Origin of the sequence: Caulobacter segnis ATCC 21756 (genome assembly GCF_000092285.1) — a bacterium.
Classification (GTDB): Bacteria; Pseudomonadota; Alphaproteobacteria; order Caulobacterales; family Caulobacteraceae; genus Caulobacter; species Caulobacter segnis.
The window spans coordinates 612,148-664,517 of record NC_014100.1; the positions used below are offsets into that span (position 1 = coordinate 612,148).

Annotated in this window: 59 protein-coding genes and 1 pseudogene (2 of these 60 only partly in view); 35 read left to right on the top strand and 25 right to left on the bottom strand. The window is 68.2% G+C overall.

Going from position 1 to position 52,370, the window contains the following annotated elements; all coding sequences use genetic code 11:
- From ahpC to CSEG_RS02865, 3 genes are all read right to left on the bottom strand, one after another.
- Positions 1–407 carry the 5' portion of an alkyl hydroperoxide reductase subunit C gene (gene ahpC / locus CSEG_RS02855; RefSeq protein ID WP_013077757.1) on the bottom strand. It extends 157 nt beyond the left edge of the window, so the window shows 407 of its 564 coding nt (coding positions 1–407); the start codon lies at positions 405–407; its stop codon lies beyond the left edge, outside the window.
- A gap of 411 nt (positions 408–818) precedes the next feature.
- Complete coding sequence (locus tag CSEG_RS02860) at positions 819–1,217, bottom strand: DUF4870 family protein (protein WP_013077758.1); 399 nt, start codon at positions 1,215–1,217, stop codon at positions 819–821.
- A 2-nt stretch (positions 1,218–1,219) separates the two neighbouring features.
- Positions 1,220–1,537, bottom strand: a complete 318-nt coding sequence (locus tag CSEG_RS02865) for a DUF4870 family protein (RefSeq protein WP_227878879.1) — start codon at positions 1,535–1,537, stop codon at positions 1,220–1,222.
- A gap of 283 nt (positions 1,538–1,820) precedes the next feature.
- On the opposite strand from CSEG_RS02865, the gene CSEG_RS02870 reads away from it, so the two are divergent.
- Positions 1,821–2,357: a fasciclin domain-containing protein gene (locus CSEG_RS02870; protein WP_013077760.1), complete on the top strand. Its 537-nt coding sequence runs from the start codon at positions 1,821–1,823 to the stop codon at positions 2,355–2,357.
- Positions 2,358–2,427: 70 nt separating this feature from the next.
- Here the strand turns inward: CSEG_RS02870 and CSEG_RS02875 are convergent, their stop codons facing one another.
- The 3 genes from CSEG_RS02875 to CSEG_RS02885 all read right to left on the bottom strand — a co-directional run bounded on the left by CSEG_RS02875 (position 2,428) and on the right by CSEG_RS02885 (position 4,230).
- Entirely contained in the window at positions 2,428–2,976 is a 549-nt protein-coding gene (locus tag CSEG_RS02875; protein ID WP_013077761.1) for a hypothetical protein, read from the bottom strand.
- A gap of 65 nt (positions 2,977–3,041) precedes the next feature.
- Complete coding sequence (folB, locus tag CSEG_RS02880; protein ID WP_013077762.1) at positions 3,042–3,458, bottom strand: dihydroneopterin aldolase; 417 nt, start codon at positions 3,456–3,458, stop codon at positions 3,042–3,044.
- A 16-nt stretch (positions 3,459–3,474) separates the two neighbouring features.
- Entirely contained in the window at positions 3,475–4,230 is a 756-nt protein-coding gene (locus CSEG_RS02885; protein ID WP_013077763.1) for an SDR family oxidoreductase, read from the bottom strand.
- A 179-nt stretch (positions 4,231–4,409) separates the two neighbouring features.
- Between CSEG_RS02885 and CSEG_RS02890 the strand changes: the two genes are divergently transcribed.
- Together CSEG_RS02890 and CSEG_RS02895 are read left to right on the top strand one after the other, a co-directional pair.
- A complete protein-coding gene (locus tag CSEG_RS02890) occupies positions 4,410–4,880 on the top strand; it encodes an NUDIX domain-containing protein (protein WP_013077764.1) in 471 nt (156 codons plus the stop codon).
- 246 nt (positions 4,881–5,126) lie between these two features.
- Positions 5,127–6,566, top strand: a complete 1,440-nt coding sequence (locus CSEG_RS02895; protein ID WP_013077765.1) for an aldehyde dehydrogenase family protein — start codon at positions 5,127–5,129, stop codon at positions 6,564–6,566.
- A 60-nt stretch (positions 6,567–6,626) separates the two neighbouring features.
- On the opposite strand, the gene CSEG_RS21830 is transcribed toward CSEG_RS02895, so the two are convergent.
- Both CSEG_RS21830 and CSEG_RS02900 read right to left on the bottom strand, forming a co-directional pair.
- The gene (locus CSEG_RS21830; RefSeq protein WP_013077766.1) at positions 6,627–7,340 is read right to left on the bottom strand and encodes a DUF4145 domain-containing protein; all 714 of its coding nucleotides are present in this window, start codon (positions 7,338–7,340) and stop codon (positions 6,627–6,629) included.
- A gap of 375 nt (positions 7,341–7,715) precedes the next feature.
- Positions 7,716–8,228: a hypothetical protein gene (locus tag CSEG_RS02900; protein WP_013077767.1), complete on the bottom strand. Its 513-nt coding sequence runs from the start codon at positions 8,226–8,228 to the stop codon at positions 7,716–7,718.
- A gap of 131 nt (positions 8,229–8,359) precedes the next feature.
- On the opposite strand from CSEG_RS02900, the gene CSEG_RS02905 reads away from it, so the two are divergent.
- The 7 genes and pseudogenes from CSEG_RS02905 (at position 8,360) to CSEG_RS02925 (ending at position 13,526) form a co-directional block, all read left to right on the top strand.
- Positions 8,360–8,539: a hypothetical protein gene (locus CSEG_RS02905; protein WP_013077768.1), complete on the top strand. Its 180-nt coding sequence runs from the start codon at positions 8,360–8,362 to the stop codon at positions 8,537–8,539.
- Positions 8,539–8,721, top strand: coding sequence for a DUF3606 domain-containing protein (locus CSEG_RS02910; RefSeq protein ID WP_013077769.1), 183 nt, complete (start codon positions 8,539–8,541; stop codon positions 8,719–8,721). The genes CSEG_RS02905 and CSEG_RS02910 overlap by 1 nt, the downstream gene beginning before the upstream one ends.
- A gap of 57 nt (positions 8,722–8,778) precedes the next feature.
- A complete protein-coding gene (locus CSEG_RS21835; protein ID WP_013077770.1) occupies positions 8,779–8,952 on the top strand; it encodes a DUF3606 domain-containing protein in 174 nt (57 codons plus the stop codon).
- A 39-nt stretch (positions 8,953–8,991) separates the two neighbouring features.
- A pseudogene (locus tag CSEG_RS23675) lies at positions 8,992–9,065 on the top strand (hypothetical protein); the annotation flags it as partial.
- Between the two features lie 643 nt (positions 9,066–9,708).
- Positions 9,709–11,244 (top strand): class I SAM-dependent methyltransferase, encoded by a 1,536-nt coding sequence (locus CSEG_RS02915; RefSeq protein ID WP_013077771.1) that lies wholly within the window; start codon positions 9,709–9,711, stop codon positions 11,242–11,244.
- A gap of 98 nt (positions 11,245–11,342) precedes the next feature.
- Positions 11,343–11,558 (top strand): hypothetical protein, encoded by a 216-nt coding sequence (locus CSEG_RS02920; RefSeq protein ID WP_013077772.1) that lies wholly within the window; start codon positions 11,343–11,345, stop codon positions 11,556–11,558.
- Positions 11,559–11,657: 99 nt separating this feature from the next.
- Positions 11,658–13,526, top strand: coding sequence for an AMP-binding protein (locus CSEG_RS02925; protein WP_013077773.1), 1,869 nt, complete (start codon positions 11,658–11,660; stop codon positions 13,524–13,526).
- 7 nt (positions 13,527–13,533) lie between these two features.
- On the opposite strand, the gene CSEG_RS02930 is transcribed toward CSEG_RS02925, so the two are convergent.
- Together CSEG_RS02930 and CSEG_RS02935 are read right to left on the bottom strand one after the other, a co-directional pair.
- Entirely contained in the window at positions 13,534–15,951 is a 2,418-nt protein-coding gene (locus tag CSEG_RS02930) for a M20/M25/M40 family metallo-hydrolase (RefSeq protein ID WP_013077774.1), read from the bottom strand.
- 195 nt (positions 15,952–16,146) lie between these two features.
- A complete protein-coding gene (locus CSEG_RS02935; protein ID WP_013077775.1) occupies positions 16,147–18,663 on the bottom strand; it encodes a TonB-dependent receptor in 2,517 nt (838 codons plus the stop codon).
- A 247-nt stretch (positions 18,664–18,910) separates the two neighbouring features.
- Here CSEG_RS02935 and CSEG_RS02940 point away from each other — a divergent pair, with 247 nt between their 5' ends.
- Positions 18,911–20,359 carry a protein adenylyltransferase SelO gene (locus tag CSEG_RS02940; protein WP_013077776.1) on the top strand — a complete coding sequence of 483 codons (1,449 nt, stop codon included), beginning with the start codon at positions 18,911–18,913 and terminating at the stop codon, positions 20,357–20,359.
- Between the two features lie 90 nt (positions 20,360–20,449).
- Positions 20,450–20,575, top strand: a complete 126-nt coding sequence (locus CSEG_RS02945) for a hypothetical protein (RefSeq protein WP_013077777.1) — start codon at positions 20,450–20,452, stop codon at positions 20,573–20,575.
- 9 nt (positions 20,576–20,584) lie between these two features.
- Here CSEG_RS02945 and CSEG_RS02950 read toward each other — a convergent pair whose 3' ends face one another.
- The 5 genes from CSEG_RS02950 to CSEG_RS02970 form a co-directional block, all read right to left on the bottom strand.
- Complete coding sequence (locus tag CSEG_RS02950) at positions 20,585–21,361, bottom strand: polysaccharide deacetylase family protein (RefSeq protein ID WP_013077778.1); 777 nt, start codon at positions 21,359–21,361, stop codon at positions 20,585–20,587.
- Between the two features lie 7 nt (positions 21,362–21,368).
- Positions 21,369–22,199, bottom strand: coding sequence for a glycosyltransferase family 2 protein (locus tag CSEG_RS02955; protein ID WP_013077779.1), 831 nt, complete (start codon positions 22,197–22,199; stop codon positions 21,369–21,371).
- Between the two features lie 124 nt (positions 22,200–22,323).
- Positions 22,324–24,636, bottom strand: a complete 2,313-nt coding sequence (locus CSEG_RS02960; protein ID WP_013077780.1) for a TonB-dependent receptor — start codon at positions 24,634–24,636, stop codon at positions 22,324–22,326.
- A gap of 108 nt (positions 24,637–24,744) precedes the next feature.
- Positions 24,745–25,719, bottom strand: coding sequence for a FecR family protein (locus CSEG_RS02965; RefSeq protein WP_013077781.1), 975 nt, complete (start codon positions 25,717–25,719; stop codon positions 24,745–24,747).
- Positions 25,720–25,804: 85 nt separating this feature from the next.
- Complete coding sequence (locus CSEG_RS02970; RefSeq protein WP_013077782.1) at positions 25,805–26,305, bottom strand: RNA polymerase sigma factor; 501 nt, start codon at positions 26,303–26,305, stop codon at positions 25,805–25,807.
- Positions 26,306–26,700: 395 nt separating this feature from the next.
- Between CSEG_RS02970 and CSEG_RS02975 the strand changes: the two genes are divergently transcribed.
- On the top strand, positions 26,701–27,546 hold the full coding sequence (locus tag CSEG_RS02975; RefSeq protein WP_013077783.1) for an aldose 1-epimerase: 846 nt from the start codon (positions 26,701–26,703) through the stop codon (positions 27,544–27,546).
- On the opposite strand, the gene CSEG_RS02980 is transcribed toward CSEG_RS02975, so the two are convergent.
- Complete coding sequence (locus CSEG_RS02980; protein ID WP_013077784.1) at positions 27,536–28,843, bottom strand: lytic murein transglycosylase; 1,308 nt, start codon at positions 28,841–28,843, stop codon at positions 27,536–27,538. The two genes, CSEG_RS02975 and CSEG_RS02980, sit on opposite strands and share 11 nt — an antisense overlap.
- Positions 28,844–29,045: 202 nt before the next feature.
- Here CSEG_RS02980 and ykgO point away from each other — a divergent pair, with 202 nt between their 5' ends.
- From ykgO to CSEG_RS03010, 6 genes are all read left to right on the top strand, one after another.
- Positions 29,046–29,171, top strand: coding sequence for a type B 50S ribosomal protein L36 (gene ykgO, locus CSEG_RS02985; RefSeq protein WP_004616427.1), 126 nt, complete (start codon positions 29,046–29,048; stop codon positions 29,169–29,171).
- Positions 29,171–29,791 (top strand): HAD family hydrolase, encoded by a 621-nt coding sequence (locus CSEG_RS02990; protein WP_013077785.1) that lies wholly within the window; start codon positions 29,171–29,173, stop codon positions 29,789–29,791. Before ykgO ends, CSEG_RS02990 begins: the two co-directional genes overlap by 1 nt.
- Before the next feature lie 80 nt (positions 29,792–29,871).
- On the top strand, positions 29,872–30,747 hold the full coding sequence (locus CSEG_RS02995; RefSeq protein ID WP_013077786.1) for an NAD(P)-dependent oxidoreductase: 876 nt from the start codon (positions 29,872–29,874) through the stop codon (positions 30,745–30,747).
- A 74-nt stretch (positions 30,748–30,821) separates the two neighbouring features.
- Positions 30,822–31,091, top strand: coding sequence for a nucleoid-associated protein GapR (gene gapR / locus CSEG_RS03000; RefSeq protein WP_013077787.1), 270 nt, complete (start codon positions 30,822–30,824; stop codon positions 31,089–31,091).
- Between the two features lie 52 nt (positions 31,092–31,143).
- Positions 31,144–31,512, top strand: coding sequence for a hypothetical protein (locus CSEG_RS21430; RefSeq protein ID WP_013077788.1), 369 nt, complete (start codon positions 31,144–31,146; stop codon positions 31,510–31,512).
- Between the two features lie 285 nt (positions 31,513–31,797).
- Positions 31,798–32,277, top strand: a complete 480-nt coding sequence (locus CSEG_RS03010) for a hypothetical protein (RefSeq protein WP_013077789.1) — start codon at positions 31,798–31,800, stop codon at positions 32,275–32,277.
- Positions 32,278–32,454: 177 nt separating this feature from the next.
- Here CSEG_RS03010 and CSEG_RS23090 read toward each other — a convergent pair whose 3' ends face one another.
- Both CSEG_RS23090 and CSEG_RS03020 read right to left on the bottom strand, forming a co-directional pair.
- Positions 32,455–32,541 (bottom strand): hypothetical protein, encoded by an 87-nt coding sequence (locus tag CSEG_RS23090; protein WP_041538452.1) that lies wholly within the window; start codon positions 32,539–32,541, stop codon positions 32,455–32,457.
- Positions 32,542–32,598: 57 nt separating this feature from the next.
- Positions 32,599–34,059 carry a sigma-54-dependent transcriptional regulator gene (locus CSEG_RS03020; protein ID WP_013077791.1) on the bottom strand — a complete coding sequence of 487 codons (1,461 nt, stop codon included), beginning with the start codon at positions 34,057–34,059 and terminating at the stop codon, positions 32,599–32,601.
- A gap of 153 nt (positions 34,060–34,212) precedes the next feature.
- On the opposite strand from CSEG_RS03020, the gene CSEG_RS03025 reads away from it, so the two are divergent.
- From CSEG_RS03025 to CSEG_RS03035, 3 genes are read left to right on the top strand one after another with little or no spacing between them, the layout of a single operon-like run.
- Positions 34,213–34,584 (top strand): MmcQ/YjbR family DNA-binding protein, encoded by a 372-nt coding sequence (locus CSEG_RS03025; protein WP_013077792.1) that lies wholly within the window; start codon positions 34,213–34,215, stop codon positions 34,582–34,584.
- Positions 34,585–34,625: 41 nt separating this feature from the next.
- A complete protein-coding gene (locus CSEG_RS03030) occupies positions 34,626–36,419 on the top strand; it encodes a M3 family oligoendopeptidase (RefSeq protein ID WP_013077793.1) in 1,794 nt (597 codons plus the stop codon).
- Positions 36,419–37,774 (top strand): ABC1 kinase family protein, encoded by a 1,356-nt coding sequence (locus CSEG_RS03035; protein WP_013077794.1) that lies wholly within the window; start codon positions 36,419–36,421, stop codon positions 37,772–37,774. The genes CSEG_RS03030 and CSEG_RS03035 overlap by 1 nt, the downstream gene beginning before the upstream one ends.
- Here the strand turns inward: CSEG_RS03035 and CSEG_RS03040 are convergent.
- Both CSEG_RS03040 and CSEG_RS03045 read right to left on the bottom strand, forming a co-directional pair.
- Complete coding sequence (locus CSEG_RS03040) at positions 37,771–38,370, bottom strand: hypothetical protein (protein ID WP_013077795.1); 600 nt, start codon at positions 38,368–38,370, stop codon at positions 37,771–37,773. The genes CSEG_RS03035 and CSEG_RS03040 overlap by 4 nt on opposite strands.
- Entirely contained in the window at positions 38,360–38,863 is a 504-nt protein-coding gene (locus tag CSEG_RS03045; protein WP_013077796.1) for an RNA polymerase sigma factor, read from the bottom strand. Before CSEG_RS03045 ends, CSEG_RS03040 begins: the two co-directional genes overlap by 11 nt.
- Positions 38,864–38,955: 92 nt before the next feature.
- Here CSEG_RS03045 and CSEG_RS03050 point away from each other — a divergent pair, with 92 nt between their 5' ends.
- The 7 genes from CSEG_RS03050 (at position 38,956) to CSEG_RS03080 (ending at position 44,694) form a co-directional block, all read left to right on the top strand.
- Positions 38,956–39,429 (top strand): PaaI family thioesterase, encoded by a 474-nt coding sequence (locus CSEG_RS03050; RefSeq protein WP_013077797.1) that lies wholly within the window; start codon positions 38,956–38,958, stop codon positions 39,427–39,429.
- Positions 39,430–39,432: 3 nt separating this feature from the next.
- On the top strand, positions 39,433–40,356 hold the full coding sequence (locus CSEG_RS03055) for an alpha/beta fold hydrolase (protein ID WP_013077798.1): 924 nt from the start codon (positions 39,433–39,435) through the stop codon (positions 40,354–40,356).
- A 5-nt stretch (positions 40,357–40,361) separates the two neighbouring features.
- Positions 40,362–41,348 (top strand): glycosyltransferase family 9 protein, encoded by a 987-nt coding sequence (locus CSEG_RS03060; RefSeq protein ID WP_013077799.1) that lies wholly within the window; start codon positions 40,362–40,364, stop codon positions 41,346–41,348.
- A gap of 60 nt (positions 41,349–41,408) precedes the next feature.
- Entirely contained in the window at positions 41,409–41,639 is a 231-nt protein-coding gene (locus CSEG_RS03065; RefSeq protein ID WP_013077800.1) for an aa3-type cytochrome c oxidase subunit IV, read from the top strand.
- Between the two features lie 118 nt (positions 41,640–41,757).
- Positions 41,758–42,900, top strand: coding sequence for a Re/Si-specific NAD(P)(+) transhydrogenase subunit alpha (locus tag CSEG_RS03070; protein WP_167535113.1), 1,143 nt, complete (start codon positions 41,758–41,760; stop codon positions 42,898–42,900).
- 26 nt (positions 42,901–42,926) lie between these two features.
- Positions 42,927–43,250: a proton-translocating transhydrogenase family protein gene (locus CSEG_RS03075; protein ID WP_013077802.1), complete on the top strand. Its 324-nt coding sequence runs from the start codon at positions 42,927–42,929 to the stop codon at positions 43,248–43,250.
- 25 nt (positions 43,251–43,275) lie between these two features.
- On the top strand, positions 43,276–44,694 hold the full coding sequence (locus tag CSEG_RS03080; protein ID WP_013077803.1) for an NAD(P)(+) transhydrogenase (Re/Si-specific) subunit beta: 1,419 nt from the start codon (positions 43,276–43,278) through the stop codon (positions 44,692–44,694).
- Between the two features lie 120 nt (positions 44,695–44,814).
- On the opposite strand, the gene CSEG_RS21845 is transcribed toward CSEG_RS03080, so the two are convergent.
- Positions 44,815–45,162: a UrcA family protein gene (locus tag CSEG_RS21845; RefSeq protein ID WP_013077804.1), complete on the bottom strand. Its 348-nt coding sequence runs from the start codon at positions 45,160–45,162 to the stop codon at positions 44,815–44,817.
- Between the two features lie 456 nt (positions 45,163–45,618).
- Here CSEG_RS21845 and CSEG_RS03090 point away from each other — a divergent pair, with 456 nt between their 5' ends.
- Together CSEG_RS03090 and CSEG_RS03095 are read left to right on the top strand one after the other, a co-directional pair.
- Positions 45,619–46,341 (top strand): M23 family metallopeptidase, encoded by a 723-nt coding sequence (locus tag CSEG_RS03090; RefSeq protein ID WP_013077805.1) that lies wholly within the window; start codon positions 45,619–45,621, stop codon positions 46,339–46,341.
- A gap of 60 nt (positions 46,342–46,401) precedes the next feature.
- The gene (locus CSEG_RS03095) at positions 46,402–47,358 is read left to right on the top strand and encodes an alpha/beta fold hydrolase (RefSeq protein ID WP_013077806.1); all 957 of its coding nucleotides are present in this window, start codon (positions 46,402–46,404) and stop codon (positions 47,356–47,358) included.
- Between the two features lie 162 nt (positions 47,359–47,520).
- On the opposite strand, the gene rpsU is transcribed toward CSEG_RS03095, so the two are convergent.
- Positions 47,521–47,757, bottom strand: coding sequence for a 30S ribosomal protein S21 (gene rpsU / locus CSEG_RS03100; protein ID WP_082769410.1), 237 nt, complete (start codon positions 47,755–47,757; stop codon positions 47,521–47,523).
- A 182-nt stretch (positions 47,758–47,939) separates the two neighbouring features.
- Here rpsU and CSEG_RS03105 point away from each other — a divergent pair, with 182 nt between their 5' ends.
- The gene (locus tag CSEG_RS03105) at positions 47,940–48,620 is read left to right on the top strand and encodes a COQ9 family protein (RefSeq protein ID WP_013077808.1); all 681 of its coding nucleotides are present in this window, start codon (positions 47,940–47,942) and stop codon (positions 48,618–48,620) included.
- Between the two features lie 8 nt (positions 48,621–48,628).
- On the opposite strand, the gene rcdA is transcribed toward CSEG_RS03105, so the two are convergent.
- The gene (rcdA, locus tag CSEG_RS03110; RefSeq protein ID WP_013077809.1) at positions 48,629–49,138 is read right to left on the bottom strand and encodes a protease adaptor protein RcdA; all 510 of its coding nucleotides are present in this window, start codon (positions 49,136–49,138) and stop codon (positions 48,629–48,631) included.
- 192 nt (positions 49,139–49,330) lie between these two features.
- The gene (locus tag CSEG_RS03115; protein ID WP_013077810.1) at positions 49,331–49,537 is read right to left on the bottom strand and encodes a DUF1192 domain-containing protein; all 207 of its coding nucleotides are present in this window, start codon (positions 49,535–49,537) and stop codon (positions 49,331–49,333) included.
- A 74-nt stretch (positions 49,538–49,611) separates the two neighbouring features.
- Between CSEG_RS03115 and CSEG_RS03120 the strand changes: the two genes are divergently transcribed.
- Entirely contained in the window at positions 49,612–50,589 is a 978-nt protein-coding gene (locus CSEG_RS03120; RefSeq protein WP_013077811.1) for an NAD(P)H-quinone oxidoreductase, read from the top strand.
- Between the two features lie 125 nt (positions 50,590–50,714).
- On the top strand, positions 50,715–51,428 hold the full coding sequence (locus CSEG_RS03125) for a DUF1013 domain-containing protein (protein WP_013077812.1): 714 nt from the start codon (positions 50,715–50,717) through the stop codon (positions 51,426–51,428).
- Between the two features lie 113 nt (positions 51,429–51,541).
- Here the strand turns inward: CSEG_RS03125 and CSEG_RS03130 are convergent, their stop codons facing one another.
- A complete protein-coding gene (locus CSEG_RS03130; RefSeq protein WP_013077813.1) occupies positions 51,542–51,715 on the bottom strand; it encodes a YdcH family protein in 174 nt (57 codons plus the stop codon).
- Between the two features lie 129 nt (positions 51,716–51,844).
- Between CSEG_RS03130 and CSEG_RS03135 the strand changes: the two genes are divergently transcribed.
- Positions 51,845–52,370: the 5' portion of a UbiX family flavin prenyltransferase gene (locus CSEG_RS03135; protein ID WP_013077814.1), read on the top strand. It continues 92 nt past the right edge of the window; the window shows 526 of its 618 coding nt (coding positions 1–526); its start codon is at positions 51,845–51,847; its stop codon lies off the right edge, out of view.

The following is a 52,370-nucleotide window of genomic DNA, read 5'->3' on the forward strand; positions in this document are numbered from 1 at the left end:
ACTTCCAGGAACTGGATGACGCCTTGCGGGTCGACCAGGAAGGTGCCGCGATCGGCGAGGCCGATGCCCGGACGCATGATGTCGAAGTTGTTGGTCACCAGGCCCGACGGGTCGCCGATCATGGTGTACTTGATCTTGCCGATGGCCGGCGAGCTGTCGTGCCAGGCCTTGTGCGAGAAGTGCGTGTCGGTCGAGACCGAGTAGATCTCAACGCCCAGCTTCTGGAACGTGTCGTAGTTGTCGGCCAGGTCTTCCAGCTCGGTCGGGCAAACGAAGGTGAAGTCGGCCGGGTAGAAGAAGAAGATCGACCACTTGCCCTTCACGTCGGTATCGCTGACCGTGACGAACTTGCCGTCCTTGAAGGCCTGGGCGGTGAAGGGTTTGATCTCGGTGTTGATCAGCGACATGGGGCGCTCCGTTGAATGGATGCGCAGTCTTTAAGGCTCGGCTGATGATCGAGCAAATTGATAAATCTTCTGGACGGGATAGAGCGCCTCTATGGGGCGTTCCCGGCGGTCTGGGCGGCGGCGAGGACCTCGCCGCCGCCGCGCCGGCGGGCATGCCGTATGCGGACGGTCCGTGACGGGAAGGGCGGTCCGTCCCCTCGGCGAGCTAGCTCGCCGCCGCCTTCCCAATGTCGCGCGGATCACCCCCAGATGATCCGACCGTCGCGCCGACTCCGCGCCTCCCCAGACGCGGGCGCCGCCAGGGGCGCAAGTGATTGAAGCAGCGCGCCGAGGTCGAGAGGCGAGGCCCCCTCCGGTCGTCTCGCCAGGGCGGACGACCTTCGGGTGGGCGCCTTGGGCGAGCGGGCGCCTCTAAATCAGCCAGCTTTGCGGGCGCGGATAGGCCTCGCCACGCGACAGGTAGTAGATGCCGGCGATGCAGCGGGCGATGAACCACAGGCTGATACCGCCCATGATGACGCCGCCGAGCATCAGCATCGGGATGCCGATCAGCACCAGGCTCAGCGGAATGCCGATCAGGAACATGGCCAGGCCCAGCAGGAAGCCGGCGATCGACAGCCAGAAGCTGCGGATGGCGAAGGTGAAGTGGCTCTCGTTGATAGGGCCGGCGGCGTCGCGGCTGACATAGGCCACGATCAGGCCGACGATGAAGGTCAGGCCGTTGGTGAAGCCCAGCAGGTACAGGCCGTAGACGACGGCCGGCAGCAGCTTGTCCTCTTCGGCGCGCGGGGTGACGATGGTGTCGGTCATGGTTACAGCATCCAGCTCTTGGGCGTGGGATAGGGTTGGTTCTTAAACAGGTTGGACAGGCCGATGATCCCTCGGACGATGATCCACAGGCCGACCGCGACCATCAGGACCACGCCGACGCCGATCACGGTCAGCAGGCCGGAGACCACGGCGAACAGCAGGCCCAGCCAGAAGGTCCGGATCTGGAATTCGTAGTGGCTGGCCAGCCATTCGGGCGCGTCCTTGCGGCTGATATAGGCCAGGATCACGGCGATGACGCAGGTGAGGCCGCCGCTCGGCGGGCCCGCGATCAGCAAGGCGTAGCCGATGCCGGGAAGCATCTTGTCGTCCTGCAGCCGAGGCGGGACGGCGGGGTCTAAGGTGGGGTCTGACACGGTTTTGAGCCTAGAGATATCGTCGTTGGCCCAACGATCGCGCCGACGGGGGCGGGATGCAAATGAAGGTGGCGTCATGACGCCGTTTTCACCTTCCCGGTGAACATTACGAAAAAGTCATGTTCTTCGAACTCATCCGGTCGGGCCGCTTCGGCGTACCGCATGGTGACCGCGCGCCGTCGACTTTCTCCCCACCCATCTCCCCCCAATTCGATGGAAGGTTCCAAAGATGATGCGTTCGATCCTGCGCCGCACCGCGGTGCTGGCGCTCGCCGCCACGGCTGTGTCCACCCCCGCCTTCGCCGACCACCACGGCGCCAAGCCCAACATCGTCGGCGTCGCCGCCGGCAATGCGGACTTCTCGACCCTGGTCACGGCGGTCAAGGCCGCCGGGCTCGTCGACACCCTGTCGGGCGCCGGCCCGTTCACGGTGTTCGCCCCGACCAACGCCGCCTTCGGCAAGCTGCCGGCCGGCACGGTCGAGACCCTGGTCAAGCCTGAGAACAAGGCGACCCTGACCAAGATCCTCACCTGCCACGTCGTGGCCGGCAAGGTGGTCGCCAAGGACCTGCTGGCGGCCATCACGGCCAATGGCGGGGCCTACACGATCAAGACCGTCGGCGGCTGCCAGTTCAAGGCGGCGGTCGAGGGCGGCAAGGTCGTGATCACCGACGAGAAGGGCGGCAAGAGCACCGTCGCCGCCACCGACGTCGGGGCCAGCAACGGCGTGATCCACGTGATCGACAGCGTGCTGATGCCGCGCTGATCGAGACGTCTCTTTCCCTCCGCTTACCTGCGCACGCCCCGGCCGATGGTCGGGGCGTTTTCTTTTGGCGTCAGGGCAGCAGGTCGGCGGGCGGATCGTGCGGGTCGAAGGCGCGACCGGCGCCGATCCAGGGCAGGGCCGCCGTCAGCAGCAGGAGCACGAAGACCATGCGCGCGGTCATGTCGACGCCCACGGCGGCCATGCCCGCGCTCAGCGAGAAGACCAGGGTCGCCGCCGCGCCAAAGGCGGTCAGGGCGATCATGCCGGTCAGCGCCGCCCGCGCCTCGAGCCGTGCGACGCCGAAGCGGGCCCGGGGCGAGAGATCCGCACCCACGGCCGCCACGGCCCGCGCCAGGGTCGAGAAGCTGGGCAGCCGGTCCTCGAACCGGCCGGGCGCCTGATAGCTCTGCGAGACGATGACGATCCGCCGCCGGCCGAAGGTCAGCAGCAGGCTGCGTCGGCGACCGTCTGGGCCCACGGCCAGGCGGTAGCGGGTCAGGCCGGTGAGCGGAAACTGACGCTGGGCCTTGCCGCGCGTCTCCACCAGGGTCCCGGCCTCCAGCGTCCAGACCGTCTCGGGCTGGAGGGGAGAGAGCCGGGCGCCGTGGCGGATGCTCATCGGGCTTTCCTTAAGTTGGAACGCGTTCGAGCGGTTTAACCGCGCACACTTAAACCTAACGCGTTCTAGGCCCGGACGGCGGTGATCTCGACCCCGGCGGCGGCGGCGTGCGGGGCGAGCGCCAGGGGCTTTTCGACCCGCACGCGGGCGCGGGTGACGCGCGGGTCGGTGAAGCAGGCCTGGGCCAGGCGCTCGGCGAAGGTCTCGACCAGGTCGATATGACCCTCGGCGACGATGGCGCGGGCGGCCTCGCCGACCATTTCGTAGTTCACGGTGTCGGGTAGGCGCTCGCAGTGGCTGGCGGCCACGTCCAGCTCGACATCGACGACCAGCGGCTGCATGCGGCCATGCTCGTGGTCATAGACGCCGATCTGGGCCTCGACCTTCAGGCCGCGCACGAAGACCTTGGTCACGATCACGCGCGCGAGGTCCTTGGCCAGATCCTGGGCGGGAGCGGTGTCGGGGAGCGGAGCTGCGGCCAAGGGGCGGCCTCTCTGGTTACGGAGCGACGATGTCGGGCGTCTTCCAGCCCAGGTGCTGGCCGCCGTCCACGGCGATCATCTGGCCCGTGACCGACGTGGCGTCAATGAGATAGCGCAGCGCGGCGGCGACCTCTTCGGGCGTGGCGCGGCGTTGCAACAGCACGCCGGCGGCCTCGGCCTCGAACTCGCCGGGTGCCTGGTGGACCGACGGCAGCACCGGTCCGGGGCCGATGGCGTTGACCCGGATCCGCGGCGCCAGGGCCTGGGCCAGGGTCTGGGTCGCCCACCACAGGCCCGCCTTCGACAGGCTGTAGCTGAAGAACTGCGGGTTGGGCCGCCAGACGCGCTGGTCGACGATGTTGACCACCAGGCCCGTCCGATCCGCCGGCAGGGCGGCGGCGAAGGCTTCGGCCAGCACCAGCGGCGCGCGCAGGTTGGTTTCGAGGTGGAGGTCCCAGGTTGGGCGGGACAGGTCGCCCACGCGGTCGTCCTCGAAGGCCGAGGCGCTGTTGACCAGCAGGGTGACGGGGCCGAGCGCGTCGGTCGCCTGGGCGATCAGGCTGGCGGTCTCGGCTTCTTGGGAAAGGTCTGCGCGGACCAGGGCGGCGCGCGCGCCCAGCGCCCGCACGTCGGCGGCCGTCTCTTCGGCCTCGTCGGTCGAGGCGCGGCAGTGGATGGCGACGTCGTAGCCGGCGCGGGCGGCCTCAAGGGCCAGGGCCCGGCCGATCCGACGCCCCGCGCCGGTGACCAGGGCCGCGCCGCGCGCGCTCATCGTCGGGCTCAGTCGATGCGGCCGAACTCGGACAGGTTCAGCGTGCAGACGATGGCCAGGAAGATGGCGATGACGAGGATCGCGAGCATGGCGCGGCTCCGAGAGAGAAAGACGTTGGGGTTCGGCTTTAGCGGTCGCGGGGACTGACCGCAAGCGCGGCGCGCGCTACTACCTAAGCCATGCTCTGGCGCCGCCGCATCGAACCGTTCACGAGACCCCTGGTCTACGCCTTCTTCCGCTTCAAGCGGGGACTGACCCTGGGCGTGCGGGCGGTGGTGACGGACGAAGCCGGCAAGGTCCTGCTGCTGCAGCACACCTATGTCCACGGCTGGTACCTGCCCGGCGGCGGGGTCGAGCGCGGCGAGACGGCCGAGCTGGCCGTGGTCCGCGAACTGCAGGAGGAGGCCGGCGTTCGCGCCCTGTCGCGTCCCCGCCTGGTCAGCGCCCACAGCAACGAGGTCCTGCACCCCGGCGACCACGTCCTGGTCTACCGGATCGAGGCCTGGGAGACCTGCGCCTCCAACGCCGCCGGCGAGATCCACGCGGTCGGCTGGTTCGACCCCCACGACCTGCCGGAGGAAACCACGCGCGCCACCCGCCGCCGCATCGCCGAGGCGCTGCATGGGGAAGAGCCGGACGCGATGTGGTGACGCGCCCCTAGCGCCCCCTCCGTCTCGTCGCCTCGCGGCGCCGATCCGCCTCCCCCGTTGCACGGGGGAGGATGCCGTCATCCTCACCCGCGAAGCGGGGGAGGTGGCGCGATGCGTAGCATCGTGACGGAGGGGGCGCTCGTTACCCCCTTCACACCTGATCGCCGATCACATTAAATGCTTGTTTGAAACCGTCCGCCGTTTCTTCCAACGAGAGCGGGCGATCCCAACGGGCAGGAGAACGTCATGCGTGACTACACCAAGTTCTACATCGACGGCGCCTGGGTCGATCCCGCCCAGCAGAAGACCCTGGACGTCATCAACCCGGCCACCGAGGCCGTGGCCGGCGTGATCTCGATGGGGTCGGCCGCCGACGTCGACAAGGCCGTGCGCGCCGCCCGCAAGGCGTTCGCGACCTTCTCCCAGACCAGCCGCGAGGAGCGGATCGACCTGCTCGAGCGGATCATCGCCGAGTACCAGAAGCGCTTCGAGGACATGGCCAAGGCCATCACCGAGGAGATGGGCGCCCCCGCCTGGCTGGCCCAGCGCGCCCAGGCGGCCATGGGCATCGGCCACGTCCAGACGGCGATGGCCGTGCTCAAGGACTACAAGTTCGAGGAAGACCGCGGCACGACCCGCATCGTCAAGGAGCCGATCGGCGTCTGCGCCTTCATCACGCCGTGGAACTGGCCGGTGAACCAGATCGCCTGCAAGGTCGGTCCGGCCCTGGCCACCGGCTGCACCATGGTGCTGAAGCCCTCGGAAATCGCGCCGTTCAGCGGCTACATCTGGACCGAGATCCTGCACGCCGCCGGCGTTCCGGCCGGGGTCTTCAACCTGGTCAACGGCGACGGTCCCACGGTCGGCGCGGCGCTCTCCAGCCATCCTGAAGTCGACATGGTCTCGTTCACCGGCTCGACCCGCGCCGGGATCGAGGTGGCCAAGAACGCCGCCCCGACCGTCAAGCGCGTCCACCAGGAGCTGGGCGGCAAGAGCCCCAACATCATCCTCGACGACGCCGACTTCCAGAAGGCCGTCGGCGGCGGCGTGGCCTCGGTGATGCTGAACTCGGGCCAGTCGTGCAACGCCCCGACCCGCATGCTGGTCCCCGGCAAGCGCATGGACGAGGTGATCGCCATCGCCAAGGCCGCCGCCGAGGCCCACACGGTCGGCGACCCGAACGGCAACCACAAGATGGGCCCGGTCGTCTCCGAGACCCAGTGGAACAAGATCCAGGGCCTGATCCAGAAAGGGATCGACGAGGGCGCCACCCTGGTCACCGGCGGCCCCGGCCGTCCCGAGGGCCTGGACAAGGGCTACTATGTGAAGCCCACCGTCTTCGCCAACGTCACCAACGACATGACCATCGCCAAGGAGGAGATCTTCGGCCCGGTGGTCTCGATCCTGGGCTACGACACGGTCGAGGAAGCCGTCACCGTCGGCAACGACACCGAGTACGGCCTGGCGGCCTATGTCTCGGGCGGCGACCAGGGCGAGGTCCGGAAAGTGGCTTCGAAGCTGCGCGCCGGCCAGGTGAACCTGAACGGCGCCAGCCCCGACCTGATGGCCCCGTTCGGCGGCTACAAAATGAGCGGCAACGGCCGCGAGTGGGGCGACCACGCGTTCGGCGAGTTCCTGGAGACCAAGGCGATCCTCGGCTACTCGGCGAAGGTGGCGGCGGAGTAGGGGGCTGGCTCTGCGCTAGCGGGAATTGGAGAGGGCGGGGCCGGGAGGCTCCGCCTTTTTCTATTGAGGTTCTCTTTCCGCCCCGTCGTCTTCAGTCTCTTCGGAAGTTTCAATTCTACGCCGGGCAGCGATCATGCCGGGAAGCGAGAAAAGGTAGCGTAGAACGGCGTCGACAAAGTCATGCGCAGCCTGAGCATCATCAGTATTGCATCCATCGAGATCATGAGCGCCGTCATTTCCAATAACGCGAACTTCGTGGGCCCACTCGGCTAAGCTAAGCGGTATTTCATGATCTGATGCTAACTTATCGACCTTCTTGTAGAGGTCACCTTTTAAGTCGGGAAATCGAATCTTTAGGCCGAGATCAAGTGCGCGCCGAAACATTGTGGCTGCGGGTTCTTCGCACCCTGGTAGGGCCAAATTTGTCTCACCTTGTACAAAGGCTTTTTCGACAGATTTTGGGAGAAATTCAGGTATCCTTGGCGGCTGAACTCTAGGCCAAAATTCAAGCAAATCCCATAATAGATTGGGGAGGGAATCGTGGGCCTTGGGAAGGCTTTCCACTATCGCTGAAACGCTGTGGCCGGATAGATTTTTTTTATACTGTATTGTAGCTGAGGCGGTTTTTTGGCAGTTTGGACACTCAAGTCCTATGCTAACGATAGGTTTCGCAACTTCTGTGTTTGGCAAGTATGGGCGTGGTTTCCCCCCAATAATCGCAAAGCCTACCTTTGCTGTTGTGCAATGAGGGCAGTCGTGGATGAGAACGGCCATATTTGCTCCAGAAATTCATTGGTTCAAACACGAACTTGCAGCGCCGGGCCCACTAGGGTCAGACCCAACCTTACATCTCTTGGAGGCAGCAGCGTGCCGGACTGACCAGGTCAGTCAAGGACCGCCCTCTGGGCGGCCGCTCCGCGGCGGCGAAGCCGTCCTTGAGTGACCTGGACAGCCCGGCGATCGTCTCGCCGTGAGATGTAAGGATGGCTCCCTTCCCGGGCGGGAAGGGGTCTCAACACACCCAAACACCCTCGTCATCCCGGCCGTAGCGCGCGGCGCGGAGAGCCGGGACCCAGGGGCCGCCGCCCCGCCGTTCGCCCCTGGGTCCCGGGTCGGCTTCGCCGCCCGGGATGACGACAGGTTTGAGGTCTAGTTCATGCTTTCGGGCGGCGGCGGAACCGGCGAGGGGAGGGGCACGTCCTGGTCGGCATAGGCCGTCATCATGGTCCCCTTCTTGATCGAGACGTCCTTGCCCTTGATGAACGGAGCGGCAGGCCAGAACAGGATCACGGTCGCCACCGTGGCCCCGACGCGGGTCTCGCCCTTGGCGCCCTTGTTGGCGCGCAGCCGGACGCGGTCGTCGCCGACCTTCAGGTACAGCAGCCGGATATTCAGCTTGCCGTTCTTGCCCAGCATGCCGTTGTCGCGCGCCTCGACCACCTCGCCGACGCCGCGATAGCCGGCGCGCAGCACCGTGCCGTCGGACAGCTTGACGTCGTCGTCCAGGCTGATCGTGAAGCGGTCGCCCTCCTGGGCGGTCGAGCTGGAGAGCGCGTCCTCCACTCGGATCTGGAACTCGGTTCCCTCGGAAACGACAGGCCCGGCGAAGGCAGGGCTAGCCAGCAGGGCCGTGACGAGGCCCAGAGCCGTGATGGTCTTCATGTCAGTGTATCCCCCCAAAGTTGCGGGGGAGGCTATGGCCTAGCTATCCGGGCGTCCAGGCCTGGCGTATGCGGTCTTGGGTATCGCGCGGGCCCCTCCCTCTCCTTACGGAAGAGGGATATGATCCCCCCATGACCTCAGACGCCCCGCCCCTCGAAGCCCCGCCCGAAGAGACCCCGATGCAGCGCGCGCTGCGGCTCAAGCAGGCGGCGCTGGATGGGCGGCCCAAGCCGCCGCGGGGCGGCAAGTTCCAGCGCCAGCAGGCGGCGCGGGTCGCGACGGGCGCGTCCAAGCCGTGGATGAGCCGCTGATGGCCGGCCTCAAGGACAAGCGCGGCTTCATCGACAAGGACCGCCTGGATCTCTCCGAGCGCCAGGCCGTCGAGTACTGGATGAAGCGCTGGGGCGTGACCCGCGAGCAGATCACCGCCGCCCACCGCAAGGTCGGCAAGATGACCAAGGACATCGCCGCCGAGCTCGGCAAGAAGCGCTGAGGCGCGAGGCGGAACTCCTGGGTCTCTCACGGCTTCGACTCCGTGAAGGAGACCGCCATGTCCGACGACCACCCCCATCCCGCCACCCCTCGGATCGACGTCCGGGAGCCGGAGGCGGTGCGCTACTGGACCGAGATGCTGGGCGTCACCGAGGAAGTCCTGAACGAAGCCGTCGACCATGCCGGGTCCGGCGAGGAAGAGGTGCGGAAGTATATCGGCAGCCATAGCTGAAGCGCCGCGGGCCCCCACCTGACCACGCTCCGCGTGGTCGTCCGCCCCCGGAGGGGGCGGAAGGAAGCGCCCTTCTTCCCCCTCCGGGGGAGGAGCGCGTCAGCGCGGAGGGGGCAAGTACGAGCATTCGCGGCGCTCCATCATCCGCGTATCCGGAATAGAACCGAACGATTTCAAGCACTTCCCACTTTTACACGCCGCTGGATCATCCGCGTTGAATCGCCGCCCATACTTGTCCTCACCCGATGGCTTGGAAGGGACGTCCGGCCGGCGATCGTGACGGCTGTCGGGGGTGGTCGAGCGGGATCTAGGTTCGGGCTGAAATCGCCCGGACGGTCCGGGGACCGGGTCGCCAGCCCGGCCCGCCCGCCGGGGGCCTCTTTCGGAAGCGGGTTAAAACCCCGCGCGTCGAGGGCTCACCGGATAACGATCGCGCGGAGCGTCGGGCTTCGTCGAAACGGTATTACTCAATCTTCTCCGGACGGACGTCCGGCGCTCCGCGTCCCCTTCCTAACCTTCAGCGGCAAGCCGCGTGAAGCCGATCCCTCATGTTCCCTCCCCCTTGATGGGGGAGGGTAGGGTGGGGGTGAAAACGGCGATCGAGGCCGCGCGCCACCGCCACCTCACCAGTCACCCCATCCCCAACCCTTCCCCATCAAGGGGAAGGGAGAGCGGAGGTGACATAACGCCGCTCTTTCACCCCCTTGCCGCCGCACCGTCCCCGGCCCACCGTGGGCTGACTCGGGGAGGGCACGGATGAACGAGGACTGGAGCGCCGGCTATGTGGTCGAGACGGGCTACACCTATGGCGCCTATCCGGAGCTGAACCCGGTCCGGGCGGCCTTTCCGCTGCTGCTGAAGGGCCTGCGGGCGCCGAAGATCGAGACGGCTTGCGAGCTGGGCTTCGGCCAGGGCTGCTCGGCGGCGCTGCACGCGGCGACCCAGGCCGACATCGACTGGTGGGGCTGCGACTTCGCGCCGGCCCAGGCGGTGTTCGCCCGCGACCTGGTCGCCGCCAGCGGGGCCAAGGCCCACTTCACCGACGACGCCTTCGACGAGTTCGCCGAGCGGCCGGGCCTGCCGGAGTTCGACTTCGTGGCCCTTCACGGGGTGTGGAGCTGGGTCAACGACGCGGCGCGGGAGAAGATCGTCGGGTTCCTGCGCCGCAAGCTGAAGCCCGGCGGCCTCGTCTACATCTCCTACAACACCCAGCCGGGCTGGGCGATGGCGGGGCCGCTGCGCCACCTGATGAAGCGCCACGCCGAGACGCTGGGCGCGCCGGGCTTGGGCCCCGCCGCCAATCTCGACGCCGCGCTGCTGACCATGCAGCGCTTCTTCGCCGAGGATCCGGTCTATTCGCGGATCAATCCCGGCGTCATCGACCGGCTGGAGGGCCTGCTCAAGCAGGACCGCGCCTACATGGTCCACGAGTACATGAACCGCGACTGGCATCCGATGTGGTTCGCCGACGTCGAGGCGCGGCTGTCGGGGGCCAAGCTGTCGTTCGCGACCTCGGCCTATATGCCCGACCAGGTCGAGGAGCTGAACGTCTCGCCCGGCATGGCCAGCTTCCTGCGCGAGCTGCCCGACCCGTCGCTGCGCGAAACGTTCCGCGACTTCGCCGTCCAGGCCCAGTTCCGGCGCGACTACTGGCTGCGCGGGCTCTCGCCGCTGGCGCCCGCCGACCAGCGCCGGGCCCTGCGCGACCAGCGCGTGGTGATGGCCAAGCCCGCCGGCCAGCCGCTGGAGAAGGCGCGCGGGACCTTCGCCGAGGTGGCCCTGGGCGGGCCGCTGTACGACGTGATCCTCGAGACCCTGGGCGATGGCCAGGCGCGCCCGATCGGCGAGCTGGAGGCGGTCGCGCCCGAGGGCACGGCCTTTGGCCAGCTCACCACGGCCATCGCGCTGCTGATGGCCCAGGGCGTGGTGGCCTCGGCGCAGGGGGCCGAGACGGCGGCGCGCGGGGCCGGGACGGCGCGGTCCCTGAACCTGGAGCTGGCGCGCCGGGCCGCCGAGGCGACGGACCTCGGCTTCCTGGCCTCGCCGGTGACGGGCGGGTCGGTTTCCGCCCAGCGGTTCCACCAGCTGTTCTGGCTGGCGCGGGAGCGGGACGGCGGCGGGCCGAATGACTGGGCGGCCTTCGCGGCGCGGACCCTGGCCGAGCAGGGCCAGGCGCTGGTCTCGGGCGGCGCGCCCCTGCCGGCCGAGGCCGCGAAGGCGGCGCTGGAGGCCCAGGCGGCCGTCTTCGCCGACACCGTGCTGCCATGCTGGCGGGGTCTGGGCGTCGCCTAGATCGGACAGAACGTCGCAGGGACGGGCGGCGCGGCGCCTGTCATCGTCGAGACGTCTTCCGAGGGATTCGGAAGGCGCGCGCGGCGGGAGCGACCGGCATGGCGGGTCTGGACGTTGGTGGCGTAGAGCTTGAATTCCCCTGCCCCCGTTGCGGCGTCGCCGGGCGGGCGACGATCGAGACCGTGCGGTTCCTGCCGGTGATCGATTGCGGTTGCGGCGAGCGCTTCGGGGTCTGCCTGGAGACCTTCGCCCAGCAGGTCTCCGCCGTCGAGGCCGCCGCCCGGGCGGCGCGCAGGGTCCGGCGGCGGGCCTGAACGGGCTCGGAACGCGGCGCTCCCCCTACGTCAGTCTTGCCGCGCGAGCGGTTTGGGCTCACCGTCAACAGAACAATGATAACTTGAGGGAGTGAGACCATGACGCCGCCCGACGGCGGCTCGCCGGTGCGCGAGCCTTCCGCCGCTCCGTTCAAGCCGCTGCCGATGAAGGGCCCCGACGTCAGCGTCGAGCGCCGGGCCGACGGCTCGATCGTCATCACCTCGAACCATCCTCCCGGGGAAGGCCCCCGCTCGATCGCCCATCTGTTCGCGCAGAAGGCGGCCGAGCATCCCGAGCGGCCGTATCTGAAGCAGCGCGAACCCGGCCACGGCCCTTGGAGACAAGTGAGCTATGGCGATGCGCTGCGGCAGATCGAGGGGATCGGCCAGTGGCTGCTGGACCAGGGCCTGACGGCGGGCGACAGCGTCATGATCCTGTCGGCCAATTCGATCGAGCACGCCCTGATGACGCTGGGGGCCTACGCCGCCGGCGTCCCGGCCGCGCCGGTCAGCCCGGCCTACAGCCTGATCTCGACCGACCACGCCAAGCTCAAGCACTGCTTCGAGCGCGTGGCGCCGCGCGTCGTCTTCGCCCAGAGCGGCGCGATGTTCGCCAAGGCGCTGGAGACCCTGAAGGCGCTGGATCCGAGCCTGCTGATCGTCACCGCCGACGGAACGGGCGAGGGGGCGGTTCCCTACCAGGCGGTGGCCGCCACGCCGCCCGCTCCGGCGCTCAAGGCGGCGCTGGAGGGCGTCGGCCCCGCGACCGTGGCCAAGTACCTGTTCACCTCCGGCTCGACGGGCCTGCCCAAGGCCGTGCCCCAGACCCACGGCATGATGGCCGGGGTCATCGCCGGCCAGGAGGGCCTGCGCGCCGACGAGCCCGAGACCGACGACATTCCCCAGAGCCTGGAGTGGATGCCTTGGAGCCACATCTCGGCCGGCAACATCACCTTCAACGCCGTGATCTGGGGCGGCGGGACGCTGCACATCGACGAGGGCAAGCCGCTGCCGGGCATGTTCGAGACGACGATCAAGAACCTCTACGAGGTCTCGCCCGTCGTGTTCGGCTCGGCCCCGATCGCCTTCTCCATGCTGGCCGAGGCGATGGAGAAGGACCCGGAGCTGCGGCGATCGTTCTTCAAGAACCTGCGCTACATGGGCTATGGCGGCGCGACCCTGTCCAACGACGTCTATGAGCGCATCCAGGCCTTGGCCGTGGCCGAGACCGGCCACCGCATCCCGCTGACCACGATGTACGGCGCGACCGAGACGCAAGGCGTCACCGTCACCCACTGGATCACCGAGCGGGTCGGCCTGGTCGGGCTACCGCTGCCGGGCATCCAGCTGAAGCTGGCCCCCAGCGGGTCCAAGTACGAGGTGCGGGTCAAGGGGGCGACCGTGGCGGCCGGCTACCACAAGGACCCGGAGAAGACCGCCGCCGCCTTCGACGAGGAGGGCTTCTACCGCCTCGGCGACGCGGCGCGCTTCGTCGACCCGGAGGATCCCTCGAAGGGTCTCGTCTTCGACGGCCGGGTGACCGAGGACTTCAAGCTGGACACCGGCACCTGGGTCAGCGTCGGCGTGCTGCGGCCCGACCTCGTCGCCGCCTGCAGCCCCTACATCCACGACGCGGTGATCACCGGCCAGGACAAGCCATTCATCGGCGCGATGCTATGGCCCTCGCCCACGGGGTTGGCGGCCCTGGTCGCCGACCCGGGACCGGGCACGCCGCTGGAGAAGCTGGTGGCGATCCTCCGCGAGCGGCTGGGCGCCTTCAACGCCGGGGCCGGCGGGTCCTCGCGCCGCGTGGCCCGCTTCACGATCCTGACCGAACCACCGTCGATCGACGCCGGCGAGATCACCGACAAGGGCTACGTCAACCAGCGCGCGACGCTGGAGCGCCGGGCCGACCGGGTGGCGGCGCTCTACGCCAAGGAGCCGGGCGAGGGCGTCTTCGCGGTCTAGAGCGGGCTCACCAGCTCATCTGGCCTCGCACCAGCACCGCCGTCTTGTCCGACATGCCGAAGGCCATCAGGCCGGCGGGCTTGGGCGGCGGGGCCTTGGCCAGACGCGGCCAACCGTTGTGATACTCCAGCGCCGCCACCTCGACCTGGCCTGGGCCCGTCGTCGTGAAGCTGAGCGTGACGCCGCTGGCGTCCGGCGCGTGATAGGTCAGGACCGACCATTGCCCCGCCTCGGTCGTCAGGCTGATCGGTCGGCCGTTGAGGCGCGGCTGGCTGAGCGGACCATTGGGCTTGAGGCGCAGGCTGACCCACTCGGCGCCGGGCGCGGGGAGCAGCCGGATCAGCAGGCGGTCCTCGGCGCGGTCGATGGAGAGCTGCGGGACATCGACGGGCGCGGCCCGCGTCTCCGACATCCAGACAGGCTTTCGCCAGAACGGCGGCAGCGTCTTCCGAGCGGGTTGCGAGCCGCCGTCGTCGGGCAGGGCGGCCTTGGTCCAGGCGTCGAGGCGCGGCTGCTCGGCGACCCGCCAGGCCTTGCCGGTCGACAGGTCCGCGACATGCAGGGCGCTGGTCAGGGCGGGGCGCTGGGCGGACCCCTCCGCCAGCGCCGCGGCGGTGAGCAGGCCTCCTCCGCCCAGGGCCAGGACGAGGGCGGCGCGCCAGGCCCAACGGGTCGTGGCGAAGTCGTGCGTCAACGGCGAAAGCGCCGGCGCGGCGAGCATGGCGAACAGAGCCAGCACCGCTGGCTCCTGCAGGCCAAGCCCCGCGAAGGTGAAGGCGGCCCAGGCGGTGAGCTGGGCGAGGACCACGATGGCGAGCGCGCCGATCAGGCCGGTCAGGGCCAGGGCCACGCGCTTGTCCCGCGTCCCGCCGATCCCGATCACGAGCGCCACGCCGAACGCCGCGATCAGCAGCGGCCAGGTCAGCATCACGGTCGCGCCCGGCGCCAGGATCTGCGCGGCGAGCGCCAGGACGAGCAACACGACCAGCGCGCCGATCCACCCGCCCAGGGCGTCGGTCCGATAGCCCAGGGCGAGCGCGGCCAGCAGGGCGGTGGCGACGCCGAGACCAAGGCCCATGGGATCGAAGCCGCCGACGAGGCTGCCGGCCCCGCCCAGGACCAGGGCGACGACGCACGGGATGATCCGGCTCGCGCCCCGCGCCATGGCGGTGGCGACGCCCAGGGCCGCGGCGATCGCCAGCAGGGCGGCGCCCCACAGCAGCTGGTCGAAGCCGATCAACAGGGCGTAGTAGCGTTGGATGTCGCGAACCATCAGCAGCCGGCCGGCCAGGTGAAGGATCAGGGCGGCGGTCGTCGCCACCAGCAGCAGGCCCGCCGCGCCGCGAGCGATCTCCCAGCCGCCGGCGGCGCCGAGGCTCAAGGCGCGCCAGGCCGCGAAGAGGGTCAGCAGGGCGGCGACGCCCAGCAGGACCCAGCCGACGATTGGCGGATAGCTGACCATGAAGAGGCCCAGCACGTCCGAATAGATCGCGTCGGGCGCTGGCGGCGGCAGCGCGGTCGCGTCGGCCAAGGCGCGGATGGTGGGCAACACCTGGTCGCCGACATGCTGCAGGCTGCCCTTCTCCAGATGATCCGCGCGGGCCAGAGGCGTGTGATAGGCGAGCTGGTCGTCGATGAAGGCCAGGTTGAGGCCAGGCAGGCCCTTACGCACCGCATGCGTGAAGTCGGTGTCGTTGGGCATCTTCGCATAGACCGTCGACGCCAGGGAGTTGGCCGAAGGACCTTTGGCGGCGCGCGCGTAGAGGCTGATCAGCGCTCCGTTGCCGGGCCCCGTCTGGAACATCGCCGCCCGCCCCGCGTCGCCTCGCGCCTCGAGATTGACGACGAGGCCAACGCGCTCGGCCAAGGGCGCGCGGGCGAAGAAGGCGTCCGCGCCCAGCAGGCCGGCCTCCTCGGCGTCGGTGAACAGGAAGATCACGTCGCGCTTGGCGGGGCCGCCGGCCTTCAGGGCGCGCGCGATCTCGAGAGCCGCGGCGACGCCGGCCGCGTCGTCGGCGGCGCCGGGCGAGTTGTGGACCGAGTCATAGTGGCTCATGACCAGCACGGCGGGCAGGTCGCGCTGGGTCCCGGGCAGCACGCCGGCCAGGTTCTGGACCGAGGCGACGGTCAGAGACCGGGGATTTTGGGCGCTGGCGTAGAAGCCCTGGTCGGGGCGAACGGAGACCTCCAGCCCCAGTTCGCTCATCCGTGTCAGCAGATGGTCTCGAACCTTGGCGATCTGGGCCGAGCCGGTGGGGTGGGGCGCTTGGGCCAGGGCGGTGACGTCCGCCATCGCGCGCTGGGCCGAAAAGGCGGTGGGCTGCGCGTCAACGGGCAGCGGGGCTGGCGTCCGCAGGCTCCACGCGCCGAGCGCCAGACCGATCACGAGGCAGATCCAGACTCCGAGGAAGCGGATCGTCTTCATGTTGGCGGTCTCCCGGCGTGAACCCATACCCCCGAGCCATGCTGGGGTGATGCGCCGTGCTCTGGAAGCCCCGAAAGTCGAAAAGGCGAGAAAGTCGGCGAGATGAAACGGAAAAGGGCGACCCGGTCTCCCGGATCGCCCTTCCTCTTCCGAAAGCCCTCGGGTCCTTGTCGGCCCGAGGGTTCCCCCTCCCGGTCAGAACTTCGAGCGCAGGGTCAGGCCATAGGTCCGCGGCGCGCCCAGGAACGCGTCGTAGGTGATGGTGTCCAGCGCCGCATTGTAGGTCTTCTGCGTCGCGCTGAGGCCCGAGGAGCCCTGCAGCGGGCCGTTGAAGGCGACCTGCATGTACTTTTCGTTCAGCAGGTTCTGAGCCCACAGCTCCATGGTCCAGCGCTCGTCGGCCGAGCCCAGGCCCACGCGTCCGTTCACGACGGTGTACGATTTCTGAACCTTCGGCGGGAACAGGTCCGAGCCGGTGTTATACGACGACGAGTACTTCGCGCCGATGTTGAAGCGGGCCTTCATGTTGTCGCCGACGGGGGTCTCGTAGGTCAGCGAGCCCGAGGTCGAATACTTGGGCGCCAGCGACAGACGGCTGCCCGGGAGCAGCGCCAGGGCGTTGCCCGGATCGTTGGGGATCGGCTGGTCGCCGTACTTGGTCTCGGCGTAGGTGAAGCCGCTCTGCACGGTCAGGCCACGGACCGGCGTGAACCACAGGAAGTCGGCGTCGACGCCCTTTGACGTCACCTCGGGGATCGAGCGCACCACGAACGAGGTGCCCAGGAACGTGTTCAGCTGGAAGTCGGTGAACTTCTGATAGAAGCCGCTGATGTTCAGCAGCACCGTCCGGTTGAACAGGGTGTTCTTCAGGCCCAGCTCGTAGCTGTCGACGAACTCGGCCGGGAACGAGGTGTCGTAGATCGGCGTCACGCCCGTGCCGCCCGACGGCAGGCCGTTGGACGACTGGGTGCGGTCGAGGTTGAAGCCGCCGCCCTTGTAGCCGCGCGCGAACGACGCGTAGCTGAACACTTCGGGCGAGAAGCGGTACGAGGCCTTGACCGTGCCGCTCCACTCCTTGTCCGTCCGCTCCTGCTTCGTGCCGCGACCGTTGAACAGCGCGTTGGCCCAGGGCAGGCACAGGTTGCCGATGATCGTGCCGGTATTCGCCGCGCCGACGATGCTGGCGATCCGGGCCTGGCCGGCGGGCGTCAAGGCCGTGCCGCAGCCGACGCCGCCGTCGGTGTTGGTTTGGTAGGTGTCGAGCTTCTTCTTCTCGGACGTATAGCGCAGGCCGGCGGTGATCTCGAACGCGTCGGTCACGTGCCAGGTGTCGTTGGTGAACAGGGCCACGGTGGTGGCCCGCTGGTCATAGCGGTCGCGCAGGCCCTGGCCCGGCGCGAAGGACGTGTTGGGCGCGCGGTTCAGCAGCAGGGCGATGAAGTTGGCGACGCCCGCTGGGTTGGTGGCGGAACGCGACAGCAGGCGGCCCAGATACTGCTCGTAGTGATTGCCGAAGTAGAAGTTGGCTCGGTTCTCCAGGCGCTCGTCCGCCAGGAAGGCGCCGACTAGCCAGTCGAACTTGTCGCTGCGACCGGCCAGGCGCAGTTCCTGGGTATAGGTCGTGAATTCGGAATAGTTGGAGCCGTCCTTGTTGCGATAGGTGATGTCGGCCGTGCTGAAATCGGAGTCCTGGCCGTTGTCGGTGCGCCAGTTGCGGATGGCCGAGATGCTGGTCAGCGACCCGAAGGGCAGGTCGATGTCGCCTTGCAGCGAAATCCCCTTGTCCTCGATCTTCGCCGGCGCGCCGCGGTTGGAATAGGCGACGCGATCGAAGGGATCGGCGGTGGCGGCCACCGGGGTCGCCTGGCCGGACACCGCCGCCAGGATGGCCGAGGTCGGGCCGGTGCGGATCTGCACCGCGCCGCAGCAGTTCTCGTCCCGGCGGCTGTAGTCGGCGATCACGCGGAAGGTCGATTTGTCGTCCGGAATGAACAGCAGCTGGCCACGGACGGTATAGAAGTTCTGGTCGGCGTCCTGGTCGCGCTTGGATGGTCCCGCGCCGGTGACGACGTCGTTGTAGCCGTCACGCTGGCGAGCCGCGACATAGAGGCGGCCGGCCAGCTTGTCTTCGAACAGCGGACCGGTGACCGAGGCCGAGGCGCCCTTGGCGTCATAGTTGCCGAAGGTCAGCTCGGCGTTGGCGCCGAAGCCGAACTCGGGCTCCTTGGTCATCACGTTGATGACGCCGGCGGAGGTGTTCTTGCCGAACAGGGTGCCTTGCGGGCCCTTCAGGACCTCGATCCGCTCCATTTCGCCAAGGTCGCCGAAGCCGACGCCGTTGCGCGGGCGGTAGACGCCGTCGATCACCACGCCGACCGAGCTTTCGAGGCCGGGATTGTCGCCGACCGTGCCGACGCCGCGCACGCGGGCGGTGGTCGAGGCCTCGGAAGAGGTCGAGGTCACGGTGAGGCCCGGTGTCAGGATCGTCAGGTCCTTGATGTCCTTGACGCCGGTGTCTTGCAGCAGCTTGGCGCCGACGGCGGTCACCACGACCGGCACATCCTGCAGGTTCTGCTCCCGCTTCTGGGCGGTGACGATAATACTGTCTACGGTTTGAACGTCGCTCTCTTGAGCCTGTGCGGCGCTGGAGGCGCCAAGACCAACGAGGACGACAGCGGACGCAGTGCCGCAAAGCACCTGGGTGAAGCGCATTTCCTACCTCGGTTCGTTGGCCCGGAGACGCTTGCCCATCCCCAGGCTTGTTTTTCGTTGCTCCGCTCGAACGACCGTTCGAATGGATAGCCAAGGGTTAGGCGCCGTCGTTGTGTTCGGCAAGCAAAATCCCTTGTGACAAAAAGGCCTAGCGCCTTCTGTTGCTGGGATGTGACAACGTTCGTCGAGCGTCATGTACTTTCGAAGAAGGGTTGCGCGCCGGCTGTGTCGGCCTCATTTGGCGAGCATGTCCCTGTCGTCAGCCTACCGTCCCGACCCCCGTTTCCAGTCCCTGGGCGCCGATTTCGCCGATCCTGTCGAGGCGGCGGACTTCCCGCAGACGGTCCTCCGCTATCGGAACGACCGCGCGGCGGCCAGCGTGGGGCTCGACGGACTGACCGACGCAGCCTGGGTCCGTAATTTCGGCCGCTTCGCGCCGCTGCCGGACAATCAGCCAACGCCTTTGGCCATGCGTTATCACGGCCATCAGTTCCGCGTTTACAACCCCGATCTCGGCGATGGTCGAGGGTTCCTGTTCGCGCAGCTGCGCGAGGCCGGGACGGATCGTCTGCTCGACCTGGCCACCAAAGGTTCGGGGCGGACGCCGTGGTCGCGATCGGGCGACGGCCGACTGACCCTGAAGGGCGGGGTGCGCGAGGTCCTGGCGGCCGGCCTGCTGGAGGCGCTGGGCGCGCCCACCTCCCGAGCGTTCTCGCTGGTCGAGACCGGCGAGGCCCTGACCCGTGGCGACGAGCCCAGCCCCACGCGCTCGGCCGTGCTGACCCGGCTGTCCCATAGTCACATCCGATTCGGCACGTTCCAGCGGCTGGCCTATTTCGATCGCCGCGACCTGATCTCGGTCCTGATCGACCATGTCGTCGAGACCTACCACCCGCATCTGGGCGACGCGCCCGATCGTCCGGCGGCGCTGCTGGAGGCCGTGGTCGCCGCCAGCGCGCGTCTGCTGGCGCGCTGGATGGCGGCGGGCTTCGTGCATGGCGTGCTGAACACCGACAACATGGTCGTCACCGGCGAGAGCTTCGATTACGGCCCTTGGCGCTTCCTGCCGCGTAACGACCCGAACTTCGTCGCCGCCTATTTCGACCAGTCGGGCCTCTACAGTTTCGGACGCCAGCCGGAGGCGGTGTTCTGGAACCTGCAACAGCTTGCCGCCTGCCTGACGCTGGTGGGTGAGCAGGCCGGACTGCTGGCGGCGCTGAACGGTTTCTCGGACGCCTATCGGACGGCGCTGCGCGAGGCGATCCTGGATCGGCTTGGACTGGAGGGCCGCGGTCCCGACCATGACGTCGAGCTCGTCAACGCGGCTTTCCGCGCCCTGGCCGAGGGCGGCGAGGCGCTGCGTTGGGAGCCGTTCTTCTTCGACTGGTTCGGCGGCGAGGCGTCCGAGGCGCGTGCGCTCTCCGGCCCGAGAGCCGGACTCTATGACGGCGAGGCGTTCCGAGCCTTCCGCGCGCGCCTGGCCGACTACGCGCCGGACAGGCCCGAGCGCCTGGCCGACGCCGTGTTCCAGAAGCCGGAGCCGGAAGAGCTGATCATCGACGAGGTCGAAGCCCTCTGGGCGCCAATCGATCAGGCCGACGACTGGGGGCCGCTGAACGCCAAGCTTGACCGCATCGAAGCGACGCGGCGGGCCTATGGGCTGGGCGTCGCGCGTGGCGAAAAGGACGCCCTCTGAATTTTTCCGTTCGGGCGCGGAACAATCGTCAAGGTTCCGTCTTACTGTTCCGGCACAGTGCCACCGACGAACGCCGTGTGGAGATTCCCGATGCGCATCTTCCAACCCATCATGCTGGTTTGCGCCGTAGCCATGTCGTTCGTGGGAGCGCTCGGCCTGCCCGGGTGCGCCCGCGCGATCGGCGAGTGTCTCCGCGACCGGCCGGAACTGGCCTAGGCCCCCGCCTCAGGCGCTGAGCGCTTCTCGTTCCGGCGGAGCGGCCAGCATCAGATCCGCTCGCGCGTGGATCGGGAAGGCCGCCAGGAACTCATCCAAGAACGCCCAGGTCGCCGCATCGTGATCCAGATGATGGGTCAGGACGCCCATGGGCTCGTCCCACCGACCCGAAAGCCGGCGCTTGGCCATCAGGCGGCGCATCCGTGACAGGAAGCGCCAGCGCCCCCTGAACCGGCCGCCTCCCTTCCAGCGCAGCACGTCGAGGTGAGCGTCCAGGCGCATCGCGCCCTGGCCCGACTGGCGGTTCTCGTCGAAGGCCGAAATAGCGGTGATGGCCGAGCCGCCGACCGCCTCCAGAAGTTGCGGCGCGAGATTGTTCCAGGGCGGCACGAACAACGTCGGTCGGGCGCCCGCCCGATGGAACGCCATCACCGTAGCGCGCAACTGAGCGCCGACCCACTCGAGGCTGTCTTCGGCGACGATCTCGCCGAAGCCTCGCCCCGGCGGCTGGCGGTTGATGTGGTTGAACCCGTGGATGGCGATCTCCACCGCCGGCGCGGCCTCGACCCGTCGGACCAGCGCGGGGAGGTGCGGCCCGGCGATCGCGGCCAAGGTCAGCGGGGCGTTGTGGCGTCGCGACAGCTCCAGCAGTCGATCGAGCGCTTCGGTCGGCGCGCGCGCGTCATCGTCGCGCCACCACAGCAGGGGCGCGCGGCCGGCCCTCGCCCAGAGGCGCAGCTCTCGGCCCAGGATCAGACGAAAGACGAGGGGCGCTGAACTCCGCATGGGCGGCTTACTGGCTCGCCGCCTCAACGCGACGCAGGGGCAGCGGAGCCGACGACGGCAGGTCGGCGACATCCCGGGCCCGGCTACGCAGGATCTCGCGGGCGCGCAGGTTCGACAGGATCGGATAGAGGCCCGCCATCAGCGAGATCAGGAAGCCGAGGTCGCCTTCCCGATAGCCCTTGCGTGAGATGTAGCACTTGAGGAACCGGCGGACGCCGCGGAACGCGTCGTCCGCGACGCTCTTGATCTTGCCGCTGTCGGCCAGGTCCTGAGCGCGCAAGGCCGTGTAGCGGGACAGGCGGGCGAACATGTCGCCAATGTCCTCGTCGACCATGTGACGCAGGGGCTGGGTCAGGCGGCCGCCATAGACGCCATCGAGCTTGGCGCCGGGGTGCACGCGCTCGGACTTCCACGACTTGACGCCCAAGCGGAACAGGCGCGCCGCCGAGGACGTGCCGAACGAACCGCCCCAACCGTGACGAACCAACTGGTCGCCGATGTAGTTGTCGATCGGCACTTGATACCAGTCGGCCGCGCCGGCGCGGCCGATGGTTTCGCGCACTTCCTCAGCGAAGGCGGAGGTCACCCCTTCGTCGGCGTCCAGCTCCAGCACCCAGTCGCCTGTGCAGCGCGCCAGGCCGGCGTGCTTGCGCGCGCCCTCGATCGGGAAGATGCCTGAAATGACGCGGGCGCCGTATTGGCGCGCGATGGCCTCGGTGCCGTCGTTGCAGCGATCGGCGACGACGACGATCTCGTCGCAGAACGCCAGGGCCGCCAGGCAGGCGGGCAGACGCTGCTCCTCGTTGTGCACGCAGAGCAACGCGGAAAGCTTGGCCATCACTCGAAATCCCTGATCGAGCGTTCCGAGCCCCCGCGGCCGCTCTCACAGAAGATGACGCCGCCGTCAGGCTCGCCCCTCCGATAAACTGGCAAGAAATATGTAGGCCTTGCGACGACCGCGTCTAGAAATTGGCCGAGAGGGCCAGACTCCAGGTCCGCGGGCGTTGAGGCGTCACCTGGCGCACCTGGCCGAAGCTGAACGGATTGCCGTAGGCGAAGGTGTCGCTGGAGCTGTTCCAGGGATTGCTGACGAACATCGCCGCCCGCCAGCGGTCGGTCATCACCTGGGCTGACAGCTTGCCAGTGTAGTAGCCGCCCATGGACGGCGAGTAGCGCGGGTCGAAGGTCAGGCGCGATCGGCCGATATAGCCGGTCTCGGCCGTCAGCATCATCGAGGCGTTGGCCGTCAGCGGACGATGATAGGTGATCAGGCTGCCGAACGAGACGTCGGGCACGCCGGGCAGGCTGGCCGTCGCCCCGATGCCGAAACCCGGCGCGATGCGCGTCAGCTTGGGCTCGTTGAACAGGGCGTTGCCGGACACGGTCAGGCGGCCGGTCGCTCGCCAGGCGGCCTCGATCTCGACGCCGCGGTTGCGACCGTCACCGATATTGGCGGTGTAGGACAGGCCCGAAGAGAAATACTGGTCGGTCTGGATGTCGCGCCAATCGACATAGAACAGGGCCGTGCGCAGGTTCAGGCGAGCGTTGAACGGCGTCAGGGTGGCGCCGAGCTCGTAGTTGCGCAGGTGATCGGGCCGGAACGTTCGGCGGGTTTCCGACGGGGTCACCAGGCCGCCCGAGTTGAAACCGCCGGCGCGATACCCTTCCGAGGTCAGCACGTAGATCATGCCGCCGCCGGACAGGTCTCTTTGCAATGAGATCTTCGGCGAGAAGCCGCTGAACGAGGCCTTGCGGTCGAGATCCCGCGAGACGCCCGGCGACGGCGCCAGCACGTAGGAGCGGGTATGGACGGAGGTCTTGAAGCTGCGGCCGCCCACGGCGGCCTTCCAGCCGCCGCCGAGATCGTAGCTGGCCTCGCCATAGACCGCGTATTCGTTCAGCAGGTCCTTGCGGTCCTCGTTGTAGATCGTGCGCGTGGCGTTTGAGGTCCGGACGCGGAGTTCGGCGTCGCCTTCCTCGATGCTGCTGGCGGCGAACGCGCCCACCATCCAGCGCAGCCGGCCCCGCTCGGGACCGGTGTAGAGCGCGTCCTCGATGGCCATCCGCACCCGCGAACTTTCGTCGTACAGGCCAAGCTCGAGGCCCTCTTCGGCGAATTGGGTGAGGGCCAGGGTGGCGTCGTAGCGGCTGGCGAACTTGTGGGTGACATAGCCGGTCACCGACTCGAAGCGACCCCAGTCGCCCGCGCCGCTGACCTTCAGAGAGGTCTGCCCCAGCCGGTTGCGATGATTCTCGCGCACCTGGTTGGCCCGGCGCGGACCGCCGGGAGCCAGGGTGACGTACTGGGTGTCCTTGGACGAGACGCTCTGACCGGCGGCGCCCAGCCGGACCTCCCACTCGCCGCGCTCGGCGCGCCAGGCCACGCGGCCGCCGCGGCGCGTGGTTCTGTCCACGTTCGACAGGCGCAGGTTCACATCGTCCAGATAGCCGCCGTCGACGTCATGATAGATCATGGCTCGCAAGGCCGATTGGGCGCTGGTCGGTACGTTGACCAGGCCCTCGAAGCGATAGCTGTTGGACCCGGACTCCGTGTCGGCGAAGGTGGTCCCGGCCGACGCCGCATAGACGCCGAGTTCAGGAGGGCGCGTGACGATGCGGTAGATGCCGCTCAGCGAGCCGCCGCCGTAGAGGGCGCCCTGCGGGCCGCGCAGCACCTCCACGCGATCGACGTCGATCAGCCGCAAGTCCGGATCGGGGGCGTTATAGTTGACCGGCAGATCGTCGAGATAGGTGCCCACTGTCGATTGGGTGCGCCCGGTGAAGGTGCCGTCGGAGAGGCCGCGCAGCAGGATCTTGTTGCGCGCCGCGCCCAGGTTGGTGGTGATGAAGCCGGCCGTCTGGCGCGACACCGAGGCGGTCTCGCCGACGCCGGTGTCCTGCAACTGAGGCGAGCCGATGACGCTGACGCCGCCGGGAAGGCTGCCCAGCCGCGCGGGGCGTTTGCCGGCGGTGACGATCAGCGGGGCGAGCGGCGCGACGGGTTCGACCACGGCCGGCGTGACCGGTCGGGCGACGATCTGCGGCCTGGGCGCGGGCCTGACCGGCGAGAAGCGGATCGTACGGGAATCGACGAAGGCGTAGGCGCAGCCTCGTCCCGCAATGGCGCGGTCGAGGGCCTCCCGCAGCGTGAAAGCGCCGACGAGGGGCGCTCCCGATCCGCTACAGGCGTCGACGCCGCCGACGCTCACGCCCATCCGCACGCCGAGCTCGATCAGGGTTTCCGAGGCGGTGGCCTTGCGGATATCCAGCCGCACGCGCGCATCGACGGCGGCGGCCTCACCGCGTCCGCCAAGGCCAAGTCCCAGAATACTGGCGGCGAAAAGGAGAGGGGCCCGCCTCAGGGTCGGGTCCGCCTATGCGCGTCAGTTCGAAGCGGACCTTCCGCGCAGGACAATGGCATCATCGGTCGGCGTCGCCGAAATAGGCATCAGGCTGGTCAGGCGGCGAACCATCGCATCCTGGCCATCCACGATCAATACGCCGGAAAACCGAAGTGTCGCCGTGTTTTCGCCTTCAAGGCGAATAGGGCGGTCGAAATAATGGTTCATGTCGCTGACGATCCGGCCCAAGGGCTGGTCGCGATAGATCAGTCGGCCCGAGCGCCAACCCACTTGGTCTTCGGCCGCCACGGACCGCACCGAGACCCCGGAGGCGCCTTCGACATGCTCCAGCATCTGGCCAGGGCGCAGTTGGATCGGCGTGTCATTACCGTCGGTGGAGACCTCGACCAGACCGCGCAGCACGGTGACGCTGAGCTGGCCGTCGCGGCGACGAACGTCGAACCGGGTGCCGACGACGCGCACCGTCTCGTCACCGGCGGTGATCAGGAACGGGCGGGCGCTGTCGTGCGCCACGTCGAACAGGGCTTGGCCTTCATGGACCGTGACGCGACGCGCGTCCTTCTCCAGGCGGACGGAGAGGTGGGAGTCGGTGTTCAGGTCGATGTGGGTGCCGTCGGCCAGCTGCAGGGCGCGGCTTTCGCCCTTGGCGGTGGCGTAGAGCGTATCCGGCTGTGGCAGCAGTTCGCCCCAGGGCGCGACGGTGATCGCGACGGCGGCCGCGGCGGCGGCCGCGCCCAGACCGCCCAGCCAACGCCAGTCGATCGAGAACGCCCGCTTCGCCGCGACGCGCCTGGGCTCGGCTAGTTCCCCTCGGATCGCCGAACCTCGCTGGAAGATCTCCTCGTCGACGGCCTGGATGGCGTCATACGCCTCCTGCGCGCCCGGCTCGGAGAGCCAGGCGTCGAACGCCAGCCAGTCGGTCTCGTCGACCTCCGGCCGCTGCAGGCGGGTCAGCCAATCGGCCGCCTCTTGCAGGTGCTGCGCTGACCGGCTCATCCGGCGTTGCTCCGACGAGGATCCATCATCCCCCACGGGAGAGACGTCGCCACCATGCCTCGCCCTCCATTGTCAGATGCATAGATCAACGCAGTCGCCTCGTCAGGGTCTTTAGGGCCGAGCTTATGTGCTTTTCCACCGTGCTGGTGCTGATGCCCATGCGACGCGCTGTCTCGGCGTGGCTGAGGCCCTCAAGCTTGTGCAGTTGAAAGGCATGGCGGGTCTTTTCGGGGAGGTCGTCGACGGCCTCGACCAGGGCCTTGAGCCGCTGGCGGGCGTCAACGACCTGGTCGGCCGACGGCTCGTCCGCCACCTCGTGGCCCGCCAGAACGGTGGTGTTGGCCTCGCGCCAGTCATGGTCGCGCACGCCGGAGCGCTTCTGACTACGCAGACGATCCAGCATGAGGTTCGAACCGATGCGATGAAGCAGGGCCGACGGGTTCTCCACCGTCGCGTCGGCCTCCATCGCCGTCAGCCGCAGATAAAGATCCTGAACCAGATCCTCGGCCTCAGCGCGCGAGTTCAGGCGCGCGGCGAAGAAGCGCACCAGATTGGCCCGCTTTTCCTCATACAGGCTCAACAGCACGGTCTTGTCCGAGCCTGTTGCGCTCAAAAGATCACCCGCATCGACACACCACCGTCCCCCCGATAGGCGCAGCAATATCCATCTTTTGGGCCGAAAGACGATCGTTTGTTGCGGCGTTCCGACACCGGTGTCGAAGTTCTCTCCACCTCCGAGAGACGCGCCATCTCCGAGCCTTATCGCGAAAAGCCTGCCTCACCCGCACCTTAGCGCGAATGGTTCGCAAGAAGGGCGCAAATCGTTGGGATATGGCGCTCCGATCATGTGGCGAAATGTCGCGCAGCTTGCCTAGCCATAGCGAACCAGGCGCCCGTCGCGGAGCCGCTAGCGCTCCCATCGGGCTTGGCCCACGAGACGAATGATCCTACCGATGCGCCGTCTTTTTCGGGAGCCTCCGCATGATCGCCATCGACAAGGGCCAAGCCCGCCTGACGTTCGCGCCTGAGGTCGGAGGCGCGGTGGCGCGCTTTACCGTCGACGGCCGGGACGTGCTGCGGCCCGCCGCGGCGGACACGGACGACGCCTTGATGACGGCGAGCTTCCCGCTGGTCCCCTTCTGCAATCGCATTCCCCACGGCCAGTTCGTCTTCGAAGGGCGCGAGGTCGTGCTGCCGCCGAACCTCCCCGGCCATCCGCACCCCTTGCATGGCCAGGGCTGGCGTTCAGCCTGGACGGTCGAGAAGGCCGCCGACGGCGAGGCGCTGTTGTCCTACCAGCACGCGCCGGACGCTTGGCCCTGGTCCTATCGCGCCGAGCAGCGCCTTCAGGTCCGCGAGGCCGGCTTTCGCCTCGAGCTGACGGTGACCAACACGAGCGACGCGCCGATGCCGGCGGGCCTGGGCTTCCATCCTTATTTCCCGCGCCGTCAGGGCGAGACGCTCACGGCGGCCAATGACGGCGTGTGGCTGATCGACACCGATGTCCTGCCGACCATCCATCATCCGGGGGCGTGGGAGGCCGACTGGGCCGCCGGCGCGCCCGTCGAGGGCCATGGGCTGATCGACCATTGCTACACCGGCTGGGACCAGCGAGCGGTGCTTCGCGCGCCGGGTCGGCCGGACACGGTGATCACCGCCTCGCCCGAGTGCCGCTGGTTGCACGTCTATGTGCCGCCGGGCGAGGACTTCCTGTGCGTCGAGCCGTGCGCCAGCCGGCCCAATCCCTTCGGCGAGGGCGACACGGGCATGGTGGTTCTGCAGCCCGGCGAAAGCCGTTCGATCTGGATGGAGATCGCTACGGCGTGATCCCGGCCTGGGCCTTCAGGCGGGCGACCATGTCGCTGGACAGATAGCCGTCGGCGGGCAGTTGCTGGCTCTGCTGCCAGGCGCGCAGGGCCTTGCGGGTGTTGGCGCCGATCACGCCGTCGGCGGGGCCGGGATTGAAGCCGACGCGGGCGAGGGCGATCTGGGCGGCCATCCGATCCGACAGCGACAGCGCCGTTTCCTGCGGCCAGGGCGTGACCAGCGGTCCGCCGCCGCCGAAGCGGTCCGCCAGCAGGCCGATGCCCAGCGCGTAGGATGTCGAGTTGTTGTAGGTCCGGATGGCGAAGTGGTTCGGCAGCGCCAGGAAAGCGGGGCCGGCCGCCCCCGCCGGCAGGATGAGGCCCGCCGGCTGAGCGGCGTCTGCGGCGGTCCAGGGCAGGCCGTCGGCGCGCCGCACGCCCTTCTCTTCCCACCAGGCCGGAATCTCGCGCGGGCCTTCCGCCAGCGAATAGTCGAAGCCGGCCGGCAGGATCACTTCCTTGGCCCAGCCGACGCCCGGCTTCCACCCGCCCTTGACCAGCAGGTTGGCGGCCGAGGCCAGAGAATCGGCGTCCGAGCCCCAGATGTCGCGCCGGCCGTCGCCGTCGAAATCGACCGCCGTGGCGCGGTAGCTGGAAGGGAGGAACTGGGTCTGGCCCATGGCCCCGGCCCACGAGCCCTTCAGCTGCTCGCGGGTGTCCTCGCCCGACTCGATGATCTTCAGGGCGGCGATCAGTTCGCCCTCGGCCCATGCGCGGCGGCGCCCGTCGGCGGCGAGGCTGGCCATCGAGCGGACGACGTCGAAATCGCCCTGCAGCTTGCCGAACGCCGACTCCATGGCCCAGACGGCCAGCAAGATGTCGCGCGGGACGCCATAGCGCGCCTCGATCTGCGGCAGAAAGGCCAGTTGCTCGCGCTTGGCGCGGCCGATCGCGATGCGGTCGTCGCTGATCACGCCGGCGATATAGGCGCCCACGGGCTTGGAGAACTCCGGCTGCCGGCTGTCCAGACTGATGACTCTGGGATTGGGTGTGACGCCGGAGAGCTCGCGATCGAAGACCTGCGGCGAGACACCGGCCGCGATGGCGCGGGGACGGAAGTCCGCCAGCCAGGCGTCGAAGGCCTGGGTCTCCGCGTCGACCTGCGTCTGCGGGATGGCGGGTGTCGTCGACGGCGTCTGGGGTGTTTGCGGTTGCGACGCGGGTTTGGGCGCCGGCGGGTGGGTCATCTGCGGGTGCGGAGCGGTCTCCGCGCAGCCGGCGAGCAACAGGACGAGAAAGACGCGACGATCAAGAGCCATGCGGGGAAGCTACCGGCGTTCGGACAGTGGGTTCAATCACAAGCGCGCGGGCTGGGGTAAGTTCCCTCAAACGCGCGTCAGAGCCTTGGAACGCATTGACTCAAGAGCCCGTCGCACTTATACGCACCGCCTCCGAAACACCCGGATGTTCCGGCCGCTCTCTTGGCGCGCCCGAACCTCTCCGCTGAGTACAGAGACGGTCATGAAGGTTCGCAGCTCGCTGAAGTCGCTGAAGGGTCGCCACCGCGACTGCAAGATGGTCCGCCGCAAGGGCGTCATCTACATCATCAACAAGACCGACCCGCGCTTCAAGGCCAAGCAGGGCTGATGACGGCTGCCGTGCGTCCCAGAGCCGTTCTCTGGGATGTGGGCAATGTCATCGTGCGCTGGGATCCCCGCGCACTCTACGCGAAGATCTTCAAGGAACCGGCCGATCTCGACCGGTTCCTTTCGCATGTCTGCACCCTCGATTGGCACGTCGCCCATGACCGCGGCGTCGACTTCGCCGAGAACGCCGCGCCGCTGATCGCGCGCTTTCCCGAGCACGCCGCCGAGATCCGCGCCTGGGACGAACGCTTCGACGAGATGCTGTCGGGACCGGTTCCTGAGACCGCCGTCGTGATCGAGGCCTTGGCCGCCCGCGATGTTCCCCAGTTCGCCCTGACCAACATGCCTCAGAGCAAGTGGCCCGCCGTGCAGGCTATTTCTCCGGATCACTTTGGCCTGTTCCGCGACGCGATCGTCTCGGGCGACGAGAAGGTCATCAAGCCCGATCGGCGGATCTACGAGATCGTACTGGCGCGGACGGGTCTGTCGGCCGGCGACCTGCTGTTCATCGACGACAGCGCCGCCAATATCGCCGCCGCCGACGCCTTGGGCTTCCACACCCACCACTTCACCGACCCGGCGCGGCTGCGCGGCGCGGTCGAGGCGCACGGCCTGATCTGAAGACGGTTTCCCGCCGCGCCGTGGCGTGTTGGGAAGAAGACGCCTATCTGGGGCGCGATGTAGCGATGCGGAGCCTCTCCATGAACGTCTCGATGATCGGCCTCGGCGCCATGGGCGCGGCCATGGTCCGCAATCTGCTGGGCAAGGGCGTGACCGTGACGGTCTGGAACCGCTCGCGCGCCATGGTCGACGAGCTGGCCGCCGAGGGCGCGATTCCCGCCGCCGACGTCGACGAGGCCCTCAAGGCCGACATCGTGCTGTCGATGCTGGCTCACGATCAGGCGATGCGCGAGGTTCTGGTCGACAGCGGCGCTCTGGCCCGCGCGCCCAAGGGCGTGGTCCACGTCAATCTCGCCACGATCTCGACCGCCCTGGCCGGCGAGCTGGCCGCGCTGCACGCCGAGTTGGGCCTGGGCTATGTCGCCTCTCCGGTGTTCGGTCGCCCGCCCGTCGCCCAGGCCGGCGGGCTCAACGTGCTGGCCGCCGGGGCGCCCGACGCCGTCGCGACCGCCATGCCGGTGCTCAAGATGCTGGCCGCCAAGGTCTGGCCGCTCGGCGAGGACCCGGTCCGCGCCAGCGCCCTGAAGCTGGCCGGCAACTTCATGATCGTCTCGGCCATCGAGTCGATGGGCGAAGCGGTGGCGTTGGGCGAGGCCTATGGCGTCCCAGCGCCCGAACTGCTGGATATGCTGAGCAGCACCCTGTTCGCCGCGCCGATCTACAAGATCTATGGCGGCATGATCGCCGAGCGCCGCTACACCCCGCCGGGCTTCGCCGCGGAACTGGGCCTCAAGGATGTGCGCCTCGTGCTGGACGCCGCCGAGGCCAAGGGGCTGTCGATGCCACTGGCCGACCTGGCCGAGGCGAGCCTGGAAGTGCTGCTCGACGGAGAGGACCAGGGCCTCGACCTGGCGGCCCTGGCCGAGATCGCGCGAGGACGTGTGGACGGCCGCTGAATCGCGCTTCCCAGCGGCGCGGCTTCGAACTAGGTTCCGCGCCTCCGATTTCCAGCCTTTCCGCGAGACGCCCCATGGCCGACGACGCCATTCCCCACGCCGACGTCCTGAACTCCACCGCCCAGACCCAGCTGAAGTCGATCATCGAGCGCGTCGAGCGCCTCGAGGTCGAAAAGACCGAGATCATGGAGCAGATGAAGGAAGTCTACGCCGAGGCCAAGGGCAACGGCTTCGACGTCAAGATCCTCAAGAAGGTCGTCCGCCTGCGCAAGCAGGACCGCGCCAAGCGCCAGGAAGAGGACGCGATCCTCGACCTCTATCTGTCGGCCATCGGCGAGATCTAAGTCGCTCGTTTTTCGGGTGTGTCGGCGCGCGGGGCGGGACTAGTCTCTCGACATGCGCGCCAAGCCGCCCAATCCGAAAGAGCAAGCCAAGCGGGCGGCGCTGAACGCCTTGAAGCGCGCCCGCCGCGCGGCCGAGAAGTCGGGCGTCGAGCTCTCCGAATGGGAGGGCGAGTTCCTGACCAGTGTCGCCGAGCGCGTCGAGACCTACGGTCGCGCGTTCGCCGATCCCGAAAAAGGCGCGCGGGGCCAGGCCCTGTCGGGCAACCAGGCCATCAAGCTCAGGGAAATCGTCGCCAAGGCCAAGGGCGACAGCTCCCAGGAGAAGGAGGGCGGCAAGGGCGGCCGCAAGCCGATGCGTCGGGGCGGTGGCTTCGGACGCGCCGCCCGACGCGAGACCGCGCCTTCGGACGCGGATGAGTGATCGACATCCCGCGGAGCTTGGCCATAACCCGCATAGCGGGTGATGATTTTTCCGAATCTACTCGGGATAATGTCCCGAAGGCTTACCAAAAACCCCTGTTCGCCCTTTATCGTTAAGGCCTTGGTAATCATACGGGCCGAAAATACAAACGATTGTAATGGGTTAAAGTCTTAATGGACGTGGGGTTCCGGGTCGTGCGCTCACGGCGGCCCGCCCTCGATGCGCACGGGTCCGCGGGCCCGGCACGGCGCCGAGCGAACCCTGCCATTCAGCGGATTAGGGACCATGGCGACCACCTATCAGATGCTGATGCGCCGCAAGTCGGAGCTCGAGAACCGTATGATCGAGGCGCAGCGACGCGCCCAGGCGCCGTTCGAGAGCGAACTGCGCGCCATCGTGCTGGCGCTCGACGCCCTGAAGCAGGCCGGCATGGCCGAGCGGTTGTCGTCGGGTGAGCCGGCGGCCTTCGCCGCGCCGCAGCCCAGCCGTCGGGGTCGCCGCGGCCGCACCACCCGCGACATGATCCTGATGGCCCTGGGCCAGTCGCCCGGCCTCACCGAATCCGAGATCGCTCGCCAGCTGGACCATCGTTGGAGCCGTCCGGTGACGCCGACGGCGGTTGGACGGGAGCTGGAAGCGATGGCGTCCGAGGGCCTGACGCGTCGCTCGGGTCCTGGCTGGATCCGCCTGGACCTGACCCACGCCGAAGCGTCTAGCGCCGAAGCCGAGGAAGAAGAACGCCTCAGCGTGGCGGCGGGGCACTAGGGCGACTCAGAGCGCCTCCTGGGAAGCGACACATAGGCTGACCTCCCCGGCGAACGCCGGGGCCCCGATGCGAGAACGCCCGTGTCCCGGCAGGATCACGGGCGCTTTTTTACGTCGCTTCGGCGCCATAAGATCTGGTCCGGCACTCGCCGGAAAGATCGGAACGAATGGCCCGCCTCAGCGGCGCGGGAGCTTGCCCGCCGGCCGCGCTGGCTTCAGCAGGCTTTTCAGCCGCTGTTCCCGGGAGACGGGGCGGAAGATCATCAGCGGCGCGGGCGCGCGGCCTTGCGGCGCTTGTTCGGTGTCGGTGGGGCGCATGGCTCAGCCGGCTTCCTTCAGGTCGACCTCGATGCCCTGCTCGCGAACCTTGCGATAGAGGGTCGAGCGGCCAATGCCGAGGCGGCGAGCCACCTCGCTCATGTGGCCGGCATAGACGTCGATGGCGTGCTGGATCAGGTCGCGTTCGATCTCTTCCAGGGTTCTCAGGTGGCCCCGTTCGTCCAGGATGCGGACCGGCGCGTCGGCCGCGGGCGCGGCCATGGCGGCGTGCGCGGCTTGCAGCATGGCGGCGGCGGTCGGGGTCGGCGCGGCGGGCTCCGCCGGCGCGGCCTGGCCCGAAATGGCCGGGAAGTCGTAGGGCTGCAGATAGGGCGCGTCGGAGAGGACGATGGCGCGATAGACCGCGTTCTCCAGCTGGCGGACGTTGCCCGGCCAGTCGAAGGCGGCCAGCAGTCGCATCGTCTCGGGGGCGGCGCCGATGACGCGCTTGCCTTCCTCGACGTTGAAGCGACGGATGAAGGCCTCGACCAGGGCGGGGATGTCCTCGCGCCGCTCGCGCAGGGACGGGGCCTCGATCGGGAAGACGTTCAGGCGGTAGTAGAGGTCTTCGCGGAAACGGCCGGCCGAAACGGCCTGGGCCAGGTCGCGGTTGGTCGCCGAGACGATCCGGACGTCGACCTTGAGCGAGCGCTTGGAGCCGATCGGGTCGATCTCGCCTTCCTGCAGGGCGCGCAGCAGCTTGACCTGCACGTCCAGCGGAAGTTCGCCGACTTCGTCGAGGAACAGGGTGCCGCCGTCGGCTTCCTTGAACTTGCCCAGGTGCTTGTCGGTGGCGCCGGTGAAGCTGCCCTTCTCGTGGCCGAACAGGATCGACTCCACGAGGTTCTCGGGGATGGCGCCGCAGTTGACGGCCACGAACGGCTTGCCGGCGCGGTCGGACGAGCCGTGCACCGCGCGAGCGATCAGCTCCTTGCCGACGCCGCTTTCGCCGGTGATCAGAACGGGGATGGCGCTCTTGGCCGCGCGTTCGCCCATGCGCTTGACCAGGCTCATGGCCGGCGAGGCGCCGATCAGGTCCGAGAAGGTGGTCTTGCCGACCGCGCGCTTGGTCAGCCGCTCGACCTCGCCCTTCAGGTCGCCCATCGACAGGACGTTGCGGATCGAGACGGTGATGCGCTCCGGGCTGGCCGGCTTGATGAAGAAGTCGCTGGCCCCGGCCTGCATGGCCTTGACCACGGTGTCGACGCCGCCGCTGGCGGTCAGAACGATGACGGGTTGGGAAAAGCCGCGGGCGCGCATTTCCTTCAGCGCGTCCTGGCCCGAAAGGCCGGGCATGACCAGGTCCAGCAGCACCACGTCGGCGGGCGCGCCCGAGGTCAGGTGCGCGATCGCCGCGTCGCCGCTGTCGGCGTGCGAGACCGCGAAACCGTCGCGCTCGAGCACCGCCTGAATCAATCGACGTTGGGTCGGGTCGTCATCGACGACCAGCACCGTCTTGGTCATTGGGCACATCCACCAGAACCGGCCACGCCCACGTGGAGCGAGGCTCTTGTTGGTTCAGAGTGATACACTCACGGGGTAAACACCGGCTTTCGGAGAGGTGTCGCGAACCTTAAGGTTTAGGCTTAACAGGGTCTTACGCGGGGAGCGTGCGTGATGGACATGGAAGCCGCGGCCAAGCTCGCGATGGCCCTGCCGGAGGTCGCCGGCGGAACCGGCGAGACGGGACAGGTCGGTTTCGAGGTCGGGGGCAAGGGCCTGGCCTGGGGCTATGTGGCGCGTCCCGCCCCCAAGGCCGCGCGCGTGCTCGTTCCCGGGGTTCTGGCCGTCCGCTGCGCCAAGGAGACCAAGGCCATGCTGCTGGAGGCCGCGCCCGACCGCTTCTTCACCGACGACCACTACCGGAACTATCCCGCCGTGCTGGTGCGCCTCGAGGCGATCGAGGCCGACGAGCTGGAGGGCCTGCTGCGCGGAGCTTGGAAGACCGTGGCGCCGACCGCCGTCAAGAAACGCCATCCGCACGTTTGACGCATTGCGCGGGCGGGGGGCGGAGGCCTATCTGCTGAGCCATGAACGCGCCCTTCAAGCCCGACGCTCCGCCCGAATGGAACCTGGCCGACCTTTATGTCGGCCGCGACGATCCGCGCATCGAGACCGACCTCTCCGCCGCCAGGGCCGCCAATGACGAGCTGGCGTCGCTGGAGGGCATGTTCCTGGAGGCCCGCAAGGAGCCCCAGCGCCTGGGCGTCCTGCTGGATCGCGGGATCACGCTCTATGAGCAGGCGACCAACGGCCTGTGGGGCGTCGGCGCCTACGCCGCCCTTGCGGCTTCCGTGGCGCGGGACGATCCGGCCTGGGCCAAGTTCGAGGCCGACCTGCGGGCTCGCTCCTCTCAGATCGCCGCCGAGAGCCTGTTCTTCACGCTGGAGCTGAACCAGCTAGAGGACGGCGAGATCGCCAAGGCGCTGGACGCCCATCCCGAGGCCGCCCGCTGGGCGCCGTGGCTGCGCCGCGTGCGCCTGTCGCGGCCGCACGAGCTGTCGCCGGAGCTGGAGCGCTTCATCGTCGACAAGGCCCCGGCCGTCGCCAACTGGGTGCGCCTGTGGGACGAGACCCTGGCCAAGCTCACCGCCAGCGTCGGCGACGAGAGCCTGACCTTGTCCGAGGCGCTGAACCGCCTGTCCGACCCCGATGTCGCGCGCCGTAAGGCCGCCGCCGACGGCCTGGCCAAGGCGCTGGAAGACCGCGCTTCCACCCAGGCCCTGGCGCTGAACACCCTGGCCTTCGAAAAGCAGGTCGAGGATCGCTGGCGGCGCTACGAGACGCCCGCCCAGTCGCGCCACCTGGCCAACGAGGTCGACGGCGAGGCGGTGGACGCTCTGGAGCAGGCGGTGGTCGAGGCCTATCCGCGCCTGTCGCACCGCTACTACGCCCTGAAGGCCAAGGTCATGGGCCTGAAGACGCTGGACTACTGGGACCGCAACGCGCCCCTGACCGCCGCCGCTCCGCGCGCCTACGCCTGGGACGAGGCCAAGGGCATGGTGCTGGAGAGCTTCCAGGATCTGGCGCCGAAGTTCGCTGACGCGGCCCGCGTGTTCTTCGACCGACCCTGGATTGATGCAAGGCCGCGTCCGGGCAAGCAGTCGGGCGCCTTCGCCCACCCGGTCACCGCCGATCGCCACCCGTTCGTGTTCATGAACTACATGGGCGAGCGGCGGGACGTGCTGACCCTGGCGCATGAGCTGGGCCACGCGGTCCACCAGACCCTGTGCCAGCCGCTCGGCACCCTGCTGGCCGATACGCCCCTGACCCTGGCCGAGACGGCGTCGATCTTCGGCGAGGGCCTGGTTTTCGACCGCCTGCTGGCCGAGACTTCGCCCGAGGACCGCAAGGGCCTGCTGGCCGGCAAGATCGAGGACGGGCTCAACACCGTCGTCCGCCAGATCGCCTTCCACCGCTTTGAGCGCCGCTTCCATGAGGCGCGGCTGGAGGGCGAGCTGTCGCCTGACCAGATCGGGGTCCTGTGGCTGGACGTGATGGGCGAAAGCCTTGGGCCCGCCGTGAAGCTGAACGACGGCTATGAGCACTACTGGGCCTATGTCAGCCACTTCTGCCACGCGCCCTTCTACGTCTACGCCTATGCGTTCGGGGATCTGCTGGTGCGCGGACTGATGGAGAAGCGTCGCGAAGATCCGGCGGCGTTCGCGCCGCTCTACGAGGAGCTGCTCGCCGCGGGGGGCACGCGTACCTATGTAGAGGCCTTGAAGCCGTTCGGTCTGAACCCTCGCGACAAGGCGTTCTGGGCCGCCGGCTGCGCCCAGCTGGAACGGCTGGTCGACGAATTCGAGGCTTTGGTGACCTGATGGCCGACGACATCCGCGACCCCGAACGCGACCGGCTTTCCGGCCGGCTCTCGCGCTTCGCCAAGGTGGGCGCGGGCTTGTCGGGCGCGGCGGTGTCGTATGGCGCCAACCGGATGTTCGGCGGCGACGAGGCCGACGCCCGCAACGCCAAGGCGCTGAAGGCGGCGCTGGGCGGCCTCAAGGGGCCGCTGATGAAGGCGGCGCAGATGTTCGCCACGGTGCCGGACCTCTTGCCGCCCGAGTTCGCCAAGGAGCTGGCCGAGCTGCAGACCAACGCGCCGGCCATGGGCTGGCCGTTCGTGCGGCGGCGGATGGCGGCCGAGCTGGGCGCGGACTGGCAGACCAAGTTCGCCAGCTTCGAGCACGAGGCCGCCGCGGCCGCCTCGCTGGGGCAGGTGCACCGCGCCACGACCCACGACGGCCGGGCCCTGGCCGTGAAGCTGCAATATCCGGACATGCAGAGCGCGGTCGAAAGCGACCTCGGCCAGCTGCGCGCGCTGATCAACCTCTTCAAGCGGATGGACGGCTCGATCGATCCGTCGGAGATGATCGTCGAGATCGGCGATCGTCTGCGCGAGGAGCTGGACTACGGCCGTGAGGCCAAGCTGATGGCTCTCTACGCAAACTTCTTCGCGGGCCGCGAGACGATCCGTACGCCCACCCCCGTGCCGGAGCTGTCCACCGGGCGCCTGCTGTCGATGACCTGGCTGGACGGTCAGGGGCTGCTGGCCTTCAAGACCGCGCCGCAGGAGGTCCGCGACCACATCGCCGCCCTGCTGTTCGAGGCCTGGTGGAGCCCGATGACCCACCTGGGCATCATCCACGGCGACCCGCATCTCGGAAACTACACCTTCGCCGGAGAGGGCGCGTCGCACCTGAACCTGCTGGACTTCGGCTGCATCCGCATCTTCCCGCCTAAGTTCGTGGCCGGGGTGGTGCGGCTCTATCGGGCCCTGTCGAACGACGACCGCGCCGAGCAGATCGAGGCCTATCGCACCTGGGGCTTTACGGGGCTGACGGACGAACTGGTCGACACGCTCAATGTCTGGGCTCGCTTCATCTATGGGCCGCTGCTGGACGATCGTGTCCGCACGGTCGCCGACGATGTCCCACCTGGCGAGTATGGCCGCCGCGAGGCCTTCAAGGTGCGCCAGGCCCTGAAGGCGGTCGGCGGCGTGACCATCCCGCGCGAGTTCGTGTTCATGGACCGCGCCGCCATCGGCCTGGGCGCGGCCTTCCTGCACCTGGGCGCGCGGCACAATTGGAAGGCGCTGTTCGAGGCGTCGCTCGAAGGCTTCTCGGAAGAGGCCGTGGCCGAGCGGCAGGCCAGGGCGCTGGCGGCGGTGGGCGTCTAGCCCTCATATTCCTCCAGCAACGCCTCCAGCCGCCGTTGCTCGGGCTTCATCACCCAGTGGTAGCGGGCGGCGTTCCAGCCGACGCTGGCGATCAGGGCCACGCCGAACACCAGCAGCATCTGCCAGCTGTTGCGCTCCGTCGCCTTGCCCACCTCTTGAAGCTGGCCGACCCCGATCACCATCGGAACCAGGAACACCGGCAGCATCATCCAGAAGATCTTCATGTTGGTCCGCGCGCGGCGGTTGGAGGCCAGCATGGCCTTGAGCGTGTCGAGGACCGCTGACTCTCCGGGCTCGCGGCGATGGCGCAGCAGCACGCCCGCGACGAACACGCCCAGCAACACCAGCCAGCACACCGCCATCATCGCCAGGGCGCCCCATTCGCGGGCCACGTCCATGCGGCCCGCCGCGATCGTTCGGACCATGATGACGGTGAAGATCGTCATGGCGGTGGCGGGGACGGCGAACAGCAGGGTCTCGCCCCGGCGGCGAGCTTTCAGAGTGCGCATCAGGATCTCCATCAGATAGGCCCGGGCCTTGTCGTCGGGCGTGTTGGCGGGCGACCGCCAGGCGGCTTCGAGACGTTCAAACTCCATGATCGGCCTCCTCCACGAGGCTGGCGACGCGTTGGCGGATGCGCGTCAGCCGCGCCCCGACATTGGTTTCCGACAGGCCGTGCAGGCGGGCGATCTCGGCGTAGGAGAGGCCGTCCAGCGACAGCAGGATCAGGGATCGGTCCACCGGCGGCAGCTGGCGGATGGCGGCGTAGAGCCGTTCCAGCAGTTCGCCCTGCGGATCGGTCCCGGCCTCGCGCTTGACGAGCTCGGCCTCGATCGCGACGCCGCGCAGCCGCCGGCGCGCCTCGCCCCGTCGCCAGGTGAGGGCGGCGTTGTGCGCCACGCGGTGGGCGAAGGTGCCTGTCGCGCTCTCGGCGCGGAACCTTGGCCGGGCCTTCCACAGCGCCAGGATCATCTCCTGCAGCAGGTCGCTGTGATCGGCGGGATCGGCGAAGGCGCGCGCCGTCCGGTACAGCATCGACAGATGCGGCGCCAGCCAGTCGGCGAAGTCCTTGTCGATGTCCCGGCTCATGGGCCCCCCGTTTCGAAGAGGTTAGACGCCGGCCGGTTTGCCGTCCTTACGGAAGGCTTCCCCTTTTTTCAAACGATCGTTAGCCTGACCATATGTCCGACGACCTGACAGACGCCCAGACCGCGGCGATCCCCGAAGGCTTTTCCCAGCTGAACTGGTCCCGCGGCTTCGGCCGGCAGATCGGGCCGTTGTTCGAGCAACGCGAAGGGCCGGGCGAGGCGCGGTTGGCCTTCCGGGTCGAGGAGCATCACACCAACGGCCTGGGCAACTGCCACGGCGGCATGCTGATGAGCTTCGCCGACATGGCCTGGGGGCGGATCATCTCGCTGCAAAAGTCCTACAGCTGGGTGACGGTCCGGCTGATGTGCGACTTCCTCTCCGGCGCCAAGCTGGGTGACTGGGTGGAGGGCGAGGGCGAGCTGATCGCCGAGGAGGACCTGGTCTTCACCGTGCGCGGCCGCATCTGGTGCGGCGAGCGCACCCTGATCACCGGCACCGGCATCTTCAAGGCGCTGAGCCCGCGCAAGCCGCGTCCGGGCGAGCTGGCCTACAAGGAAGAGGCGTAAGCGATGGCCGACGATCAGGCCGCGCCCGCCTCGCTGCTGGCGCCGTTTCACGGAAAGGCCCCGCCCGCGCCGGCCTGGTTCGACGCCGCTATCGCCCAGTCTCCGGAGCGATCGACGATTTCCGTGGAAGGCGCGACCATCGAGCTGCTGACCTGGGGCGAGGTCGGCAAGCCGGGCTTGCTGTTCCTGCACGGCAACGGCGCCCACGCCGACTGGTGGAGCTTCATCGCCCCGTTCTTCGCGAAAGACTGGCGGGTGGCGGCGATCTCGTGGTCGGGCATGGGCGGCAGCGACTGGCGCGAGGCCTACAGCGCCGAGCTGTTCGCGTCGGAAATCTTCGCCGCCGTCGAGGCGGCCGGTCTAGAGGCGGGCGGGGTCAAGCCGATCGTGGTCGGCCACTCGTTCGGCGGCTTTCCAACCCTCTACTGCGCCGCGCGCCATCCCGAGCGCCTGCGCGGGGCGATCATGGTCGACAGCAGCATCCAGCCGCCGCACAAACGCTGGAAGGGTCCGCCGCCCCGCTCCGGCCAGGGCATGCGCGCCTATCCAACCCTTGAGGAAGCCCTGACGCGGTTCCGACTGGCGCCGCCGCAGCCCTGCGAAAACCTCTACATCGCCGATTTCATCGCGCGCCGGTCTCTGAAGGCGGTCGAGGACGGCTGGACCTGGAAGTTCGATCCGGACCTCTGGCACAATTTCCGCATGCCCGATCTTGGGGCGCTGTTGCCCGAGATCGCCTGTCCGGCCGCCTTGATGTGGGGCGAGCGCTCGAACCTGATGCACGTCGAGACCTTGGACTATATGCTCGCGCAAATGCCCGAGGACGTGTTGCTCTTGCCCATTCCCGACGCCGACCACCACGTGATGATCGACCAGCCCCTGGCCTTCGTGGCCGGGCTTCGCGGACTGCTGGCGGCCTGGGCCTGACGGCCATGACCGGTCCTGTTCTTATCTATGCGCCCGATCGTGGGATCGGCGACCTGATGTGGCATCTGCCGACCATCCGCGCCATCGCGGCGACGACGCCGGAGGGCCAGGTCGTGCTGGTGGCGCGGCCGTCGAGCCGAGCGGCCGAGGTGCTGAAGGTCGAGCCGTCCGTCGCCCGGGTGCTGTACGCGCCGCACTACAAGGACAAGCTCAAGGGTGTCCGCGAGACGCTCGACTTCTTCCGTCTGTGCAAGGCCGAGACGCCGCGCGCGGTCTGGATCCTGGAGAAGATCGATCGACCGGCCATCGCCGCCTTCCTGGCTGGCGTGCCCGAGCGCCGAGGCTTTGGCCTGGGGCACGGACAGGAGCGGTTCCTGAGCAAGGGGCCCTACCTGCCCAAGTCCATGCGTCCGGCGCACCGGATCGACAAGCTCGCCGCCTTCGAGGCCGCGCATGGCCTGGCGGTCGCAAGCCGGGAGCCCGCGCTCAAGCTGGACCCGCAGGCCGTCGAGGCCGTGAAAGCGCGCTACGCCGGCCATCCGGGTCCTTGGCTGTGCCTGGGGATCGGGGCCAGCGAGCCGGCGCGCACCTGGCCGGCCGAGCGCTTCGCCGAGACCGCGCGCCAGGTCGCCGACCTGTTCGGGACCGTGTTCTGGGTCGGTGGGCCGCACGAGGCGGAGATCGCCCGGGCGGCGATCGGCGACCTGCCGAACAACATCGTCGCCTGCGACCTGCCGCTCGACCAGTCAGCCGCCCTGATCGCCCTGTCGGCGGGATTCCTCGGCAACGACTCGGGCGCGCTCAACGTCGCCGCCGCCGTGGGGACGCCGTGTGTCGGCCTGATGGGCACCGCGCCCGTGCCGGCCTATTCGCGCTGGCTTACGCGCCTCGACGGCGGGGAAGGGCGAATCGGCGACATCACCGTCGATCAGGCCGTCCAAGCCGTGCGCGCGCGCTTTGCCGCGGAGACCTGGGGCAATTCGGACGCTTGAGCCCCGGCGGCCCGCGTTGTATCGGGCGAAGGCGTAATTCTTTTCCACTGAGGACGACACATGGCCGGCGACTATCACCGCGGTGAAATGGACATCTCTGAGCAAGCAGCGACCTACGACGCTTTCGGCAAGATGACGAAGTGGGGTTCGCTGGCCGTCGCGGTCCTGCTGCTGTTCATCACCCTGCTGTTCTGCACGCCGGCCGGTTTCATTGGTAGCGCTATCGCCGCCGTCGTGCTGCTGGCCCTGGGTATTGTGCTGCTTCGCGAAAAGCCCGCTCCGGCCCACTGACACCGGTAGACATCGGCATATTTTTTCCCTGACCTGCACGTCACGCCTCGACAAGAGGCAAGACTATCCCCTACAGAGCGCCTCATCCTGGTGAGGAAACAGCGCTCTGGGGAGGGGTATGCCGATGGCCGTCATCGCCGTCACGAAAGAAACCCGCGCGAACGAGACGCGGGTCGCGGCCACGCCTGAAACCGTCAAGAAGCTCGGCGCGGCCGGCTTCTCGGTGGTCGTGCAGGCGGGCGCCGGGACGGCCGCGTCCTATCCGGACGCCGACTACGAGGCGGCGGGCGCCAAGATCGCCAAGACCGCCAAGGACGCGATCAAGGACGCCGACGTCCTGTTCAAGGTCCGCGCGCCGGAAGCCGCCGAGATCGCGGCCCTGAAGAGCGGCGCGATCGTCGCCGCCGCGCTCAATCCCTACCAGGACAAGGAGACGCTGGACGCCCTGGCCAAGGCCGGCGCGACCGCGATCGCCATGGAGTTCATCCCGCGCATCACCCGCGCCCAGGTGATGGACATGCTCTCCAGCCAGGCCAACCTCGCCGGCTATCGCGCCGTGATCGAGGGCGCCGAAGCCTACGGCAAGGCCCTGCCGATGATGATGACCGCCGCCGGCACCGTCGCCGCGGCCAAGGTGTTCATCATGGGCGTGGGCGTCGCCGGCCTGCAGGCCATCGCCACCGCCCGTCGCCTCGGCGCGGTCGTGACCGCCACCGACGTGCGCCCTGCCACCAAGGAACAGGTCGAGAGCCTGGGCGCCAAGTTCCTGGCCGTCGAGGACGAGGAGTTCAAGAACGCCCAGACCGCCGGCGGCTACGCCAAGGAGATGTCCAAGGAGTACCAGGCCAAGCAGGCCGAGCTGGTCTCCAGCCACATCGCCAAGCAGGACATCGTCATCACCACGGCCCTGATCCCGGGCCGCCCCGCGCCGAAGCTGGTCAGCGCGGCCCAGGTGGCCTCGATGCGCGCGGGCTCGATCCTGGTCGATCTGGCCATCGAGCAGGGCGGCAATGTCGAAGGGGCCAAGCTGAACGAGACGGTCCTGACGCCGAACGGCGTGAAGATCCTCGGCCATGCCAACCTGCCCGGCCGTATCGCCACCGACGCCAGCGCGCTCTACGCGCGCAACCTGGTGGCCCTGTCGGCCCTGTTCACGAACAAGGAAGGCGTCTTCGCCCCCGACTTCGAGGACGAGATCCTCAAGGCCGCCGTCGTCACCCTAGGTGGCGCGATCGTCCATCCGAACCTGAAGACCGCCTAACTCCAACATCGAAAGGGAGGCCCCTCATGGAAGCCGTCGACCCCACCGTGTTCCGTCTGGCGATCTTCGTGCTCGCCATCTTCGTCGGCTACTACGTGGTCTGGAGCGTGACGCCCGCGCTGCACACGCCGCTGATGGCCGTGACCAACGCCATCTCGTCGGTGATCATCGTCGGCGCCCTGCTGGCCGCCGCGGCGCATGGCGCGGCCGGTGAAGCCGTCACGGGCTCGACCTGGATCTCCAAGGGGGCCGGCGCGATCGCCGCGGCCTTCGCGGCGGTCAACATCTTCGGCGGCTTCTTGGTCACCCAGCGCATGCTGGCGATGTACAAGAAGAAAGAGAAGAAGTGAGCGGGACTAGGGGGAGAACAAGATCATGAACGCCAATCTCGCCGCCATTCTCTACATCGTCTCGGGGGTGCTGTTCATCCTCGCGCTCCGCGGCCTCTCCAGTCCGGTGACGAGCCAGACGGGCAACCGTAACGGCATGATCGGCATGGCCATCGCCGTCGGCACCACCCTGGCCACCCTGTGGAGCCAGGGCGCGCTCGACGTGGTGACCCTGGGCCTGATCCTGGGCGGCGTCGCCGTCGGGGGCGCGGTCGGGGCGATCATCGCCCGCAAGGTCGCCATGACCTCGATGCCGCAACTGGTCGCCGCCTTCCACTCGCTGGTCGGCATGGCCGCCTGCCTAGTGGCCGTGGCCGCCATCTACACGCCGGCCGCCTACGGTATCGTGGGCGAGGACGGCGCGATCCACCTCAACAGCCTGATCGAGCTGTCGCTGGGCCTGGCCATCGGCGCCATCACCTTCACGGGCTCGGTCATCGCCTTCGCCAAGCTGAACGGCAACATGGGTGGCGCGCCGATCCTGCTGCCGGCCCGCCACCTGCTGAACGTCGTGATCGCCGCGGCCATCGTCGCCCTGGTGGTGGTGCTGGTGGTGAGCGGCGGCTCGGCCATCTGGGCCTTCTGGGGCATCTTCGCTCTGAGCCTCCTGATCGGCGTCACCCTGATCATCCCGATCGGCGGCGCGGACATGCCGGTCGTGGTGTCGATGCTGAACAGCTATTCCGGCTGGGCGGCGGCGGCGCTGGGCTTCACGCTCGAGAACACCACCCTGATCATCACCGGCGCCCTCGTCGGCTCGTCGGGCGCGATCCTGTCCTACATCATGTGCAAGGGCATGAACCGCAGCTTCGTCTCGGTGATCCTCGGCGGCTTCGGCGCCGACGCCGCGGCCGCTGGTCCTGGCGGCAAGGTCGAGACCCGTCCGGTCAAGCAGGGCTCGGCCGACGACGCGGCCTTCATCATGAAGAACGCCAGCAAGGTGATCATCGTCCCGGGCTACGGCATGGCCGTGTCCCAGGCCCAGCACGCCCTGCGCGAGATGGCCGACAAGCTGAAGGAGGAGGGCGTCGAGGTGAAGTACGCCATCCACCCCGTCGCCGGCCGGATGCCGGGCCACATGAACGTGCTGCTGGCCGAGGCCAACGTCCCCTATGACGAGGTCTTCGAGCTGGAGGACATCAACAGCGAGTTCTCGACGGCCGACGTGGCCTTCGTGATCGGCGCCAACGACGTCACCAACCCGGCGGCCAAGACCGATCCGCAGAGCCCGATCTTCGGCATGCCGATCCTGGACGTCGAGAAGGCCCGCACCGTCCTCTTCGTGAAGCGCGGCATGTCCTCGGGCTATGCCGGCGTGGAGAACGAGCTGTTCTTCAAGGACAACACCATGATGCTGTTCGCCGACGCCAAGAAGATGGTCGAAGGCATCGTGAAGGGGCTCTAGGCGCTCGTCACGGCGCCCAGAACCGCGAAAGGCCCCAGCGGTGACGCCGGGGCCTTTTTCGTTGTCGGATCGAGCGAGCGCCGCTGGTTTAGGGGCGCTCGCCTTGGAAACGACCCACGATCACTGCGCAGCGACCTCGATCGCTTGAGCGCGGGCGGCGCTGGCCAGGGCCTGGCGCTGGGCCTTCGGCAGTTGGCGTTCGACCTCGCGGTGCACTTCGGCCACGCAGCCGCGGAACGGCATGTCCAGGTCGCCGCTGCGCAGCTTGGCGCGGCAGAGCGTTTCGCCGGCGGTCTCGATGCGAACCTTGAAGACAGCGGCCTGGGCGGGGTTCGAGAGGTTCAGGTCGCTGTAGCTGACGCGGACGACGGGTTCGGCGGCGTTGGCCGCTTGCGTCAGACCCAGGACCGGAACGGCGGCCAGGCTCAGGCTGGCGACGGTGGTGAAGCTCATGATGAACTTGCGCATTTGAAGTATCCCTCTGAATGGCGCTGTTTTTCGCGCCGATGAATACTGTGTATTTTTTCGAAGCCGGAAAGTCCCGTTACGACTGCGTCATGACGTGTAATTAAGAGAATGACGGAACATTCATGATTACTTGCTTGTAATGTTCCTGCCGCTGACATCCGTTTCTGGATGCGTCTCGCGTTGGGCGCGCGTTGCAAGCTTTCGCTCGCCACGATCAAGTGGAGCGGCGAGGGCTACAGTAAGTGGGGGCGCAAAACCCAGATTATTGCAAACGAATGGTTAAGCTGCGCCCTGTTTTGGCCAAATCGGCAAGTCATAGAGCCCGCCGTTCATGATCCCGAAAGGTCAAGTATGTGAGTTGAGCCGCCTTGGCGCGGTCCTCTCGATTGACCGGATGTTCCGAGAGGTAGTGGTTTGATTTCAAGAAGCTTGGCCATTCCTGCTCCGCAGCTGCGTATGGCTTTTCTTGTGGCGCTGGGCATGGCGGCCACGGTCGGCGCCTTGAACGGCGTTTCGGCCCTGGGCGCCTGGATCGCCAAGCCGCCCGCCGTCGCGACGGTCGTCGAGGAGGCCTCGCCGCCCCCGACCGAACTCGAGACCCCCGAACCGCCGCCGCCCGCCTTCGTCTTCGACGCGCCCTTGCCCGGCCGAACGATCGACTCGCCGTTCGGTCTGCGTCAGCTGCCTTGGGAAGAGAATGGCCGCCTGCACCAGGGTGTCGACATCGCCGCCCCCGCGGGCGCGCCGGTCAAGGCCTCGGCCGACGGCGTGGTCAAGCGGACCGGCGTGAGCCCCACCTACGGCCGCTTCGTCGAGGTCATGCACAAGGGCGGCATGACCACGCTCTACGCTCACCTCAAGGCGCCCGCCCGAGGCGTCAAGCAGGGCGCCTACGTTCGTCGCGGAGCGACCGTCGCCTTCGTCGGCAATTCGGGTCGCTCGACCGGCTCGCATCTGCACTTCGAAATCCGCAAGGGCGACAAGCCGCTGAATCCCGCCTTTTTCATGGGCCGCAGCTTCGCCGAAGCCGACGACCTGCCGATCCGCGCCGCGGGGCGCGTATCGAAGAAGGTGCGCCTGGCGGTGGTTTCCAAGTGGCCCGATGGCGTGAAGGGCGCGCCCGTCACCCGCACCAAGAGCGGCCGCGTGCGCACGCGGATCGCCGTTTCCGAGGGATAAAGCTCCGAACCCGGCCGATCGCGCCTCGACGCGTCACAAACCGCTACTACATTGAACGCCATGATCCAGTTTCTCGGCCGTGGCGTCGCGGGCTTCGCGCTCCTGCTTGTTTCCTACATCGCGGTCGGAGGGCTGATGAGCGCCGCCGGCGCGCCCAAGCCCAGGGGGCAGATGGTCGAGATCGAGCCGGGGCGGACGCTGCGGCTGGTCTGCGAGGGACCCAAGAGCGATCGCCCCGTCGTCTGGCTGGAGGCCGGGGCCTTCGGCCTGGCCGCCGACTGGGGCGCGGTGCAGGAGGCGCTGACCGCCGCTGGTTGGCGCTCGTGCGCCTATGACCGCGCCGGCATGGGCTATTCGCCGCGCGGGCCCTCGCCGCGCGACGGCTTGGCCATCGTCTCGGATTTCGAGAAGCTGATCGCCGCTTCTGGCGAGCCTGGGCCCTACATTCTTGTCGGCCATTCGATGGCGGGCCTGCGTCTTCGCCAGTTCGCCGGACGCAATCCCGACAAGGTGGCGGGTCTGGTCCTGGCCGACGCCGCCGGACCCGAGGCCGCCCAGAACCCCCAGATGCAGGGCTTCATCAAGACCTTCGCCAGCATCTCGAAATGGGCGGCCCGAGGGGCCTCCATCGGGCTCTACAAGCCGCTGGTCCATACGCGCCTGGGCGACAAGATCGACCTGCCGCCGGCCGCCAAGGCCGAGAAAGGGTGGGCCTTCGCCAATGGCCGGCACAACCGCACCTCGGCCGAGGAGGTCAGCCTGTGGGCGGAGGCCTCGGCCCAGGCCGGCCAGCAGCCGCCCTTCGACCCCAAATGGCCGGTGGCGGTGGTCACCGCCGGTCCGGTCGCCGGCCGCGAGGCGCGCAAGGCGATGCAGGAGGCCCCCGCCCGCCGTTCCGAGCACGGGCTGGTGGATCACGTCGAGGGCGCCAGCCACACCCTGCTGATCGGCCGGCGCTTCGCCGACCACATCGTCCGCGCGGTCGCCTTCGTGGCCGAGGCGCGGGCGAAGGGCTGACGCGTCAAGAGCGCCCCCTCCGTCTCGTCCCCGCGCGCCGAGCCACCTCCCCGCAAGCGGGGCGGGACGGGGCGCTAAGGCGGCGACACTCCAGAAACGACGAAGGCCGCGCGGATCGCCGCGCGGCCTTCGAAATCTTCGGCGATGCGAAGGGAAGGGGTCTTAGCGACCGCCCGCCTTCTTCGGCATCGGCAGCAGGCCTTCGCGCTGAGCGCGCTTGCGGGCCAGCTTGCGAGCGCGACGGACGGCTTCGGCCTTTTGGCGAGCGCGCTTTTCCGACGGCTTTTCGTAGTGCACGTGCCGCTTCATTTCGCGGAACGAGCCCTCGCGCTGCATCTTCTTCTTGAGGGCCTTCAGGGCCTGATCGACGTTGTTGTCGCGGACGAAAATCTGGACCAGGGGTATCTCTCCATTCGACAGCCCGACCAATATTCCCAAGTCCCTCTTGAGGGGCCGGGCGGGCGAACAAAACCGGGTAACCTGGAAGGGGTGCTCCCAGGCGATGAGGCGGGGCTGATAGCAGAGCGCGCGCGTCCTGTCCATGCGCGACGCGGCTTAAACACCGGTGTAGACTCGGATTCATGAGCGAAAATGTCGAGACATCCGGTCAAGCTTCGGGTCAGGCGGGCGCCAATTGGGCCGACTCCGCCGAGCAACGCGTTCTGGACGAGGCCTTGCGCCTGGCGCCGACCGCCGGCTGGAACGCCGGACTTGTCGGCCAGGCCCTGGCCGCGGCGGGCCTTTCGCAGGCCGAGGGGCAGCTTCTGTTGCCGGAAGGGCCGCGGGACCTCGCCGCGCTGCTGTCGCGACGCCATGACGCGGCGGCGCTCCAGCGCCTGCGCGGCTTCGATCTGGCCAGCCTGAAGATTCGTCAGCGGATTCGCGAGGGCGTGATCGCGCGCCTCGACGCGGCGCAAGAGAACGGCGACGTCCTGCGGCCCCTGGCCGTGTTCTTGGCCTTCCCGACCAACCTGCCGCTGGCCGCGCGGCTGACCTGGGAATCGGCCGACGGGATCTGGCGCTGGGCCGGGGACGCCGCGACCGACGAGAACCACTATTCGAAGCGGGCGATCCTGTCGGGGATTCTTGTGTCGACCCTGGCCGTCGACATGGCCTCGGGCCGCGATTCGGCGCTGTCGCACCTGGACGCCCGGATCGACAACGTCATGGCCTTCGAGAAGTGGAAGGCGGGTCTGAAGCCGATGGACCTGGCCAGCGAGATGGTCGAGGCGCTGGCGAAGATGCGGTACGGCGGGCGCTGAGGCGGGCCTTACCCGCCGAACGCCGCCGTCAGCCGGTCGAACTGGGCCTGCACCGGACGCGGGGCCTCCTCGCTGGGTGATTCCACGTACATGCGGCGGTCCAGGTGCCGGACGCGTTCGTATAGGCGCTCCGAGCGATGCAGGAGGTTCGTCAGGCCGAACGGCAGTTCCTCGATCGGCGCGGGATCGCCGATCGCTTCCTCGGCCATGCGATAGTTCTCGGCGCAGGCGGCTTCCGGCGGCATCTCGCCTTCGCGGACGGCGCGCTGGACCAGCAGCCACGAGGCCACCTGCATCAGGCGCGTCGTCAGGCGCATGCTTTCGCTGGCGTAGCTGAGGGCGGCGTTGCGCGAAAGGATCTTGCTGTCATGCCGGCCGGCGCCGTCGAGATAGGCGGCGGTCTCCTCGACCAGCTGCATGCCTTCCTCGAACGTGCGGTCGAACAGTTCCGATCGGGCGAAGTCCTGGATGACTCCGGCGCGCCAAGGCGTATCGGCCAACGCGTTGACTTCGGTCATAGCTACTCAATGCCCCTTCGAAAGGCCGCGAGGAGATCTCGCTCAGACCGAGGGAACTGCAACCCTCGTGCCAGACGCCGATGTCCCGTTTCGCGACCCGCCCTCTCGAACCGACCACATCTAAACTACGTCCGAGGGCGGAATGGAACGCCTTAAGACGCCAGTAACCTCACCGAAACCTTAAAGGAACCGTTAGTCGAGGCGACCAAACAGCGCATTGGCCGCGTCGCGGCCCGCTTTCTTCTTGGCCAGCTGGGTCTTGGTGCGCTCGATTTCGGCCTGGAGCGCGGCGATGCGCTCTTCCAGTTCCGCGACGCCGTAGATCTCAAGGTCCTCGTGCGTGGCCTCGATCAGAGCGCGTCCGCTGAAGGCGCGCGGTTCCGCAGCATCCTCGAACATCGGCATTCTCCCTTTTCCGGCCGTCATCTGACGCCTACCTAAGCCGCAAGGCAAGTCACACGAAGGGAGCCGCCATGGGCGAGACGATGACCGCGATCGCGATCGAGGGCGGCAAGGGAGCCGCCGAGGCTCTGAAGGCGGTGACCGCCAACCGTCCCGAACCGGGACCGGGCCAGATCCTCATCAAGGTCGCCGCCGCCGGGGTGAACCGTCCGGATCTGTTGCAGCGCATGGGCTTCTATCCACCGCCGCCCGGGGCGCCCGAGACCCTCGGCCTCGAGGTCGCGGGGGAAGTGGTTGTCGGCGCGGGGCGCTGGAAGGTCGGCGACAAGGTTTGCGCCCTGCTGGGCGGCGGCGGCTACGCCGAGTACGCTGTCGTTGACGCGCGCCACGCCCTGCCGATCCCGGGCGATCTTGATCTGATCCACGCCGCGGCCCTGCCCGAGACGGTGTTCACGGTTTTCGCCAACGTGTTCGAGCACGGCGCCCTGAAGGCCGGCGAGACCCTGCTGGTTCATGGTGGGACGTCCGGAATTGGGACGACCGCGATCGCCATGGCCAAGGCGGCTGGCGCCAAGGTCATCGCCACGGGGCGCGGCGCCGACAAGAAGGCCAAGGCTCTCGAGCTGGGCGCCGACATCGCCATCGACGCCAAGACCGAGGACTTCGCCGAGGTCGTGAAGGCCGCCGGCGGCGCGGACGTGATCCTCGACATGGTCGGGGCCAGCTATTTCGAGAAGAACCTCGACGCCCTGAACACCGGCGGTCGCATCGTCTACATCGCCAGCCTGGGCGGCTCGACGCTGGAGGTCCCGGTGATGAAGATCATGCAGAAGCGGGCGGTGATCACGGGCTCGACCCTGCGTCCTCGCCCAGCGGATGAGAAGGCGCGCCTGGCCGCCGAGGTCGAGCGCGTCGCCTGGCCCTGGGTGGCGGCGGGCAAGCTGAAACCGATCGTCGACGCGACCTTCCCCCTGGCCCTGGCCGCCAAGGCCCACGCGCACCTGGAGGCTGGCGAGCACGTGGGCAAGGTGGTGCTGACGGTCGACTAGCGGGCGTTGCTTCTGGGCGTCGGGGGCTTTGTGATCCCCGTTCCCTTTTTTCCAGAACCGCATTATAGCGTTTACAACATCCCGCCCGGCCGAAAGGCCGGGCGCCGTCATTTCTGGAGGACCGCATGTCCGACATCCTGATGCCCAAGGCGACCGCCGTCTGGTTGGTGGACAACACCTCGCTCAGCTTCGAGCAGATCGCCGATTTCTGCGGTTTGCACCCGCTGGAAGTGCGCGGCATCGCCGACGGTGAAGTGGCGCGCGACATCCGCGGCGCCGACCCGATCGGCAACGGCCAGCTGACCCGCGAGGAGCTGGACCGCGCCCAGGCCAATCCGGACTACCGGATGAAGGCCCAGGTCAGCCGCCACGCCGAACTGCTGAAGCCGCAGAAGAAGGCCCCGCGCTACACTCCGGTGTCGCGTCGTCAGGACCGCCCGGACGCCATCGCCTGGTTCCTGCGCCACCACCCGGAAGTGACCGACGCCCAGATCTCCAAGATCCTCGGCACCACCAAGGCCACCATCGAGCAGGTCCGCGCCCGCACGCACTGGAACGCCGCCAACATCAAGCCGGTCGACCCGGTGACCCTGGGCCTCGTCGGCCAGCTGGAGCTGGACGCGCTGGTCAAGAAGGCGGCCGAGAAGAAGGCCAAGGACGACCTGAAGAAGGGCATCCTGCCGGAAGACCCGACCCTGCGCCCCGCCTCGGAAGCCGGCCAGTTCGAGCCCGAGGTCGAGGAAGAGGAAGAAGACTTCCGAGCCAAGCGCGGCGAGATCAAGGCTGAGGACGTGTTCGGCCAGTCGACGGCCTACGTCGACGAGGAAGACGAAGACTAGGACCGGCCCGGTCCCTCTCCCGGCTCGAGCCCGGGGGGAGGTCGCGGCCGAAAAACAAAGGCCCCGCTCCTTGCCGGAGCGGGGCCTCTCGTTTTTCGGCTGCCAACTAGCAGCTAGTGCATTCGCGCCCTAAGGCCCTCGATCTCTTCCTTCAGCCGAAGCTTCTGCCGCTTCAGCTCTCGGAGCATCGTTCCATCGCAAGCGGGTCGACTGGTCTCCTCCTGGATCTTGCGCTCGAGGTTCTCGTGACGGGACCCAAGCTCGCGGATACGGGATTCGATGGCCATGGCTCTCGGCTCCTTGCTGTTGGAGAGGAAAGTGAACACCCGCTGCGCGACGCTGTCAGATCACATATGATTGCAATCGGCGGCGCTTGACGGGCCCGTTTTTGCTCCCATGACGGACGAACATTCACCATGACCGACGTTTCAAAGACCGTTGATCGGCAAAGGTTGGCGGTCGGGATCACGGGCGCCTCGGGTGTGGTCTACGGCCTGCGGACGCTGGATGCGCTGCGCGAGCTGGGCGTCGAGAGCCACCTGGTGTTGTCTAAATCCGCGGCGTTGACGCTCGCCCAGGAGGCAGGGCTGACCGTCTCCGAGGTCAACGCCAAGGCCGACGTCGTGCATCGCGCCGCCGATGTCGGGGCCTCGATCGCCTCTGGCTCGTTCCGCACGCTGGGGATGATCATCGCGCCGTGCTCGGTGCGCACGATGAGCGAGATCGCCACGGGCGTAACGTCTTCGCTGCTGACCCGCGCCGCCGACGTGACGCTGAAGGAGCGCCGGACGCTCGTCCTGATGATCCGCGAGACGCCGCTGCACCTGGGCCATTTGCGCACCATGACCAAGCTGGCCGAGATGGGCGCGGTGATCGCCCCGCCGCTGCCGGCCTTCTACGCCAAGCCCGCCTCGATCGCCGAGATGGTCGATCAGTCGGTCG

Excerpts from the sequence above, each read along its gene's own strand:
- CSEG_RS03130 (WP_013077813.1), bottom strand. The coding sequence starts at position 51,715 with ATGGCCATCGAATCCCGTATCCGCGAGCTTGGGTCCCGTCACGAGAAC.
- CSEG_RS03105 (WP_013077808.1), top strand. The coding sequence starts at position 47,940 with ATGAGCGAAAATGTCGAGACATCCGGTCAAGCTTCGGGTCAGGCGGGC.
- CSEG_RS02860 (WP_013077758.1), bottom strand. The coding sequence starts at position 1,217 with ATGACCGACACCATCGTCACCCCGCGCGCCGAAGAGGACAAGCTGCTG.
- CSEG_RS02885 (WP_013077763.1), bottom strand. The coding sequence starts at position 4,230 with ATGAGCGCGCGCGGCGCGGCCCTGGTCACCGGCGCGGGGCGTCGGATC.
- CSEG_RS03030 (WP_013077793.1), top strand. The coding sequence starts at position 34,626 with ATGAACGCGCCCTTCAAGCCCGACGCTCCGCCCGAATGGAACCTGGCC.
- CSEG_RS03080 (WP_013077803.1), top strand. The coding sequence starts at position 43,276 with ATGAACGCCAATCTCGCCGCCATTCTCTACATCGTCTCGGGGGTGCTG.
- CSEG_RS03075 (WP_013077802.1), top strand. The coding sequence starts at position 42,927 with ATGGAAGCCGTCGACCCCACCGTGTTCCGTCTGGCGATCTTCGTGCTC.
- CSEG_RS03050 (WP_013077797.1), top strand. The coding sequence starts at position 38,956 with ATGTCCGACGACCTGACAGACGCCCAGACCGCGGCGATCCCCGAAGGC.
- CSEG_RS02955 (WP_013077779.1), bottom strand. The coding sequence starts at position 22,199 with ATGGCCAAGCTTTCCGCGTTGCTCTGCGTGCACAACGAGGAGCAGCGT.
- CSEG_RS02940 (WP_013077776.1), top strand. The coding sequence starts at position 18,911 with ATGTCCCTGTCGTCAGCCTACCGTCCCGACCCCCGTTTCCAGTCCCTG.
- CSEG_RS02905 (WP_013077768.1), top strand. The coding sequence starts at position 8,360 with ATGACCTCAGACGCCCCGCCCCTCGAAGCCCCGCCCGAAGAGACCCCG.
- CSEG_RS03040 (WP_013077795.1), bottom strand. The coding sequence starts at position 38,370 with ATGGAGTTTGAACGTCTCGAAGCCGCCTGGCGGTCGCCCGCCAACACG.
- rcdA (WP_013077809.1), bottom strand. The coding sequence starts at position 49,138 with ATGACCGAAGTCAACGCGTTGGCCGATACGCCTTGGCGCGCCGGAGTC.
- CSEG_RS02915 (WP_013077771.1), top strand. The coding sequence starts at position 9,709 with ATGAACGAGGACTGGAGCGCCGGCTATGTGGTCGAGACGGGCTACACC.
- CSEG_RS02865 (WP_227878879.1), bottom strand. The coding sequence starts at position 1,537 with ATGCTTCCCGGCATCGGCTACGCCTTGCTGATCGCGGGCCCGCCGAGC.
- CSEG_RS23090 (WP_041538452.1), bottom strand. The coding sequence starts at position 32,541 with ATGATCTTCCGCCCCGTCTCCCGGGAACAGCGGCTGAAAAGCCTGCTG.
- CSEG_RS02925 (WP_013077773.1), top strand. The coding sequence starts at position 11,658 with ATGACGCCGCCCGACGGCGGCTCGCCGGTGCGCGAGCCTTCCGCCGCT.
- CSEG_RS02980 (WP_013077784.1), bottom strand. The coding sequence starts at position 28,843 with ATGGCTCTTGATCGTCGCGTCTTTCTCGTCCTGTTGCTCGCCGGCTGC.
- CSEG_RS03020 (WP_013077791.1), bottom strand. The coding sequence starts at position 34,059 with ATGACCAAGACGGTGCTGGTCGTCGATGACGACCCGACCCAACGTCGA.
- CSEG_RS02900 (WP_013077767.1), bottom strand. The coding sequence starts at position 8,228 with ATGAAGACCATCACGGCTCTGGGCCTCGTCACGGCCCTGCTGGCTAGC.
- CSEG_RS03025 (WP_013077792.1), top strand. The coding sequence starts at position 34,213 with ATGGACATGGAAGCCGCGGCCAAGCTCGCGATGGCCCTGCCGGAGGTC.
- CSEG_RS03120 (WP_013077811.1), top strand. The coding sequence starts at position 49,612 with ATGGGCGAGACGATGACCGCGATCGCGATCGAGGGCGGCAAGGGAGCC.
- CSEG_RS03010 (WP_013077789.1), top strand. The coding sequence starts at position 31,798 with ATGGCGACCACCTATCAGATGCTGATGCGCCGCAAGTCGGAGCTCGAG.
- ykgO (WP_004616427.1), top strand. The coding sequence starts at position 29,046 with ATGAAGGTTCGCAGCTCGCTGAAGTCGCTGAAGGGTCGCCACCGCGAC.
- CSEG_RS21845 (WP_013077804.1), bottom strand. The coding sequence starts at position 45,162 with ATGCGCAAGTTCATCATGAGCTTCACCACCGTCGCCAGCCTGAGCCTG.
- CSEG_RS02890 (WP_013077764.1), top strand. The coding sequence starts at position 4,410 with ATGCTCTGGCGCCGCCGCATCGAACCGTTCACGAGACCCCTGGTCTAC.
- CSEG_RS02875 (WP_013077761.1), bottom strand. The coding sequence starts at position 2,976 with ATGAGCATCCGCCACGGCGCCCGGCTCTCTCCCCTCCAGCCCGAGACG.
- CSEG_RS02935 (WP_013077775.1), bottom strand. The coding sequence starts at position 18,663 with ATGCGCTTCACCCAGGTGCTTTGCGGCACTGCGTCCGCTGTCGTCCTC.
- CSEG_RS03095 (WP_013077806.1), top strand. The coding sequence starts at position 46,402 with ATGATCCAGTTTCTCGGCCGTGGCGTCGCGGGCTTCGCGCTCCTGCTT.
- CSEG_RS02930 (WP_013077774.1), bottom strand. The coding sequence starts at position 15,951 with ATGAAGACGATCCGCTTCCTCGGAGTCTGGATCTGCCTCGTGATCGGT.
- CSEG_RS03065 (WP_013077800.1), top strand. The coding sequence starts at position 41,409 with ATGGCCGGCGACTATCACCGCGGTGAAATGGACATCTCTGAGCAAGCA.
- CSEG_RS03060 (WP_013077799.1), top strand. The coding sequence starts at position 40,362 with ATGACCGGTCCTGTTCTTATCTATGCGCCCGATCGTGGGATCGGCGAC.
- CSEG_RS02965 (WP_013077781.1), bottom strand. The coding sequence starts at position 25,719 with ATGAGCCGGTCAGCGCAGCACCTGCAAGAGGCGGCCGATTGGCTGACC.
- CSEG_RS03090 (WP_013077805.1), top strand. The coding sequence starts at position 45,619 with ATGGCTTTTCTTGTGGCGCTGGGCATGGCGGCCACGGTCGGCGCCTTG.
- CSEG_RS21430 (WP_013077788.1), top strand. The coding sequence starts at position 31,144 with ATGCGCGCCAAGCCGCCCAATCCGAAAGAGCAAGCCAAGCGGGCGGCG.
- CSEG_RS02950 (WP_013077778.1), bottom strand. The coding sequence starts at position 21,361 with ATGCGGAGTTCAGCGCCCCTCGTCTTTCGTCTGATCCTGGGCCGAGAG.
- CSEG_RS03070 (WP_167535113.1), top strand. The coding sequence starts at position 41,758 with ATGCCGATGGCCGTCATCGCCGTCACGAAAGAAACCCGCGCGAACGAG.
- CSEG_RS03125 (WP_013077812.1), top strand. The coding sequence starts at position 50,715 with ATGTCCGACATCCTGATGCCCAAGGCGACCGCCGTCTGGTTGGTGGAC.
- CSEG_RS21835 (WP_013077770.1), top strand. The coding sequence starts at position 8,779 with ATGTCCGACGACCACCCCCATCCCGCCACCCCTCGGATCGACGTCCGG.
- CSEG_RS03035 (WP_013077794.1), top strand. The coding sequence starts at position 36,419 with ATGGCCGACGACATCCGCGACCCCGAACGCGACCGGCTTTCCGGCCGG.
- CSEG_RS02895 (WP_013077765.1), top strand. The coding sequence starts at position 5,127 with ATGCGTGACTACACCAAGTTCTACATCGACGGCGCCTGGGTCGATCCC.
- gapR (WP_013077787.1), top strand. The coding sequence starts at position 30,822 with ATGGCCGACGACGCCATTCCCCACGCCGACGTCCTGAACTCCACCGCC.
- CSEG_RS02990 (WP_013077785.1), top strand. The coding sequence starts at position 29,171 with ATGACGGCTGCCGTGCGTCCCAGAGCCGTTCTCTGGGATGTGGGCAAT.
- CSEG_RS02910 (WP_013077769.1), top strand. The coding sequence starts at position 8,539 with ATGGCCGGCCTCAAGGACAAGCGCGGCTTCATCGACAAGGACCGCCTG.
- CSEG_RS02920 (WP_013077772.1), top strand. The coding sequence starts at position 11,343 with ATGGCGGGTCTGGACGTTGGTGGCGTAGAGCTTGAATTCCCCTGCCCC.
- CSEG_RS03055 (WP_013077798.1), top strand. The coding sequence starts at position 39,433 with ATGGCCGACGATCAGGCCGCGCCCGCCTCGCTGCTGGCGCCGTTTCAC.
- CSEG_RS21830 (WP_013077766.1), bottom strand. The coding sequence starts at position 7,340 with ATGGCCGTTCTCATCCACGACTGCCCTCATTGCACAACAGCAAAGGTA.
- CSEG_RS02995 (WP_013077786.1), top strand. The coding sequence starts at position 29,872 with ATGAACGTCTCGATGATCGGCCTCGGCGCCATGGGCGCGGCCATGGTC.
- CSEG_RS03045 (WP_013077796.1), bottom strand. The coding sequence starts at position 38,863 with ATGAGCCGGGACATCGACAAGGACTTCGCCGACTGGCTGGCGCCGCAT.
- CSEG_RS02945 (WP_013077777.1), top strand. The coding sequence starts at position 20,450 with ATGCGCATCTTCCAACCCATCATGCTGGTTTGCGCCGTAGCCATGTCG.
- CSEG_RS03115 (WP_013077810.1), bottom strand. The coding sequence starts at position 49,537 with ATGTTCGAGGATGCTGCGGAACCGCGCGCCTTCAGCGGACGCGCTCTG.
- CSEG_RS02975 (WP_013077783.1), top strand. The coding sequence starts at position 26,701 with ATGATCGCCATCGACAAGGGCCAAGCCCGCCTGACGTTCGCGCCTGAG.
- CSEG_RS02870 (WP_013077760.1), top strand. The coding sequence starts at position 1,821 with ATGATGCGTTCGATCCTGCGCCGCACCGCGGTGCTGGCGCTCGCCGCC.